Here is a 56,976-nt window from a genome sequence, read left to right as displayed (position 1 = left end):
CTGCGGTCGATCTTGACCCCGTCCACCGGCACCTGGCGCAGGTGGCTGAGCCCGGAAAAACCCGTGCCGAAGTCATCCAGCCACACCTTCACCCCTGCCCGATGCAGCTTCTCCAGCAACGATACCGCCAGCATCTCATCGCCGATGACCGCCGTTTCGGTCAGTTCCAGGTGCAAGCGCGATGCCGCCAGACCGGAGCCATGCAGGCTCGCCTCGACCGCCTGCAGCAGATCGCCATTGCGCAACTGCTTGGGTGAGACATTGACCGAGATGAACAGCTCCTCACCATTCAGATTGCGCGGCCACTGCCTGGCCTGTTCGCAGGCCATGCGCAGCACCTTCGGGCCCAGCACCTGGATCAGGCCACTCTGTTCGGCCACGTCGATGAACAAGGCCGGCGGAATCGCCCCCAGCACCGGGTGATCCCAGCGCAGCAACACCTCCGCGCCGCACAGCATGCGGTCGCGGGTACGGAAGATGGGCTGGTAAACCAATCGCAGCTCGTTGCGCTCCCATGCGCCACGCAGCTCCTGTTCCAGGTGCAAACGCCGCTCCACCGCATGGTCCATGGCCCGGCTGTAGTAGCGGAAGCAGTTCTTGCCGGCCAATTTGGCCTGGTACATCGCGATGTCGCCATTTTTCAACAACGCAGTGGCGTCGGTGGCGTCTTCCGGGAACAAGGTGATGCCGATCGAGCTGCCCAGGAAGATCTCGCGCTGCTGTACCTGCAGCGGCTTGGCAAGATCGATCACCAGCCGATCGGCCAGCTGCTTGGCGATCTCGGCGGCACTGCGCGCGCCCTGACTGATCAGGATGACGAACTCATCGCCACCAAAACGGGCCAGCAAGGCGTCGTCGCCACCAATCTCCTCGACCGCGGCGGCAATATGCTGTGCGAACTGCAGCAGCGCATCGTCGCCGGCCTCGTGGCCCAAGGTGTCATTGACCCGCTTGAATTCGTCGATATCGATGAACAGCAGCGCCAGGCCACGCCCGGCAGCGCGCGCGCCCAGCAGGCGGTGGTCCAAGGCCTCGCGGAAGGCGAGCCGGTTGGTCAGGCCCGTCAACGCGTCGGTATACGCCATCTGGCGTACATCACGGTCATGCCGGGCGATGCTTTGGCTCATGCGGTCGAAAGTACGCAACAGTTCGCCGATCTCATCGCCGCGCCGGGTCGATTGCGCCTCGATGAGGTAGTCACCGCGTTCGATGCGCCGCGCCGCCGCGCCCAGCCAGCGGATCGGCCTAACCAGCGTGTATTGCACATAGAACGCCATCACGCAGGCGAAGCCGATCAACAGCAGCATCAGCGCCATCGCCCAGCCCAGCTCGCGTCGCTGCGCATCCTGCACGCGCTGCTCCAGGGCCTGCATGGACCTGGCCTCCTGTGCGCGTACCGGCGCCAGGTTCATGCCCACGCGCAGGCCGCCCAGGCGCTGTTCGCCTATCGACAGTGGCACATCCACCTCCAGGATCGACGGCGATTCCTGCACCTGCAACTTGTCTGTCGCGACCGCAGCGGCAGCCAGCGGATCCTGCATCGGCTGCCCGTAACCGGCCACGTCGAAGGAACCGTCATGGATCAGCCGGCCCTCGGGGTCATACACCAATACATAGCTGACCGACTCCTGCCTGGCGGTATTGCGTACCAGCGTGCCAATGGCCGATAGATCGGAGTAATACAGCGGATTGACCAGAGTATCGGCCAAGGCATTGGCCAACGCCGTGCCACGCTCGCGCACGCCCTGGTCAAACACCTGGCTGAGTACCTCACCGCTGTTGCGCAAGGCCTCCCGCTGCGCCGAAGCCTGGCGCACCAGCATCAGAGAAACGATCGCCAGCACCACCAGCAGTGCTGCACCACTGGCCAGCAGGAAGCGGGCCTGCAATCCAAACCGGGGCCTGCTCATTCCACCTCCATCCGGATGCGGGCCAAACCCCGCCGCAACCGTTCAAGCGCACGCAGATTGCCCGGGTCCACCGGGTGAAAACCGGTGGTACCAAAGAATTTGGCCAGTGCCGGACCGGCCAGCGGATCACTGCTGGCCTGCAACAGCACCTGCTGCAAGCGGTCACGCACCAGCGGATCCAGGTCGGCGCGCACCATTTCCACCGCGCGCGGAATGGGCTCGCTGCGGTACAGCACCCGCATGTCCTGGCGGAACGCCGGCGGCATGGCCTGGTTGTCGCTCCAGTCGATGCTGCTGATCACCCCGGCATCCACCACGCGCTTGTGCACATAGGTGGAGATATTCAGCTCCGAGCGCACAAACACATAGCCGACCGAGTCCTCGACCGGCGTGTCACGCGGGTCGAGCAGGATCTCGGGCTGCACATCATGGTCAAGCAGCTCCATCGCGGGCACCAGATAGGCACTGGTGGACAACGCGCTCTGCATCGCCAGGGTGCGCCCCCGCAAACCCTCCAGGGTTGTAACCGGACTGTCGCGGCGCACGAAGAACACGCTGTGATAGCTGCCCACGCCATTGCGTTCGGTCAGCAGCAAAGGCCTGGCACCGGCCCGTTGGCCCAGCGCCATCGCCGTGCCGGCCGTCTCGGTAACCCAGTCCACCCGGCCGCGGCGCAGATAGCTGCCCATCTGCTGCGCGTCCTTGGCCATCAGGATGCGTCCTTCGACGATCCCGACTTCGCGCATGCGTGGCACCACATAATCCAGCAGTGGCTTGAGTTGGTCGTAGTGCGCCTTCGGATCATCACTGATCCGCCCCAATACCAACACCGAACGATCAACCGCCCCGACTGCCACAGGCTGCAGTGCAACCAGTGTCAGTACGGCTCCCCAAAGCCATCGCAAGACACCCAAAACGACACCCCCGCTGATCCATCCCCACAGAGTACTGGTTTTTACAAACCGTGATGCGTTACTCAGTTTTTTTCTGTCCAGCCAATCGCGCCATACGCTGGGCATCCGACAGGATGCCACGCATCAGCCGCACCTCTTGCTCCGAGAGCTCCGCCTTCATGAACAGACGACGCAACTTGCGCATGGCCGACTCGGGTGCACGGCCCTTGTGGAAATCGATCTGGTCCAGGGTGTCGCCGAACTGGCCGAACAAGCCCTCCAACTGGGCATGACTGGCCGGTGCCTCGCCATGGCCCAGTTCAACCGGCGCCGGCGCGGACGCCTCGGCCTCCAGCGCGGCCATCCGCACTTCGTAGGCCAGCACCTGCACCGCCGCAGCCAGGTTCAGCGAGCTGAATTCAGGGTCGGACGGGATATGTACGGCGGCATGGCAGAGCTGCAACTCCTCATTGGTCAGACCGGTGCGCTCGCGACCGAACACGAACGCCACTTCGGCCGGCTCGGCGGCCTTGGCCACCGCACGCTGGCCGGCCACTTCCGGCAGCAGTTCCTCCAGCTGCACGCGCCGCGCGCGCGCGGTGCAGCCCATCACCAGCCGGCAATCGGCCACCGCCTCCGCAAGGCTCGCGAACACCGGCGCATCCCCCAATACATCCTCGGCACCCGCCGAGCGCCGGAAAGCCACGTCATCCAGGGGCTTTTCCGGGGCCACCAGGACCAGCCGTGCCAGCCCCATGGTCTTCATCGCACGGGCCGCCGCGCCGATGTTGCCGGGGTGCTGGGTGCCAACAAGAACGAAGCGAATATGAGCAGAAACGGACATGGCGTTAAAAAATCAGGAGCGAGACAGCTGTAGATGGTAAACTGCGCGGCCGGTCAATGCGCCGGACCCGCTCTTTTCCCCCGCCAATCCGATCTCTGCCTTCACGGGAGCCTTTCGCCATGCAGAAACCCGCCGTAACCGTCATGGTCAAGGCCGCCCGCCTCGCCGGCAACGTCCTGCTCCGCAACATCAACAAGCTTGAAGCCCTGAACGTCGTGCAGAAGGGTCGGATGGATTACGCCAGCGAAGTCGATGCCGACGCTGAGAAGGTAATCGTCAAGGAACTCAAGCGCGCCTATCCGGAATACGGCATCTTCGGTGAAGAGGGCGGTATCCAGGGCGTGAACCGCATGATGTGGGTGATCGACCCGCTCGACGGCACCAGCAACTACCTGCGCGGCTTCCCGCACTACTGTGTCTCCATTGCCCTGGTTGAAAACGGCGAGCCGACCGACGCGGTGATCTTCGACCCGCTGCGCAACGAGCTGTTCACCGCCTCCAAGGGCAACGGTGCCGTGCTCAACGACCGTCGCCTGCGCGTGGCAGACCGCAAGGACCTGGAAGGCACCATGATCCACACCGGCTTCGCCCCGCGCGAACGCAGCCGCGCCAGCACCCAGCTCAAGACCGTGGACACCCTGCTGGTGCAGGCCGAGGATGTGCGCCGCACCGGCTCCGCCGCGCTGGACCTGGCCTACGTGGCCTGCGGCCGCGCCGACGCCTACTTCGAGGCTGGCGTGAAGGCATGGGACATTGCTGCTGGCGTGCTGCTGGTACGCGAAGCCGGCGGCAAGGTCTGCAACTACCGCGGCGCCACCCTGGACCGCATGGACTCGCGCGGCCCGGAGACCCAGCAGGTCGTGGCCGGCAACATCAAGGTGTGCGAAGCCCTGCAGAAGGTCATCGTCAACACCGGCTACGCCGCCGAGTTCGACCCGAAGTTCTGATTCAGCTGCCATCGCAGTGAGTCATCCGAAAACCGATGCCAGCGTTCTGGCATCGGTTTTTTTGTGGGCAAAGCGCGGTGCACCGATTTTCCTGTGGGAGCGGCGCAAGCCGCGAAGCAGGAAATCCATCAGATGACACAGGCCGCCGACGCCCCGGCAATGCCAGCTTCGCGGCATACGCCGCTTCCACAAACGTCAGGCCGGCTCAGCCAGCGGATACAGCGGGAACCACCGCAGCGCCCGCAACCGGCTGCCGGCCCCAGCCATATCGGCTGGCCAGCCAGATCTCCAGCAATACCAGCGCCATCACGATCAGCAGCGGCAGCAGCAAGCCAAAATAGATACCCGGCATCATCGAGCCGATCTGCGCCTTCAGCAGGCGGATCACCCCCTTGGTATGCAGCAACTCGCTCATGCGCATGCCCAGCGCTTCGCGGAACACGGCCTTATCCAGCCCGCTGCGCCCGCCCACCTGCTCGACCAGGCTGTCCTCCACCCACTGCAGCATCACCTCGCTGCGCAGGTGCTCGATGCCCTTGCGTGCCCAGCGCTGCGGCAGGCTCTCGCCCTTGAGCACGCTGACATCGGCCAGGCGGCGTTCGCTGAGATAGGACTCCACCGCAATGCGCGCGGCTTCATGTGCGGAAACATCATCGCGCAGCATCGCCTCCAGCTCCGGCGTATCCAGCGAATTCTTGAAATCCACCAGCCAATGCTCGGTGGCGGCCTGCAGGTGCGGCTGGAAGTGATCGATCTGCTTGTACAAAGCGCGCTGGCCGCCCGCGACCAGGCCCAACTGCAGGCCGATGAAGGCAAACAGCAGCGGCAACACCACCACATAGCTGGCAATCAGCCAGTGATGCCAGCGCCGTCGCCGCGCAAGGCCACCGCGGCGCGCCAGCAGCACCCACACCGCCACTCCCAGCGCCAACCCCACCACCGTTCCCAGTACCGAGCCGCCGATCAAATCCAGCACGCTCAGCCCGTTCCAGAACTCCATCGCCCAATAGTGTGCGTCCTGCACTGCCCGCTCTCCGTTTGTCTGCAAGGTCCAGAGGGTAGCCACAAACCGGCACAGGGTGAAGGCCACCGTCCGATTTCACCGGACAGAAAATCACCGAACCGCCTTCGCCCGCGGCCACCGGCAATACCCATCCGTCCGTGCCATCCATGCAAAAAGACAACGCCCCTTGCGGGGCGTTGTCTTCGATCAATCCTGTACCAAGGGGGCCAGGGTGGCGGCACGATGCCGTGCGCCCACCAAGCCTCGCAGAACCCGGCTCAGGCCACCGTGGAGGCACGCAGCGCGGCGATGCGCTCATCCAGCGGCGGATGGCTGAGGAACAGCTTCTTGGCCGCCGAGCCGGCGATACCGAAAGCGGCAATCTGGGTCGGCAAGGTGCTCTGGCCATGATTGAGCTTCAGACGCTCCAGTGCGGCGATCATCTTCTGCCGGCCGGCCAGCGAGGCACCGCCCTGATCAGCGCGGAACTCACGATGGCGCGAGAACCACATCGCGATCATCGTCGCGAACAGGCCGAACACCATTTCCAGCACGAACACGATGATGTAGTAGGCAAAACCACGGCCGCCGCCTTCGCGGTTACCCGACAGCGCGCTGTCGATGACACCACCGACCACACGAGCCAACACGATCACGAAGGTGTTCAACACGCCTTGCAGCAGCGCCATGGTGATCATGTCGCCGTTTGCGACGTGCGCGATCTCATGGCCCAGCACCGCTTCGGCCTCGTCTTCGCTCATGTTGTGCAGCAGGCCGGTGGACACCGCCACCAGCGCGTTGTTGCGGTTGGCACCGGTGGCGAACGCGTTGATTTCCGGCGCGTCATACACCGCCACTTCCGGCATGCCGATACCGGCCGCCTTGGCCTGGCGGGCCACGGTGTCCAGCAGCCAGCGTTCGGTCGGGTTACGTGGTTCGGTGATGACGACGGCGCCCGTGCCGCGCTTGGCCATGAACTTGGACAGCAGCAGCGAGATGATCGAGCCACCGAAGCCAAAGATGGCCGCCATGACCAGCAAGCCGCTCATCTGCGAGGAATTCACGCCCAGAAGGGACATGACGACGCTGGCCAGGATCAGCACCGCGACGTTGGTCAGAAGAAACAGCCCGATACGGGTAAACATGGGAAACAGATCCGTAAGGATGGGAGATACAGTCAATTTGCGGCGCAGACAGCTTGAATTCAAGCATTAATCTGACCGACGATTCAGCTTCGATGCCAGCTACTCCCTACCTCGGCCGCTTCGCGCCCTCCCCGACCGGCCCTTTGCATTTGGGCTCCCTGCTGGCCGCCTTCGGCAGTTGGCTGCTGGCTCGCCATGCCGGCGGCCAATGGCTGGTGCGGATCGAAGATATCGACCCGCCGCGGGAAGTGCCCGGGGCGGTCGATTCGCAGCTGGCCACACTGGCCGCGTTCGGCCTGAAATCGGACCTGCCGGTGCAGTACCAGAGCCGACGCAGCCATCTTTATCAAACCGCCATTGCGCAATTGTTGGCACAGGACAAGGCATTTGCCTGCCATTGCAGCCGCGCCGACCTGTCCAGCCAAGGGGGCATTCATCGCCGCTGTGTCGCCAGCCAGCAGCGCCCGCAGGCAGCGATCCGCCTGCGCGTGGCCGATGGCAGCCATGTCAGCTTCGACGATGCCCTCCAGGGGCTGCAGCAACAGGACGTGGACCGTGAGGTCGGCGACGTGGTCCTGTTGCGCGCCGATGGTTATTGGGCGTATCAGCTGGCAGTGGTGGTGGACGACGCCGAGCAGGGCATTACCCACGTGGTGCGCGGTGCCGACCTGATCGAATCGACCGCACGTCAGATCCTGCTGCAGCAGGCCCTGGGGCTGCCAACCCCGGGTTATCTGCACCTGCCGCTGCTGCTGGACAGCGACGGCCAGAAACTCTCCAAGTCACAGGCTGCCGTACCCGTGGACAGTGCCCAACCGGTGCCCGTGCTGCGTTGGCTGTGGGCCGCACTGGGCCAATCGCCGACAGCGCTGGAGACCAGTACCAGCGTTGCCGAGACCTTGCAGCAGGCGGCCGCCGCCTTTGTGCCGGCGCGGCTGCAAAAAACCTCGGTGCGCGCGCCTCTGCAGCCCCCGGGCTGAGCGCAGTTTCATTAGAATCATGGGCTGCCCTGCACATCTGCCCTGGAGTTGAGCCCATGACATCGCGCGTCGCACTGGTCACCGGTGGTACCGGCGGCATTGGTACCGCAATCTGCCAACGCCTCGCCGACCAAGGGCACCGGGTCGCCACCAACTTCCGCAATGCCGAAAAGGCCCAGCAGTGGCAGCAGCGCATGCGCGAGAAGGGCTACGACATCGCCCTGTTCGAGGGCGATGTGGCTGACCCGGACAGTGGCCGCAGCCTGATCCAGGCTACCGAGGCCGCGTTGGGGCCGGTGGAGATCCTGGTCAACAACGCCGGCATCACCCGCGATACCACCTTCCATCGGATGAGCCCGGAGCAATGGCATGAGGTGATCAACACCAATCTCAACTCGGTGTTCAACGTCACCCGCCCGGTGATCGAGGGCATGCGCAAGCGCGGTTGGGGCCGGGTCATCCAGATCAGCTCTATCAACGGCCTGAAGGGCCAGTATGGCCAGGCCAACTACGCCGCCGCCAAGGCCGGCATGCACGGTTTCACCATTTCCCTGGCCCGTGAGAACGCCGGCTTCGGCATCACTGTCAACACCATCTCGCCGGGCTACGTGGCCACCGACATGGTGATGGCGGTGCCCGAGGAGGTGCGGGCCAAGATCATTGCCGACATCCCCACCGGGCGCCTGGGCAAGCCAGAGGAAATCGCCTATGCGGTCGCCTTCCTGGTCGCCGAGGAGGCCAGCTGGATCACCGGCTCCAATCTGGATATCAACGGCGGCCACCACATGGGTTGGTGACCGCCCACGCCATGTTGCACAACATGGCGGTTCATGCTGCGCAACAAACCTAGAGTTCTCCGATGCTTGCAACCTGTACTAATGGCGGTTGCAAGCCCTGCTGCACTGCGCCATGCTGCGCACCTACCGTGACGAGTGACTGCTTAATGGCTGCGACCCGCATCATCAAGAAGTATCCGAATCGCCGGCTCTACGACACCGAGATTTCCAGCTACATCACCATCGAAGACGTGCGCCAGTTGATTCTTGACGGCGAGGAGTTCGAGGTCCGTGACGCCAAGAGCGGCGACGACCTGACCCGCTCGGTGCTGCTGCAGATCATCGCGGACAAGGAGCAGGACGGCGAACCGATGCTGTCCACCCAGCTGTTGAGCCAGTTGATCCGCTTCTACGGGGATTCGTTGCAGGGCTTCATGGGCAATTACCTGGAGCGCAGCATGCAGGTATTCCTGGACCAGCAGCAGCAGTTCCGCCAGCAGATGGGCAATCTGCTCGGGCAGACCCCGTGGGCGATGATGAACCAGTTGACCGAGCGCAACCTGGAGCTGTGGCAGGAATTCCAGCGCAACATGGGCGCCGGCTTTGGCGGCACCCGTCCGCCGGCAGGCGGCAGCAAACCGACGGAGCCACCGCCGCCCAGCAGCGGCAGCAAGACCCGCAGCGGTCGCTGAGGGCAACGAAAAGGCCGACGCATGCGTCGGCCTTTTGCTTTGTGGAGCCCTGCTTTTTTGCAGGAGCGGCGTAAGCCGCGAAGCTCCTGCTGCATCAGACTTCAGTGGCTTCGCGGCTTACGCTGCTCCTGCAACAAGCCAAGGCACTCAACGTTTGCAGGCGCTGCAGATCCGCTCGACCTTGTAGCCCTGCGCGCGCAGTTTCTCGACCACGCCATCGCTGCCCAGCAGGTGCAACGCCCCCACCACCACCAGCGTATTTCCGCGACCGGGCTGCAACCACTGCTGCAGGCTGGGCAACCAGGCGTTGTTGCGATCCACATTGATCCGCTGGTACAGCCCCGGGTACTCGCGCTTCATCTGCGCGGCCATGTCCCGCCACAGCATCACATCGTCACCACGACGCCAGGCATCGTGCAGTTGCCGGCTCTGTTCGTCGCCCTTGTCTACCTGCTCCAGGGCTTCACGCAGCAACTGGCGCTGCTCGTCGATGCTCATGCTGTCGAGCATGGTGATCTGCGACGATGCACTTTCCAGGCCGACGGCGGGCTTGTTGGCCTGCGCGGCACGATCCATCAGGTGCCGATCCAGCCCGGACTTGGGATCCAGGCCCTGGCGGGTCATCTGCGCGATGCTGATGGTCAACCCCACGAACCACGGCTTGAGCCCCGCCAGCCGGTCAACCGGCATGTTGTTGGCAGCACCCCAAGCCTCCAGTTGCTGCCAGGTCGCCGGGTCCAGGTCGTCCTTGAGCTGCCGGCCATCACGGCGCAGCGCCGCCTGCATCATCTGCGCTGCCAACTGCGGCGAGTTCATCTCCTCCGGTGACAGTTCGAACAACAGGCGCTGCGCACCCGCGAAAGCCCGGTCCACGTCAGCGGACAGCGGATAGTCATCGGCCTTGAGCAGATGAAAGGAGCCCAGCAGGTAGAGCTCACTGCCCTGCCCGCCACTGACCTTCCACAGCAGCGGTACCGGCGGCTGCTTCGCTGGCGACTTTGGTGCTGCGGCGTTTGCCAGCAGCGGCGTCACTGCGAGCAGGCCGGTAACCAGCAGCACGCCCATGCGCTTGATCCAGCTCATGCGGCCGGCTCCTTGGACTTGGCGTAAGCCTTTTCACCAGCCTCCACCGCCATGTCCAGGCGGTTCTCCGGCGGTGGCAACGGACAGGTGGCGAACGCGGTGAAGGCACACGGCGGGTTATAGGCCCGGTTGAAGTCGATCACTACCTCACTCTTCGCGTTCGGCACCTCGATATCGATATAGCGCCCGGCCGCATAGCTGCCACGGCCACTGGTGCGATCAGCGAAGATCACCTGCAGCGGGCGTCCAACATCGCCCAGCGCCTCCAGACGCCAGGTGCGTCCATCGCGCTCGAACTCGATTGCGCCGGCGTTGGCCAACTCGGTGGTCAATCCAGTGATATCGACAATCGGAATGGTCTTGTTGACGTCATGCGGCACGAAGCGCGCGGTGATGCGCCAGCTCGGATCCGCCGGCCAATATTCCAGATGACTGAAGTTCACCCGCGCCGGTGCGTCAGCATGCTTGACCCGCAGGCCGAAGCGTTCGCCGCGTTCGATCAGGCTGATGATGCCCTTGTCGTCGTCGAAGTGGATCAGCGTCGGTACTTCGGCATGGTCGCTATGCAAGGGAATCCTTCCCTTCACCACCTGCCCATCGACCTTGACCGAGACGCCGGGTTCCGGCGCGAAAAACCATGCCTTGCCTTCGCGCGTCACCAGACCCATGCGCGGAGGCCCCACCGCCAAGCGGATTCCACTGGTGCTGCCACTGCCGATGTAATGCGCCTTCAGGTCCAGCCAATGCAGGCCGACCAGGCTGGTCCAGCCATCGGGTGCCAGCAGCTCTACCAGGCGCTGCTCGCGCCACAGTTCGTTGTCATGCGCGAACGTAGGGTCCGCCTGTACTACCGGCCCTGTGTTCTTCGCATCATCGCCGCAGCCACCGAGCAGCATCGCGGCAAGCAAGGCCGCGCCCCCCAATACGTGTCTCATCAACGCCCCCGCAGGAACCAGCGATCAATTTCAGCCAAGGAGAAGCGCGCCCAGGTCGGGCGGCCATGATTGCACTGCCCCGAGCGCTCGGTGATTTCCATGTCGCGCAGCAAGGCATTCATTTCCGGGAGGGTCAGCCGTCGATTGGCGCGCACCGCGCCGTGGCAGGCCATCGTCGACAACAGTTCGTCGCGCGCGGTGGCGATGCGGCGGCTTTGGCCGTGTTCGCGCAGATCGCCAAGCACATCGCGCAGCAGGCCTTCCGGCTCGGCATTGGCCAGCAGCGCCGGAATGCTGCGCACATGCAGCGAGCCCGGGCCGGAACGGGTCACTTCGAAGCCCAGCGCAGCCAGTGTTGCCGCCTCGCGCTCGGCGGTATCCGCGTCACGCTCGCCCACCGCCAGGGTCATCGGCACCAGCAACGGCTGCGCATGCAGGCCGATACCGTCGTGCGCGTTCTTCAGGCGTTCGTAGCCGATGCGCTCGTGGGCGGCATGCATGTCCACCACGATCAGGCCTTCGGCGTTCTCGGCCAGGATGTAGATGCCGTGCAGCTGGGCGATCGCGTAGCCCAGCGGCGGCACGCCGGCCTCATTGGAGGTCGGCGGCAGGGATGGGCCCGCATCCATCTCTCGCGGCAGATCCGCATCGCCATTCACGGACGAGTACAGCGCCGCATATGCCGAGGGCGCTTCTGCCACCTGCAGGCCTAGCGGCGACTGCCGCGCCTGCCAATTGCCATTGCCACCACCACCTGCACTGCCGCCAGGGCGCGACAGCATGTAGCCACCTGCGCTGTAACCGGGCGTTGGCTGCACCTGTGGGTCAGCCGGATGTGTCTGCGCTGCGGCTGGCTCCATGCCGGCGCGGGTTTCCGCCAGCGCATCCTTCAAGGTGCGGTAGACGAAATCATGGATCAGGCGCGAATCACGGAAGCGCACTTCGTGCTTGGCCGGATGCACGTTGACGTCGACACGGGTTGGATCCAGCTCCAGGAACAGGACGTAGGCCGGCTGTCGGCCGTGGTACAGCACATCGCCGTAGGCCATCTTCACCGCATGGCTGACGCTGCGGTCACGCACCGAGCGGCCGTTGACGTAGAGATACTGCTGATCCGCGCTGGCCCGCGAATACTGCGGCTGGGCGATCCAGCCATGCAGGCGCAGGCCGGCGGCACTGTGATCCACGCGCAAGGCCTGGCGTGCGAAGTCCTCGCCCAGGGTTTCGCCCAGACGTGCATCCGAATACAGATCACCGGGCTTGTAGCGCCGCGAAGGCTTGCCGTTGTGCGAGACACGCAGTTCCACGTCCGGGCGCGCCAACGCCAGTGAACGCAGCCATTCCTCGATATGGCCAAGCTCGGTGCGCTCGGCGCGCAGGAACTTGCGCCGTGCCGGCACGTTGTAGAACAACTCGCGCACTTCCACGGTGGTACCGGGCGCGTGCGCACGTGGGGTGACGTCACCGAGCTTGCCGCCCTCGATCTGCAGCGCCGAGCCATGCTCGTCGTCGGCACGCCGGGAAGCCAGAGTGAAGCGGCTGACCGAGGCTATCGACGGCAGCGCTTCGCCGCGGAAGCCCAGCGTGGCCACCGACTCCAGATCGTCCAGGCTGGCGATCTTGCTGGTGGCGTGGCGCGACACAGCCAGCGGCAGCTGCTCGGCGGCGATGCCACCACCATTGTCGCGGATACGGATCAGGCGTACACCGCCTTCTTCCAGATCGATGTCCACGCGGGTCGCACCGGCATCGAGTGCGTTCTCGACCAGTTCCTTGACCACCGAGGCGGGACGCTCAACCACTTCGCCAGCGGCGATCTGGTTGATCAGGATTTCCGGCAGCGGACGGATCGCATTCATGCCGCACCGCCAGAGGTATGCAGCGCCTTGGCGGGGGATGGAAACAAGGATTGATGGGGGATCAGGCTGACGTCATGCATGGCCACGATGATAGCCGAGCATGGGCCGAACACCGCGATCAGAGCGCCAATCCCTTCTCCCTTCGGGAGAAGATGCCCCGAAGGGGCTGATGAGGGGAGGCCAGCCGACATTGCCAGCATGCAGCAGAAAGAACCGGATAAGAACTGGTAGTTCATCGATCCGACTTTGCTCTGCCCTCACCCCAACCCCTCTCCCGCGGGGAGAGGGGCTCAAAGCAGGCGCTGTGTTACTTGCTACCACCCGCAACGGTGCCAGCAGCTGCATCCATCTCGGCCTGGGCGCGGGCGGCGAACAGGGTGCCCGGCGGCGGCTGCCGGCTGAAGAAGGTGTGCACGCCATCCAGTACCGCACCGGCGATACGGCGCTGGTAGGCCGGATCAATCAGGCGGCGCTCTTCATCCGGGTTGGAGATGAACGCGGTTTCGACCAACATCGCCGGCATGTCCGAGGTGCGCAGCACGGCGAAGTTTGCCCGCTCAAGGTTGGGCTTGTGGTTGTTGCCGATCCGCTTGAGGCCGCCGAGCACGTGCCCTGCCGCATCTTCTGAAGCCTTCATGTTGCCGCTCTGGGCCAGATCCAGCAGCACGTTGGCCAAGGTGCCTTCGGTACGGCTGAGGCTGACGCCACCAATCAGGTCGGCGGCATTTTCCTTGTCCGCCAGCCAGCGCGCACGCTGCGAAGACGCGCCCTTGGTCGACAGCACATAGACCGAAGACCCCGTCGCCGAACGGTTTTCAGCCGCATCGGCGTGGATCGAGATGAAGATGTCAGCCCTGGCCGCACGTGCACGCTGGGCGCGCATCGGCAGCGGGATGAACACGTCGGTGTCGCGGGTCAGGAACGCGCGCAGGCCCGGCGTTGCGTTGACCTGGCGGGCAAGTTCACGTGCAACCGCCAACGTCACGTCCTTCTCGCGCTTGCCAGTGGGGCCGACAGCACCCGGATCCTGGCCACCGTGGCCCGGATCGATGGCAACCACCAGATTGCGCATGCCCGGCGCCATCCGAATTCGTGACGCGTCACTTGGCATGACCGGACGCGGCGCAGGCGCCGGCGTTGCCGCAACCGGTGCGGCAGCCGCTGGAGCCGGCACGATGGGAGTAGGCACGCCGGTGGCGATGGTGGTGCGGACCGGCGCGCCCTGTCCATTGAGGATGGCTGCCGGCGAGGACGAAGAAGACCCCGTCGGCGGGTTGCCGGCTGCAGCCACGACCGCCGTGGCGGTTGCTGGGGCTGGATTTGCTACGGCCGGGGCCGGCGCTGGCGTAGCGGCCTGCTGGCGTACCGCAGCCGTCAAGGCAGCGGTAGCACGGGCCGCCTCGGCACGCGCCTGCTCGGGGGTTATCGTCGGCGGCGTTGCCGGCGGCACAGATGCGGGCGGCGTGCTTGTGCTTGCCACCGGTGCAGCCGTTGCGCGCGGCGCGGTTTCACCCGGCCATTCGATCAGCAACTTGGATTCGGCGCCCTGCCCCTGCATCTGCGGCTTGAACGCGGCCACCGATTCGGCCAGGTCAAACACGATGCGGAACGTGCCCGGCACCGGGTTACCGGTGCGCACGGCGGTGACCACACCCGCTGGCGCAGGCAACTTGAGGCCGCGCACGCCGGTGGATTCGGGAAAATCGATGACCAGCCGATTGGGACCGGCCAGGCTGATGGTCTTGTAGCTGCCACCGCCCGCCAGCTGGATTTCGGCACGGGTGCCAGTGGCGCCGGCGCTCAAACCCAGCCCACGGATCTCACCGGCCCACGCGGAAGCGCTGGCCAGGCACAGGCCGGCGACGGCAACAGACAATGCAAACAGGCGGTTTCCCGTAGTCATGGGCGGATTCAATCACCGGAATTCGGTAATTGCAACATTTTTTCCCTTAATAATCCGCAACCTGCCGTAACTTCCTGTAGTCACAGGGCAGAAAGCCCCTGCAAGTGGGGCGTTTTGCGCAACTGCTGCAGCCAGGCCTCCCCCACCGGACTCTGCGCCTGTAACCGCGCACGGCGACCATGGCCGTCGATCTCCAGCGCCACCAGCAGGTCCACCGGCGGCAGCCCACCCGCCCCCCGCTCGGGCCATTCGATCAGCCACAGGTCGGCACCGGCATCATCCAGACCGAGGAAATCCAGCTCGCCGGCATTGCCGATCCGGTACAGGTCCAGATGCCAGGCCTCGCCGCTGTCCAGTGGATAGCGTTCGATCAAGGTGTAGGTGGGGCTGCGGATCGGCCCCTGCACGCCCAGCGCGCGCAACAAAGCACGGGCAAGGGTGGATTTTCCGGCCCCCAGATCACCATGCAGATGAACCACCGCCTGCGCGGGCCGGGTCTGTGCCAAGGCCTGACCCAGCAGGTCGGTGCTCTCGGCTTGGGGCAATGACAATTCGATCATGGGAGACATTATGGATTGGCCAGCGCCCGCAGGTGCGGCAATAGATCGCGCGGCAACAGCCCGCGCTCACCTTCGGCGGCCGCTGCATCGCCGGCCAGGCTGTGCAGCAAGGCGCCAGTGCTGGCCGCATCAAACAGCGACAGGCCCTGCGCCACTACGGCGGCGATGGCGCCGGTCAGCAGATCACCCATGCCGCCGACCGCCATGCCCGGATTGCCCGCGGCAATCACCCGCGGCAGCTGCCCGGGCGCGGCGATCACCGTACCAGCGCCCTTGAGCACCACCACTGCTGCATAACGCGCTGCCAAGGCATGCGCTGCAGCAAAGCGATCTCGCTGGATGCTGGCAGTATCGGTGCCGAGCAGGCGCGCGGCCTCACCCGGATGCGGGGTGAGAATCGCCTGCGGCAGCGGCCGCGGATCGGCGGCCAGCAGATTCAAACCATCGGCATCCAGTACCAACGGCTTGCCGCTGGCCAGCACCGCCGACCACAAGGCATGCGCCCAATCATCCTGGCCCAGTCCCGGCCCCAGCGCGATGACGCGGGCGCGGGCAAGCAAGCCTGCGAAGTCCTCGGAACTGTCGACAGCGTGCACCATCGCTTCGGGACAGCGCGCCAACAACGGCGCCACATGCAGCGCGCGTGTCGCCACACTGCACAGACCGGCACCACCGCGCAGCGCAGCCTCGGCAGCAAGCATCACCGCGCCGCCGCTGCCGTGGTTGCCGCCAACGCACAGCACATGCCCGGATTCGCCTTTATGGGTATTGAGCCGACGTGGTGGCAGCATCCGCAGCAACTGCGGCCTGGCCCAGCGCAGCGCGCTCGCGCTGACACCCTCGAACGCGACCGCGGGAACCTCCAGATCAGCCAGCAAGCGCTGCCCGGCATGCTCCAACGCCGCGCCCGTGTGCAGGCCCTGATGTGGCACGATGAACTGCAATACCCGCGCTGCACGCACCGCGGCGCCCATTACGTTACCGCTGAGCGCATCAACGCCACTGGGCACATCCAGCGCGAATACCGGCGCCGGTGCAGCATTCATTTCTGCAATCAGGGCTGCATCATCGGTATCTGGCGCGCGGCTGAAGCCGATGCCATACAGCGCGTCGACGATCAGATCGGCTTGTTGCAGGCATTGCGACGCAATCTCAACGTGGCCGCCAACGGCCAGATAATCCGTGCAGGCGCGCTGCGCCAAGGCTGTGCGCGGCGACGCGTCCGGCAAATGCAGCACGCTGACGTCACGCCCGGACTGGCGGGCGTGGCGGGCCAGCACATAGCCGTCGCCACCATTGTTGCCGGGCCCGCACACCACCACGATGCGCCGCGCCTGCGGCCAATACTGCAGCGCGGTCTGCCAGGCAGCATGGCCGGCGCGCTGCATCAGCAGGTAAGCATCGCCACCCAGGGCAGCGGTCGCTTGCCCATCAATCTGGCGGGCAGCGGCGATATCGAACAATTCGACGGGCTCTGACATGCCGGCAATTCTATACTTGCGCCATGTCTGAAGCCGTTACCGCCGCAAACCCGGCGCAGTTGTCGCTGCGCATCCGCCAGCTTGCCCGTGAGGCGGGCTTCCAGCGCTGCGGGGTCAGCGGCATCGAGCTGGGCGAGGATGAAGCACACCTGGCCGACTGGCTGGGCAAGGGCCTGTACGGGACGATGGAATGGATGGCCCGCCACGGCACCTTGCGGGCGCGCCCACAGGAACTGCTGCCCGGGACGCTGCGGGTGATCTCGGTCGGCCTGGATTACGGCCACAAGGACGACGCCGAAGCCTGGGCAACCTTGAATGATGGCGAGCGCGCCTATGTGGCGCGCTACGCGCTGGGCCGCGATTACCACAAGCTGATGCGCAACCGCCTGCAGAAGCTGGCCGAGCGCATCGCAGGCGAGATCGGTCAGTTCGGCTACCGGGTCTTCGTCGACTCGGCGCCGGTGCTTGAGCGTGCACTGGCGCGCAATGCGGGGCTGGGCTGGATCGGCAAACACACCTGCCTGATCGATCGCAACGGCGGCTCGTGGTTTTTCCTGGGCGAGATCTACGTTGACCTGCCATTGCCGGTGGATGTGCCGGCCACCGCGCACTGCGGCAGTTGCACGCGCTGCATCGATGTCTGCCCCACTGCCGCCATCATCGCCCCGCATCGGCTGGATGCGCGGCGTTGCATCTCCTATCTGACCATCGAGCATGAAGGCGCGATTCCGCTGGAAATGCGCCCCCTGATGGGCAACCGCATCTATGGCTGCGATGACTGCCAGCTGGTTTGCCCGTGGAACAAGTTCGCCCGGCGCACCGACGAGCCGGACTTCCGCGCCCGCAACAACCTGGACACCGCCACCCTGCCCGAGCTGTTCGCCTGGGAAGAAGACGAGTTCCTGCGCCGCACCGAAGGCAGCCCGATCCGTCGCAGCGGCCACGAACGCTGGCTGCGCAACATCGCCGTGGCGCTGGGCAACGCCGCGCCCTCTCCCGCCGCAGAGCAAGCGCTGCAAAGCCGCCAGACGCATGCATCCGACGTGGTGCGCGAACATGTGCAGTGGGCCTTGCAGCGGCATGCCGACACCACGCAGAAGCCCTGACCCCGCTCCAACATCGCCGGCCAGCGCAATCGCTCCCGTAAGATAGGGACCGTCAGCTCGCCTGCGCCCCGGCGCGGACCGGCGCCCTATCGGCATAGCAGTTGAACCATGACCTCCAGCAACGACGTCCTCACCCCCAACCAGCTCAACACCCTGGCGCGCGATCTTCTGGAGAGCACGTTCCCGATGGTCTGGGTGGAAGGCGAGCTGGGCAGTGTCAGCCGGCCCGCCTCCGGGCACCTGTACTTCACCCTGAAAGACGCGCGCGCGCAGGTGCGTGCGGCGATGTTCAAACCCAAGAGCCAGTGGCTGAAGTTCCTCCCGCGCGAAGGCATGCGCGTGCTGGTGCGCGGTCGTTTGACGCTGTACGAAGCACGCGGCGACTACCAGCTGATCCTCGACCACATGGAAGAAGCCGGCGAAGGCGCGCTGCGCCGCGCCTACGACGAACTCAAGGCCCGGCTCGAAGCCGAAGGCCTGTTTGACCCGGCGCGCAAGCGTCCGCTGCCAGCGCACGTGCGCCGGCTGGCGGTGATCACCTCGCCCAGTGGCGCGGCGGTGCGCGACGTGCTGAGCGTGCTGGAGCGGCGTTTCCCGATGCTGGAAGTCGAGCTGCTGCCGTCGCTGGTACAGGGCGCCACCGCCGCTCCGCAGATCACCTCGCTGCTGCGCCAGGCCGATGCCAGTGGCCGCTACGACGTGATCCTGCTGACCCGCGGCGGTGGCTCACTGGAAGACCTGTGGGCCTTCAACGACGAACAGCTGGCGCGTGCGGTCGCCGCCAGCAACACGCCGGTGGTCTCGGCGGTAGGCCACGAAACCGACTTCAGCCTGAGCGACTTCGCCGCCGATCTGCGCGCACCGACGCCTTCCGTGGCCGCCGAGCTGCTGGTCCCGGACCAGCGCGATCTTGCGCTGCGGGTACGCCGCTTGGCGCAACGCCTGCAGCAGCTGCAGGTACACGCAATGAGCCAGGCCATGCAGCGCGCCGACCGTGCAGCCTTGCGGCTGCAGGCGCATAGCCCGCAGGCACGGCTGAACCTGCTCAAGCATCGCCAGGAAGCGGCCTTCCCACGCCTGCACGCCACCTGGCAGCAGCAACAGGAACGTCGCGCATCTCGACTCCGCCACGCTGCCACCGTGCTGCGCAGCACCCAGCCGCAGCGCCGCTTGAATGCATTGGCCGAGAAGCTGGCAACCCTGGCACCGCGCGCCCACGCGGCGATGGCGCGCCAGTTGCAGCGCGATGCATTGCGCCTGCGCGGCATCGCCCGCTCACTGGAAGCGGTGAGCCCCCTGGCTACCGTGGCGCGTGGTTATTCGATCCTGACCAGGCTTGAGGACGGTGCTCTGGTCCGCAGCGCCGGGCAGGTCAAGCCCGGCGAACAGCTGCGCGCCCGTCTGGCAGAAGGCGAGCTGCAATTGAGGGTTGAGCAGATCAGCGCAAAACCAGCACCCGGCGATTCCACTCAGGGCTGAGCCGGCGCCGCATCCCAACGATCGACAATGATCCGCGCGAGCTTGCCCGGATCACGATCGAAGTGATGCCCACCGGGGAGCTCAACCACCTGCATGTGCGCATCACCTCGCAGGTCGCGGCAAAGGCTGTCCTTCTCATCCACCCCGTAAACACACTGGTGCGCGACCGGCTGCAAGCCGGCCAACGCAGGCTGCACAGGCACTTCCTGGGCCCGGAACCAGCCCAGCCAGCCGCCTACCCGCACCTCGAAATCCGCACCGTGGGCAAGCCCCAACAAGGACACCAGCCGCACCGCGCGGCGTTGCTCCCCGCTGAGCAGCGGATAGGCAAAGGGCAGCACATCGGCGCCAAACGAATAGCCAACCAGCGCCACGTCGTCAGCCTGCCAACGCTGCCGATAAGTGCGCACCACATTGTCCAGATCGGCACCTGTCTGTGCAGCGGTACGTTTCTTCCAGAAGTAACGCAGGCTGTTCCAGCCGACCACGGAAATGCCGCGTTGGTTGAGTTCGTGCGCCAGCCCCTTGTCCAGGTCACGCCAGCCGCCGTCACCGGAAATCAACACCACCAGCCGCTTGCTGCCTGCAGCCGGCATCTCGACCAAGGACAGCGTCGCCACGCCCTGTACAGGTGCGGCGTTCAGCGCCGCCGATACCGCCGCCAACAACGCATCCTCCGGCAAGGACTTGACCTGCACAGCTACCGTTCCGCCAACGCAGCTGGCATTGCTTAATGCTGCGCCGTCCGCGGTAACCAAGGCCGCGGCAAACTCGCCAGGTGCGGCACCGGCCGCGCTGTCGCGCACCAAACCGGCACTGCTGCCCTGGCCGACCAGCACCGGCAGGTAGAACTGCCCGGCACGCTCGCGCTTGAGCAGCTTCTGGGCAAGCAACGCCGCATCATCGGCCATCGCCCGGCAGCTGCCATTGCCCTTCTGCAGCCGCTGTCGATAACGCGCTGCGTCCACCACCGACACCCATGCGCCTGCGTGTGCCAGCCGCCCGGCAAACTGCCTGCGCTGCGTCCGCGACAAGGCAGGGTCGGCAAAGTAGATCACCAGGCCTCGTGCCGCGACCGGCGGCTCCACCACCTGCACGCGGCCGTAGCGGCCTGCGGACAGCTGTCCGGCATGTGCCGCCCAGCCCCAGCCGACCGCCACCATGATCAACAGCACGCCCAACACCGGCAACGCTCCACGTCGCATCCGCAACCTCTGGCCACACAGCAGGAACGCCGGCGAGCATCCACCGGCGTTCGTTACGTGCTTGTGCAGTACGTCGCGGCCGGTGCTAGCGGGCGGCTGCGCCGGCCGTGCAGTAGCGCTGCCGGTACTCCAGTGCCTTGGGCATCAGCGCCTGCAGATTCTGGATGCGGGTGCCCGGATTGGGGTGCGTGGAAGAGAACTCCGGTGGTGCCTGGCCACCGCTGGCCTGGCTCATGCGCTGCCACAGCGGCACCGCTTCTTCGGGATTGAAGCAAGCCGCGGCTGCCAGCATCAGTCCAACCTCATCGGCCTGGGTTTCGTGCGAGCGAGCATACGGCAGCAGATAGCCATAACCCATCGCCGACATCATCATCTGTTGCTGCTGGACATCCATGCCACTGGCAGCACCAGCCATCTGCCCGATCTGGGTCAGCTTCTGCTGGGCCATGCGTTGGGCACCATGCCGCAACAAGGCATGGGCAATTTCGTGCCCCATCACCACCGCCAGCGCATCGGCATTCTGCGCGACCGGAATCAAACCGGTATACACCGCCATCTTGCCACCGGGCAGGCAGAACGCATTGGCCTCATCGGACTGCAGCACGTTCACGTCCCACTCGAAATCCTTGGCGAAGTGCTGTGGCTGCAGGCCATGCTCCTGCGCCAAGGAGGTCTCCACCACGTCGACCTTGGCGATCAGGCGGCTGGCGATCTCGCGCACCTGGCGGGCGATCTGCGAGTTCGGATCGACCGGCCGCTCCTGCGCCAGGATCTCCTGGTAGGCCTGCAGGCCCATCGCCTTCTCTTCATTGGCATCCAGCGAACTGTCGATCAGCACCTTCTCGCCGGTATACGGGTCCACCGAGCGATTGCCAAAGTAGTAGCAGCCCCCATAGACCGCAAAGCCCAGCAGGATCACCCAGCGGATATTGCCGAACAGACCACCGCCACGCCGGCGCTGCCCGCCATTGCCTTGGTTACCGAAAGGATCTTGTCGCATGGTTGGATTCCGTCTGGGCCGGGCTGGCCTTGGCCGATGGTACCGCTAGCGTACGCCGCGGCAAGGTCAAATTCCGCGTACCAGGCGGAAGCCGATACGCGCCGAGGTGACGTCCGAGTCCTGTGACTGCCGCCACGCCGCACGGGTCTGCTCCGGCGCATTGGCCCAGTTGCCGCCACGGATCACCCGTTGTCGGCACCCCGGATTGAACCAGGCCGCGCCATCGGCTGGTGCACGCCGGTAGCTGGCGTGCCAGCAATCGGCCACCCACTCGCTGACATTGCCGCTGATGTCATGCAGGCCCCAGGCATTGGCACGGAACATGGCGACCGGCGCCGTGCCCCAGAAACCATCGCCGTAGCCGATGAAGGCATTGTTCCAGTGCCGGCCGCTGGGTGACACGTCCAGACTGCCGGTGAAGTTGCCGCTGTTCTCCGGTGGCGTCATCGACCGCCCCCACGGATAGCGACCTTCGCTGCCAGCACGCAACGCGTATTCGAACTCCGACTCGCTGGGCAGCCGGTAGTAACGCCCGGTCTGCTCGGACAACCAGGCCGCATAGGCTTCGGCATCACGCACACTGACATGCATCACCGGGCTGTTGGGCGCGGCCTTGACGCCGTTGTAGTCGGACTGCCAATCCACCCCGCTGCGGCGGATAAAATTGCCGCTGCGCTCGTCATAGACGATGGAATGACCGCGGCGGGTGGCTCGCGGGCGCGCCTTGGCCGCTTCCACGAAACGGCGGAACTCGGCCACGGTGACCTCGGTGATCGACATCGCAAAGCCACGCTCGAAACGCACCAGATGCTGCGGACGCTCGGCATCGCTGCTGCCGATCTCGCCCTCAGCCGCACCCATCTGGAAGCTGCCATACGGCACCACCACCATCTGCGGCCCGCGGCTGCCATCGCTCAGGGCATCACTGAACACCTGCCCGGGACGGAAGCTGCCGTAATGGGTGACCAGCTCGATACGCTCGCGCAGCAAGGCCACGGTGCGATCCCCGGGCAATGCGATCCGCTCGGCCTGTGCCAGTTTCAGGCGTGCATCCTTCAAGCCCTTGGACGAGACCAGGTCACGCAGGCCACCTTCGCGCAGGGCATCGAGCTGGGCGGTGCGAATGCCCTCGATACGCGTACGGGCATCTTTCAGCGTCACCGCCTCGCCGCGGATGGTGGTGGCCTTGTCCAGCCATCGCGCTGCGGCGGCGAAGTCCGAATCCACTGCCGCGGCGCGCTCGGCGCGACGGATCAAGCCGCTCTCGACCGCCGCCAGCCCCTGCCGGGCACGACTGTTGAGCGGGTCGGCAGCCAGTACTTCACGGAACGCCGCCTGTGCACCACCGCCGTCCTCACCAAACTGGTGCTGGCGCAGCGCCTGCTCCCCTGCGCGGTTGAGCGCCAACAGACGCCGGGCAACCGCGATAAGTTGCTGCAAGGCCTGTTCGGCCTTCCCTTCCGGCGCCAATGCCACCGCCACCCCGGCGATTTCGGCAGCCTGCGCCAGTGCCTGTCGCTGGTTCTCCGGTTGCGCCATCAGGGCCGTGGCCTGTGCCCGCAGACGCTGCCGGGCCTTCTCCAGGCCGCGCTGGGCGCCGCGGTCCTGCGGCTGCTCGGCCAGGATCGCCAGATACAGCGGGATGGCATCCTGCGCATCGCGGTACAGCCGGTCCTCGGCCAGCGCCTTGTCGGCCGCCTTGCGTGCTTCGGCCAACTGCCCGGGCTGCAGGCTCACCTCCGGCGCGTTCCACACCGGCAGCGCGATGCTCTCCACCTGCGGAGCAGGATCCGGCGTCGCTGCCCCCACCTCCGCCTTGGCGGCAGCGGCAGCTGCCGCTTCGGCCTTGGCTTCGGCACGCGCTTCGGCACGGGCTCCCAGCCGCTCGACCAGACCCGGGCTCTTTGAAGGTTCGGCATTGGGCGCAGCCGGAGGCGGTTGCGGCGCGCCGCCGCCACAGCCCGCCAGCGCCAACAACAGCACCGTCAAACCCAACAATTGGCCGGTTCTACCCAAAAACGCCTCCATTACCTTGCACACTTTCCCGGGAGCGGCCCGACGTTAGGCTATTCTCGCCTGCCTGAGCAAACCCTGCAGTTGACGGAACCCCACGTGGCTTACTGGATCAAACACCCGGCGGAGTTGGAAGAACGCTACCGCCAGCACCCGAACCGGATCGGGCTGGACACCGAGTTCATCCGCGAACGTACCTATTGGCCGCAGCTGGCCCTGGTACAGATGGCGGTCGGCGATGAAATCCTGCTGATCGACCCGCTGATACCGGGCATGTGCGAGGCCTTGAAGCCCTGGCTGACCGACGCCTCGATCACCAAGGTCATGCACAGCGCCAGCGAGGACCTGGTCGCCTTCAAGTGTGCCTGCGACGCACTGCCACGCCCACTGTTCGATACCCAGATCGGTGCCGCACTGGCCGGCATCGGCGGCGGCATGGGCTACCAGAAGCTGGTCGCCGAGGTTACCGGCGTCACCCTGCCCAAGGGCGAGACCCGCTCGGACTGGCTCAAGCGCCCGCTCAGCGACGCGCAGCTGGAATACGCCGCCGACGACGTCGAATATCTGTTCGCCCTGCACGACACCATCAGCGCCAAGCTGCAGGCCTCAGGCCGCACGCAGTGGCTGCAGGATGACGGCGAGCGTCTGCTGGCCAGCGTCGAAGGCGATGAAGGCGAGCATTGGCCACACCTGTCGATGCGCTCCTCGCAGGCACTGGAGCGCGATGCGCAGCTGCGGCTGCTGCGGCTGCTGCGCTGGCGTGACCAGCAGGCACGCAGCAGTGACAAGCCACGCAGCTGGATTCTGGACAACGAACTGGCCAACCTGCTGGCACGCAACCCACCAGCCGACTACGACGCCATGCTGAAAATTTTCGGCCGCTTCCCCAAGGCCCCGCGCAAGCTGGCCCAGCAGGTATGGGAAGCACTGAACACCCCGCTTGCCGACGAAGCCGATGCACCGATGGCACTGCAGGCCACCGACAGCAACAAGAGCGCGCTCAAGCGCCTGCAGGACGCCGTCAGCAAGCGCACAGCGGAACTGGAACTGCCGGAAGGCCTGCTGGCCTCACGCAAGCACCTGGAAGCACTGCTGGAAAGCGGCAACTGGCCGACCGCCCTGGCCGGCTGGCGCCGCGAACAGCTGGAGCCCGTACTGCGCCCATTGCTGCCAAGCAACTGAGCACCCAAGCCCCGACCAGGTCGGGGCCCGCAGCAAATGCAAAATGTAGTGCCGAGCCATGCTCGGCAAGAACCACCAAAGAACCCGCAGAACCGCTCCTGCAGGAGCGGAAAAGCCGCGAAGCAAACGATCCATCAGATCGCAGGCCAGCAAGGCGGTTTCGCCACCGCCAGCTTCGCGGCTAACGCCGCTCCTACAAACCGCAAACGCAAAGCACCAAGACAATCGCAACCGGCACAAATCCGCCGAAAACAAACAACAAAAAAGGGCTCGCATTTCTGCGAGCCCTTGAAATTTTTGGTGGCCGAGGACGGAATCGAACCGCCGACACGGGGATTTTCAATCCCCTGCTCTACCAACTGAGCTACTCGGCCACTTTGTTTTGTTTTCGTCGGCGTTGCTGCCGTCGAGGAGGCGTATATTACGGAGCTATTCCGGTTTCGGCAAGCCAATTTCACAAAAATTTTCACATCCGCCGAAAATTCCTCGAAATGCCTTGTGTAGCGCGGCTTCACACGCAGAAGCCGCGCCGCCACATGGCGAAAAATTCGCCAAACCACCTATTCCCAGCGCAAAAACGCAAAAAAGCCGCATCATCCAATGCGGCTTCTTTGCTTGAAGACTTGGTGGAGCGGAGGAGGATCGAACTCCCGACCTTCGCATTGCGAACGCGACGCTCTCCCAGCTGAGCTACCGCCCCACACGGTGAACCGAGCATAGCGCTGTTGCCCGCGTCACGCAAAACGCCACGGCCTGGATCGAACACGAGCGGCGACCCGATGGAGGGGATCGGGCCGCCCGAGGGCGCGATGGGCTACCCAGCAACATCACTCCGGAAGCAACAGTGCCCACGCCGCAGTGAAGCCCGCGTAGAACCCAGATTGCAATCGCGCGATAGCGTGCCTCAGTCCCTGGTCTTGCGCCGGTAGTCCAGCGGCGGCGCATCCCGCTGCAGCAGCGGCACATAGCGGAAGCCTGCGCCGCGGCGCTCGTCGAACTCCTGCTTGGCCTTGGCTACCAACTCCGGCGACTGCAGCAGCTGCACGCCGGCCAGGGCCATTATCTTGGCCGCATTCAATGCGCCTTTGGCGCCGATCGACATGCCCGATGCCGCTACTGCCTGCCAGCTGTGCGCCGGGGTTCCGGGCACCCAGGTGGCTGTGCTGACGCCAACGGTGGGGACGTTCCAGCTGACGTCGCCAACATCGGTGGATGCGCCGCCCGCCTGGTCTGCCCGGTAGGGCTGCAGCTGTGTTGCCGCCTGCAGGTCCGGGCGCTTTTCCAGGCTCTCCTGCAGCTTCTTCGCGAATGCCTGCTCGGCCGGGTCGTACTGCACGCCGCCAACCTGCTGCAGTGCTGCCTGCATCACCTGCCCAAGCGTGTCATTGGGCAGCAGCGAGTACACGCCACCGGTCGGTTCGAATTCGACCGTGGTACCCGTCCCCATTGCTGCGCCTTCGGCTGCCTTCTGCAGGCGCTCGATGATGTCGCGTACGACTGCCGGGTCGGTGTGGCGAACGTAGTAGTAGGCCTCAGCGGCATCCGGCACCACGTTGGGGGCGGCGCCACCGTTGCTGATCACGTAATGGATGCGGGTGCCATCGGGCACGTGCTCGCGCATCAGGTTGGCCATGTAATTGAAGGCTTCCACGCCGTCCAGCGCGGAGCGGCCGCGCTCGGGGGCAATGGCGGCGTGGGCGGCGCGCCCATGGAAGCGGAACTTGCCGCTGATGTTGGCCAGTGTCGTGCCTTGCGCAGCGGAGTTCTCGGCGGACGGATGCCAATGCAGCACCACATCCACATCATCGAACAGCCCCGCCTTGGTCATGTATACCTTGCCGGAGCCGCCCTCCTCCGCCGGCGTTCCGTACAGCCGCACTTCGCCGGGCGTACCGGTCTGCTGCATCCACTGCGCCAAGGCGCGGGCTGCGCCCACCGACGCCGCACCAAACAGATTGTGGCCACAAGCCTGACCCGCGTCCTGGCCGGCGATGACGCCGCGCACCGGCGTCGCCGCCTGGGCCATGCCGGGCAGCGCATCCATTTCTGCCAGCAGCCCGATCACCGGACCCTTGCTGCCATTGCGGAAGCTGGCGACGAAGGCCGTCGGCATGCCTGCGATATTGGCCTGGATATGGAAGCCCGCCTGCTGTAGTTCCTTCTGCAGCAAGGCCGAGGATGCATGTTCCAGATAGCCGAGCTCAGGCTGCTGCCACAACTGCTGCCCAACCTCAGCCTGCCGCTGCGCATAGCTGTCCAACGTACTGATCACGTCCGCGGCAAGTGTGGTTCCTGCAAGAGGAAGCAACGCTGCCAGCAGAGCGGCACGCAGATAACGAGTCTCCATCCAGCCAGCCTCACGCATCAATAGAAACTGACGTTGTCGATCTCGAACCACAGCTTGCTGCCGGGTTCGCCGCTGCCGGAGACAACCAGTTGCTGCAGGTCATCGCCCTTCCACACCGCCACGGGTGCCTTGGCGCGATACGGGGGCTGGCCCTGCAGTGCGGTGAACGGAATCTCCACCGTCTGCCATTGCGCCCCGGCCTGCAGTGGCGCAATGAAACGACGGTTGCCCAAGGCCCGCACTTCCAGTCGCAATTCCGGTGCGCTGCCGCGCAGCTCCAAGCGGATGCCGCGATAGGCACGCGCATCCACCGGCGCCACCGAACCACGGCTCAGCGGCAGGATGGCCGCAGCAAAAGCAGTGTCCTTGCTGGACAGCTTGGCCTGGGTCGCCAGTGCGTTGCCGCCGGTTTCGCGTGCGACGATCTCGGTGACCTGCGCGGTGCGGTCATTGCCACCGTCGGCCTCGTCCACGCGCAGCGTGTCCAGGGCGGTACGGCCATCGCTGCGCTCGAAGTCATCAACCAGTGACTGCACCGGCTGCGCTGGCAAGGCCAAGGCCTTGTTGCCGACCGGCAACAACGCGCCCTTGCCTTGCACCTGGCGACCAGCCACGTATACCTGCTGCGTATTGCGAACGTCGCCGATGCGCTCCCACGGGCGACCGCTTACCAGCAACAGATCCGCACGCTTGCCGACCTCGATGCTGCCGCGGTCATTCACGCCCAGCGCCTTGGCGCTGGCCGACGTACCAGCCAACAGCGCCTCGCTCGGGGTCAACCCGGCCTGCACCAGCAGCTCCAGTTCGCGCAAGGTCGAGGTACCGTGTGGGGTACCGGTCATGCCTGCATCGGTGCCCACCACTACCGGGATACCGGCATCGTGCAGCGTCTTGACGTTGTGCAAGGCGTTGGCGAAGTTCTGCTCGCGCTGAGCCAGCACATCCGGCTTGCCGTTGTTACGTCCGCTGCCATCGACGCGTTCGGGCAGATACACCGCCAGCGAAGGTGCATAGACGGTACCGTGCTCGCGCATCAATGCGATCAACTCATCGTCAACCGCACCGTCCTGCACGCTGTGTGCGATCACGTCCACGCCTGCACGTGCGGCGGCCTTGCCGCGCTTGACCATCACGGTATGGGTGAACACCTTGAGGCCGTTCTTGTGTGCCTCGTCGACCAGCGCGGTGAGGGTTTCCTCGTCCATGCTGCTGTTGTCGGCGGCATTGGAATAGCGCCAGCCATCGGTGAAGGCCTTGATGAAATCCGGCTTGTAGGCAGCCACCGCACGCACGCCTGCACGCGCGGCCTCGGGTGAGTTCACCCAGCGGGTGGTGTTCTCGTCACCCCAATCCGCGCCATGGCCGAGCGGCGTGCTCATGCGCGCGGCGAACTTGACGTCGGGTGCGGCAATCGAGGCCAGCCATGCACGGCGCGGCGCATAGGCTTCTGGTGGCTCGTGGAAATCGCTGACTGTGGTGACGCCGGCCGCCATGTAAAGGTTCGCTACCTGCGGCAATTCCGACGGCGTGGCGTTCGGCGTCCAGTGCGTGTGCAGATCGAACAGACCCGGCAGCAACGCCTGGCCCCCTGCATTGACCACGCGTGCGCCCTTGGGGGCTGCCAGCTCGGCGCCGATGGCAGCAATGCGACCGTCCTCGACCAGCACGCTGGCCGCATAGGGAGCGCGGCCGGTGCCATCGAACACCATGGCGTCGCGAATCAACACAGCCTTGTCGCCAGCAGTAGCGGCCACACTGACCTGCCCCGCTCCCAGTAATGCCGCAGTGAGCACCGCCAAGGCGAAACCACGCTTGCTGTTGTAATGCATGTCTTTATCCGGATTCATTGCATGGACCGCGCCGCCTGCGGCGCGGCATCAGGGGAGCTCAGCCGCACCACGTCTCCGCGCTGCTGCACCACCAGGCCAAGGCTCAAGGCGACGCTGTTGGCGAAACCGCGCGGGTCACTGGCCGAATACAGGCCAACGATGCGGCGGCTGCCCACCAGCGGGTCATCGATGACAATGCGGGTATCGCTATAGCGCAGGAACTGCGCTGCCGCCACCGACAAGGTGTCGCCGTTGAACGACAACATGCCTTCACGCCAGGCCAGTTGCTGGTCCACGTCATCCGTGGGCACCGCCTCGATGCGGATGCCGTGGCTGCGGTTGGCCAGCGCGCGGTAGTTGGCCACCAGCCGCGCAGGGGCGACCGCGCCCTGGGTATCGGTCACATCGACGATTCCTTCGCGCACCAGCACTTCCACGCCGCCGCTGCGGCGCTCGGTGAGGCTGACCGCGAAACTGGTGCCTACCGCGGTGACATCGGTTTCCTCCGCGCGCACCACGAACGGGCGTTGAGGATTCTTGGCTACGTCGAACAAGGCTTCGCCCTGCAGCAGGTGGATATCACGGCGGGTAGCGCTGAACTGCACCCGCACCTGCGAGTCCGAATCCAGTGTGATCGCCGAGCCGTCCTGCAGCGGCACGCGCAGGATCTCGCCCTTGCGGGTGGCGAAGTACTCGGCCCCATCGTCCTGGCGTTGCACGCCGATGGCGAGCACGCCAACCACGGCGGCCAGACCCATTGCCCAGCGCAGTACGCGCCGCGCCCGTCGTGGCGCGCGTGCGGTGAATGCACGGTCCATTTCGCCGGCCGACAGCGCGCGTGCGCGGTCGGTACGTGCCAGCACTGCATGGGCGCGGGCATAAGCGCCAAAGTGGCGCGTATCGGCTTCCAGCCAGGCATCACGTTGCGCACGTTCCTCCACCGTGAGTTGCGCGCGGTCTTCGCGCGCCACCCAACTGGCGGCTACATCATCAATACTCGCATCAGCGCCGACGCGCATGCCTTGCTCCTTCCGCGGCGAACCGCTCACTACTCTTCTGCATTACGTCGTCATCACGCTTCATCGAATCCATCAATACCCGGATTCCCTTGCAGATGTGTTTCTCCACGGTGTTCTCGCTGATCTGCATGCGTTCGGCGATCTCGCGCTGCGAGTAGCCTTCCACACGCCGCAGCACGAAGGCCTGCCGACACTTGTCCGGCAGGCTTTCGATCAAGGCGCCGATGCGCGCCAGCTCCTGTCGTGACGACGCCATCCGTTCCGGGCTGACTTCGTCGCCAACAATCGCAACGCGGTCGATCTCGGCCAGCGCCTCGATCGACACCACCTGCGCGCGCCGCAACTGCTGCAGCACCACCGAGTGGGCGACCGAGTACACATAGGCCTTGGGCTGCAGGATGTGCGATACATCCGCCATGCCGGCGAGGATGGCGTAGGTCTCCTGGATCACGTCATCCACGTCCTGGCGCAGCGACAGCCGCCGCCGCAGCCAGTCCCGCAGCGCGGGCTCGCAAGGCAATATGTGCTCGGCCAACCAGCCGGCACGCTCCCGCGCAAGCGCCGCGTTCATCGCGGCACCTGCCCGGCTCCCGCCACATGGCGGAATGGAACGTTTTTCTGCATCAGAACGCCTTGCTCACGTTGACGTACCAGTAACGCGGATTGGCCTGGTAGACACCCGACGGGTAACCGAACACATCGTCGGAGATCGGTGGGCGCTTGTTGGCGATATTGTTGGCACCGACCTTGACTGCCACGTTGTTGAGCCAGCCTTCGCGTGCGAAGTCATACTTGACGAAGGCATTGGCCAGCGTCTGCGACTTCACCGTCCACGGCGTCCCATCGGCCAGGGTCAGGCCGTTCTCGACGTAGGAGCTCGCATAACGCGCGCTCGCGCCCACCGACAGTTGCTGGTAGCGCCAGGTCAGCGTGCCGGACCACTTCCACTCCGGGTTGCCGCCATTGCCGATCAGGTCACCGCCACCGGTGATGCGGATCGACGGATCCACCAGCCCTGCGGACTTGGCATCTTCCAGCGCCTGCAGTGCCGGCGAACGCTGGCGGTAGAACTCGATCAGGTGGGTACCAGTGACCGACACGTCGAAGCGACCGATCGCGGTTTCCGGCGAGTTCCAGCTGAAGTTGTAGTCCACGCCGCGCAGGGTCTGCGGCTCCAGGTTGACGTACTGGTCGGTGACGTACAGCACCTTGCCGGCAGCATCCAGACCTGTGCCGGCGAAGCGGGCGATGTCGTCAGCGGTCGCATCTGCACGCACCACCGCCGAGTTGCTACCGCCCTGCTGACGCAGCATGTAATCCAGGATCAGCGCATTGCCTTCACCGAACAGGCCGATGATGCCTTCCTGTTCGTACTTGTAGTAGTCAACGGCGAAGGTGAAGCGGCCGTAGTTCTCCGGGATGAAGCGCGGCTGGAAGACCAGGCCGGCGCTGGTATTGGTCGAGGTTTCCGGCTTCAGGTCCGGATTGCCCGAGCGACGCGCGGTGGTGGAGTAGCTGTAGCCGCCGCAGTTGGCGAACGCCGGCTGTGCACCGCTGCGCTTGTCCGCCTCGCACTGGATGTAATCGGTGCGGGTGTTGGAACGGCTCACCACCGTGGCGTTGATCTGCTCCAGGTTGGGCGCACGGAAGCCCTTGGCCCAGGACGAACGCAGGGTCAGGCCATCAAACACCTGCCAACCCAGCGCCAGCTTCGGCTTGGCGACATTGCCGAAGTCGTTGTAGCGCTCGGCGCGGCCGGCCACCTGCAGGTCCAGCGAGCGCACCAGCGGGATGTTCATTTCCGGCGACACCAGCGGTACCGAGAACTCGGCGAACAGACCGGCGACGGTGCGCGAGCCATAGGTGTCCGGGGTCGGGCTGACGCCGTACATGTCGCTGGGATAGGCAACGCCGGTGATCGCATCGGTAAAGGTCACCGAACCATCGACGCGTGCATCACGATCATCGCGCTGGGTTTCGTGGCGCACTTCCAGACCCGCGGCCATGCCGACATCGCCGGCCCAGGTCTTGAACAGGTCCGCGCGCGAGGCCTTGAAGTCCCACAGGAACAGCTCGGTCTTGCTCTGGCGCTGTGCCTTGTAGAAGAACTGGTCCAGCTTGTCCCAATCATTGCAGCCACCGCAGAACGGGTTGTAGGCCGAGGCGGTGGGATTGGCCAGGGCCTGCTGGAACAACGACATGCTCACTGCATCCTGCGTGTCCTTGACCCTGGCCGCCGAGTACAGCGCGGCGCTTTCCCAGTCGAAGCCGTAGTGGAAGCCACGCAGCCCGGCCAAGGCGCGCACCTGGGTATTGTTGACCTCAATGCGGGTCGGCCGCTCGAAGCGGTAGCTGGTGATGGTCACCGGCACGCCGTTGGCGCCGATGTTCAATCCCTGCAGGCGGTTCGGGTTGAGCGAGCCATCGGGCAGGTACATCGCGCCGAACGGGTTCCAGTAGTTGCTGGCTGCCACCGTCATCGGCAAGGCGGTGATGGTGTTGACGCCGTTCTGCAGGCTGTAGGCGCGCGAGTTATAGACGCCGGCTTCGCTGAAGAACGACAGGCCGTTGTCGAAATCATGCTTGCCGGTGACGAACAGATTCAAACGACGCACGTCCGGGCTGATCGACAACGGATACTGACCCTGCTGGTTGTCGCGCAGGTTGGCGTCGGCACCGGAAGTCGCCTTGCTGCCGGACTGCACGCACAGGCCATCGGCGATGGTTGCCGCGCAACCGCTGTTGCTGGTGGGCTGCACATGGAAGGCACCGGCGGTGGTGGTCAACCAGGTGCCGTTCTTGGACACGCGCGGGCCAACCACGGTGAAGTTGCCCCACGGGCTGTTGGTGTTGCGATTGTCGGTGCCGGCCAGGCCTTCAAACGGCGTGCCGAGGAAATCGGCCGCACGGTTGCCGTTCTTGGTCCAGTCCTGGTCCAGCGAGTTCAAGCCGGTGGTGTTGTAGTAATTGAAGGCGATGGTGATGTTGGAGCGCAGGTCATCGGAGTTCTTGCCCCACATGCCGTTGACGCCGATATCGCGCAGGTCGGTGCCTTCACCGAAGCCCTTCTGCACGCTGATGGTGCCGCCGTCCATGTCGTCGCGCAGTACGTTGTTTACCACGCCGGCCACCGCATCGGTGCCGTAGATGGCGGCCGCGCCGTCCAGCAGCACTTCAACACGGCGCAGGTTGGACACCGGCACCGCATTGGCGTTGTAGGTCAGCACCGGCACCAGGTTGCCATCGGCCTGGCTGGTGGGATGGACAACGGTGCGGCGGCCGTTGATCAGCAGCAGGGTGTTGCCCACGCCAAGGCCGCGCAGGTTGACCGAGGCGATGTCGCCGCGCGCGTAGTTGGAACTGTTGCCGCCATTGGTGCCACTGAACGAGACATCGCCCATCTGCGGGATGGAACGGTACAGCTCGTCGCCGGATACGGCGCCGGTGGCCTCGATCTGCTCAGCCTGCAAGGTCGCCACCGGCAGGATCGCGGCGGTCTTGGCGCCCTTGATCTGGCTGCCGACCACGGTGATCTGGTCCAGCGTGCTGACGCTGGGGCTGGCCGCTGCCGGCATGGGCTCGGCAACCTCCTGCGGCGCAGCCGGAGCTGCGGCCTGCCCGGCGGCCAGGCCACCCAACCCACCGAGCGAAGCCAGCATCGGCGTTGCCGCGCGCAGGGTGATGGTGCGGCCGTCGTCCGAGGCCACGCTCAGGCCGGTGCCGGTGAGCAGGCGGGCCAGCGCCTGGCGCGGCTCCATCTGCCCTTTCAACTCGGCGACCTCGATGCGCTGGGCGCCACCTGAATGCGCCGGGGCGATGATCTGCACGCCGGCCTGGCGGGCAAATTCAGGCAATACATCCTCGATGTTGCCTGCTTGAAGGTCGAACTGCGGCGGCGCTGCCAGCGCCGGAACGGAGGCGCACAGCGCCACAACTGCCAGACCGCCGCGGATAGCGCTTGCAAGCGGCAACAACTTGAATGAACGCATTGATGAATCCCCAGAAAATGACGCGAATGACGGCAACCTCTGCCCCCTTGCATCACTTGATGCATGACCGCGCCGGTTCCGCCATTCCATCGTCATAGTGGCTGATCTTGCAGACCTGTACCCAACAGGCCGCCATACGCCGTAGTATTCTTGGGAGATAAGCTCAGGACCCGAGGACCACGCCCCATGCGTTTTCGCCCCCAGTACGCCCTGATGGCCGTACTCGCACTTGTACTTACCGCCTGCGGCAATGGCCCGGTGAAGCGCGTTTCTGAACCTGCCGCCAGCATCCAGCAGCTGAGCGTCGGCAATGACGGCAACTGGGAAGTGGAACTGCGCCTGCGCAACTACAGCTCCATGCCGATGCGCTTTGACAACGTGTCGCTGGCGGTGAAGGTTGGCGATGAAGCCGCCGGCACGCTCAGCGCCAGCCCGGCGCTGTCGATCGGCCCGGAATCGGCCGACGTCATCAAGGTCCACCTGCAGCCCTCGTCTTCGGCACGCATCGTCGTGGCCGATGCCCTAGCCGGTGGCCGCTCGCTGTTCTACGAACTGGAAGGCAGCGTCAGCGCCACCCCGGAAGAAAAGAAGCAACGCAGTTTCGACATCAAATCGCGCAACAGCCTCAACCAGGCCCCGGGCCTGCCCGGCGTGCTGCGCTGATCCCCCACCCGTTCCCGCATTGTTCGAGAGCCGCCTGATGAGCAACTACAAAGCCCCTGTTACCGATCTCCGTTTCGCCCTGCACGACGTCTTGAAGGCCGAGTCCCTGTTTGCATCGATGGGTTTCGAAGACGCCAGCGCCGATCTGATCGACGCGGTACTGGAAGAAGCCGGCCGTTTCAGCACCAGCGTGCTGGCCCCGCTCAATGCGATCGGCGACCAGACCGGCTGCAAGCTCGACAAGGCCACCAACGAAGTCACCACCGCACCGGGCTTCAAGGAAGCCTATGCGCAGTTCGTCGAAGGTGGCTGGACCGGCCTGACCGCATCGCCGGACTTCGGCGGCCAGGGCATGCCGGAAACCATGGGCATGGCATTGAGCGAAATGGTGTCCTCGGCCAACCTGGCCTGGAGCCTGTTCCCGATGCTGTCGCACGGTGCGGTTGAAGCGCTCAAGCACTACGGCGAAGACTGGCAGAAGGAAGCCTTCCTCAAGCCGCTGGTGGCCGGCAACTGGACCGGCACCATGTGCCTGACCGAGCCGCACGCCGGCACCGACCTGGGCCTGCTCAAGACCCGCGCCGAGCCGAACGCCGACGGCAGCTATTCGATCACCGGCACCAAGATCTTCATCACCGCCGGCGAGCATGACCTCGCCGACAACATCGTGCACCTGGTGTTGGCCAAGCTGCCCGACGCACCGGCCGGCCCGAAGGGCATCTCGCTGTTCGTCACCCCGAAGTACAAGGTCGACCGCGACGGCAAGCAGGGCGAGCGCAACGAACTGCATTGCGGCGCGCTGGAGCACAAGATGGGCATCCATGGTTCGTCCACCTGCGTGATGAACTTCGACGGCGCCCAGGGCTACCTCGTCGGCCAGCCGCACAAGGGCCTGCAGGCGATGTTCGTGATGATGAACTCCGCCCGCCTTGGCGTTGGCGTGCAGGGCCTGGCGCAGTCCGAGCGTGCCTACCAGGGCGCACTGGCCTATGCCCGCGAGCGCCTGCAGTCACGCGCACCCAAGGGTGCCGTGCAGCCGGACAAGCCGGCCGATCCGATCATCGCCCAGCCCGATGTGCGCCGCATGCTGCTGACCACCAAGGCACTGACCGAAGGTGGCCGCCTGCTCGCCGCACACGCTTACACCCAGCTCGATGCCGCACACAGCAGCGCCGATGCGCAGGCACGCGCCGACGCCGACACGCTGGTCAGCTTCCTCACCCCCATCGTCAAGGCCTGCCTGACCGAGTGGAGCATCGAAGCGACCTACAACGGCCAGCAGGTGTTCGGCGGCCACGGCTACATCGCCGAGCACGGCATGGAGCAGTACGCCCGCGACGCCCGCATCACCACCTTGTACGAAGGCACCACCGGCATCCAGGCGCTGGACCTGATCGGCCGCAAGACCGCCGCCTCGCAGGGCGCCGGCCTGAAGCTGTTCCTGGCCGAGATCGAGCAGTTCATCGCCGCCAATGCCAGCAACCCGGCCGTCGCCGAGTTCCTGCCGGTGTTGGGCGGCAAGGCCAAGGAATGGGGCAAGCTGACCATTGACGTACTGCAGCGCGCCGCCGCCAACCCGGAAGAACTGGGCGCGGCCAGCTGGGATTACCTGTTCTACAGCGGCTACGTCGCCGTCGCCTACTGGTGGGCACGCTCGGTGGTCGCCGCGCAGGCTTCCAGCCACCCGGAAGCCTTCAAGCAGGCCAAGCTGGAAACCGCCCGTTTCTACTACGCCCGCATCCTGCCGCGCACCCTGAGCCACGCCGCCGGCATCGCCGCTGGTGCCGACTCGCTGATGGACATGGATTCGGTCCGCTTCGGCGACTGATCCAATAGCAAAAGCAGGGCAAAGCTCCCCTCATCCGCCCCTTCGGGGCACCTTCTCCCGCAAGCGGGAGAAGGGAGCGATCAAGCTGCCTGCGATCTGCAAGCCCTTCTCCCGCACGCGGAAGAAGGGAACCATCAGGAATGCCTGCGACCCTGAAGCCCCTCTCCCGCCCGCGGGAGAGGGGTTGGGGTGAGGGCAGCTCTTGCTTCGAGCCCCCCTCCCTTGCGCCGAAGGCGGAGGGAAGGGCTGGGGAGGGGTAAGCTCTCAGGCGTCCGAGACACCCCTAGCTTCGCGGCTGACGCCGCTCCCACAAAACCGCCGGCCGCCACCCGCCTTTACACAAACTGTCACGCATCGTGTATAAGCTGTTAACCCGATGGAGACAGACACTACACCGCGTAGTCTGATCGATACCGGAGCCGGGACTTCCGCTCCGACAGACGGGTTTTCACTTCCGCCCTCCCTGCACCGCCTCGGCTCCGTGCGACTGCTGTCGCTGGATGCGCATGGCCGCGTGCTGGACTGGATCAACTGGCAGGATGCCGCCTGCCTGTATGCACGCGGCGCCGTCGCCTGGACCATGGGCGATCCCTGCCTGCACGTACACGGCGCAATATCGCGACTGACCGGCCTGCGCAGCGGCATGGACCTGCACCCGATCATCGCCTCGCGCGGCCACGCCCGCTCGCGCGCGATCGACCCCACGCCCAACCTCACCAATCCCGCGCTGTTCGCCCGCGATGCCCAGCTCTGCCTGTATTGCGGCCAGCACTTCAGCCGCCCGCAGCTGACCCGCGACCACGTCCTGCCGGTCTCCAAGGGCGGCAAGGACACCTGGGAGAACGTGGTCAGCGCCTGCTTCCACTGCAACTCGCGCAAGAGCAACCGCACCCCGGCGCAGGCCAACATGCCGCTGCTGGCAGTGCCGTACCGGCCCAGCTGGATCGAGCACCTGATCCTGTCCAACCGCAACATCCTCGCCGACCAGATGGCCTTCCTGAAGTCGCAGCTGCCGCGCAAAGCCCTGCAGCGCGGGCTTTGAGCTCCGCACCGCTGCCACGCGTATTCATGCGAAACTGCCATCCAGACTGAACACGGCCTTCAGCTTGGTGCCAAACCACCTCATCCGGCACTCATTGATGATGTGCTTTGCTTGCCCCACCCTCTCCGGACGGGGAAAATACCGTTTCGAGTGAAACGCGAAGACCATGATCGACTCTGCCAGCTATCCGCGCCTGTCGCGCATCAAGACTCCCGATGACCTGCGTCTGTTCGACGAGAGCGAACTGGGGGCCATCGCCGGCGAGTTGCGCGCCTACCTGATCGAATCGGTGGGCAAGAGCGGCGGTCACTTCGCGGCCGGCCTGGGCGTGATCGAGCTTACCGTCGCCCTGCACTACCTGTATGACACGCCGGTCGACCAGCTGGTGTGGGACGTGGGCCACCAGACCTACCCGCACAAGATCCTCACTGGGCGCCGCGACAGCATCCACACCGTCAAGCAGAAGGACGGCGTTGCCCCCTTCCCCAAGCGCGAGGAAAGTGAGTTCGACACCTTCGGCGTCGGCCACTCCTCGACCTCGATCTCCGCCGCGTTGGGTATGGCCATCGCACGCCAGCGCCAGGGCGACGAGCGCAAGGTGATCGCGGTGATCGGCGACGGCGCGATGACTGCCGGCATGGCCTTCGAAGCGCTGGCCCACGCCGGCGGCATGGACGACGAGCCGAACGTGCTGGTCATCCTCAACGACAACAACATGTCCATCTCCGAAGCCGTCGGTGGACTGACCAAGATGCTGGGCCGGGCAACCGCCAGCCGCACGCTCAACGCCCTGCGCGAGAGCGGCAAGAAGATCCTCGGCGACAAGCGCCACAGCCCGCCTGCGCGCTTCGTGAAGCGCTGGGAAGAACAGTGGAAAGGCATGTTCGTGCCGTCCACCGCCTTCGAGCAGATGGGCTTCCATTACACCGGCCCGATCGACGGCCATGACCTGCCGTTGCTGGTGTCGACCCTCAAGCACCTGAAGGATGCCAAGGGCCCGCACCTGCTGCACATCATGACCACCAAGGGCAAAGGCTACGAGCCGGCCGAAGACGACCAGATCGGCTACCACGCCGTCGGCCCGTTCGATCCCAGCAAGGGCCTGCCGGAAAAGGGTGCGCCCAAGAAGCCGACCTATACCGACATCTTCGGCAACTGGCTGTGTGATGCCGCCGCCGCCGAGCCGCAGTTGCTGGCGATCACCCCGGCCATGCGCGAAGGCTCCGGGCTGGTGCGTTTCAGCAAGGAATACCCGGAACGTTACTTCGACGTCGCCATCGCCGAACAACATGCGGTGACGCTGGCTGCCGGCATGGCCACGCAGGGCGCCAAGCCCGTGGTCGCCATCTACTCCACCTTCCTGCAGCGCGCTTATGACCAGCTGGTGCATGACGTCGCCACCCAGGATCTGGACGTGCTGTTCGCCATCGACCGTGCCGGCGTTGTCGGCCCGGACGGTGCCACCCACGCCGGCAACCTCGACCTGAGCTACCTGCGCTGCGTGCCGAACATGGTGGTCATGGCCCCGGGCGATGAAGCCGAATGCCGGCAGATGCTCAGCACCGGCCTGCAGTACAAGGGCCCTGCGGCCGTGCGCTACCCGCGCGGCACCGGTCCCGGCACAGCCGTTGGCACCGACCTGTCCACGCTGGAAATCGGCAAGGCACAGCTGCGCTTGCAGGGCAGCCGCCTGGCCATCCTCGCCTTCGGCGCGGCCGTGCCGGCGGCAGAGCAGGTTGGCCGCGAGCTGGGCCTGAGCGTGGTCAACATGCGTTTCATCAAGCCGCTGGACAAGGCGATGCTGCTGGAATTGGCACGCAGCCACGACGGCTTCGTCACCGTCGAGGACAACGTGGTTGCCGGCGGTGCCGGTTCCGGCGTGTCCGAACTGCTCAACGCGGAAGCCGTGGTGATGCCGATGCTGCACCTGGGCTTGCCGGACAGCTACCAGCACCATGCCAGCCGCGAAGACCTGCTGGCCGAAGCCGGGATTGACGCCGCCGGCATCCGCGCAGCGATCCTGAAGCGCTGGCCGAAGCTGCAGGACAGCACGGCACCGTTGAGTGCGGCCAGCTGAGCTGGATTCCAACTTGTGAGTATCCCGAAATCCGATGCCAGCCCCCTGGCATCGGATTTTTCTTTTGTGGGAACGGCGTAAGCCGCGAAGCAAAAACACCATCCGGTGACAGGAAAACTGGTTTCTCGAGCCACATCAGCTTCGCGGCTTACGCTGCTCCCTCAAACCAGCAACACCGTAGCCCGGGTAAGCGCAGCGCACCCGGGAAAATCATTCTCCAGCGGCCTCCCAGATCACCGCCAACAGCCCCGGGTGCGCTCCCGCTTACCCGGGCTACTTGGTGCCCGCCGCCCTTGCATCAGCTCCGCACTGCCATTGCAGCACTGCTTCTCAGGGCGACTCAATCTCATACCCACGCGCCTGCAGTGCCGCCAGATAGCCATCGGCTTCCAGCAAGCGATCCACCGGCAGCATCGCGAACGTCTCTTCGTTGCGCTGCACGGCAGCCTCCGCAATCGACAGCCAATGCTGGCGCACTCCCGCCTTCAGATCACCGAAGCCGCGATTGCGCACGAAGCCCGACTGGGTGATCGCCTGCATGCAGGCCGCACCCGCGTCCTCATAGGGTGAGCGCCGCAACGCCTCCACATCACCCATTGCCCAGGCATTCGCACGCTCGACCAAGGTCGGCAGATCGTTCTCAACCAAGTCCACGGTCCGTTCGAGGCACACCGCATCATCCATGCCGCCCTCGCGGAACTCGCGGACCGCGGCCTTCGGGTCCTCGATCTTGATCTTCCAACTCGTTGGCGTCGGCGTGATTCCCGCCGCCTTCGCAGCAGCTTCCACCACCGGCCAGACCACAGGTTTCTGACCGAGGCCGATGGATTTCATCGCGGCCGCCTGCAGCTCAGCAGCGGCGAACATCGGCCGCTTGCGCTCGATCCCGCCGTCGCGCGGCAGGTAACGCTGCTTCATCGCATGCCAGCGCGTATACAGCGGCGGTGCCAGCACATCGACCAGCTCCGCGCCGTCTTCGTTACGCATCACCTTCCAGACCGATGGCGCCAACGCCAGCTTGCCGAAGAAACCCACGTCGGCGTCAAACACCACACCGGGTGACAGCAACACCTGCCCCGAGCGCGCAATCACCGCACGTACTTCATCGGCGCGCCAATCAATCTGGTTGGGCAAGGGCGACACCGTGCCCAGGATCCAAAGCACATGCCCGTCCTTGCTGACCCGCCACAAGCCAGGCCCGGGCTGCACGCCATGGACGACGACCGCCTCCATATCGCGGATCGGCGCCGCTGCCGTGCCTGCTGGCGTTTCCACTTCCTGCGCCGATACCCCTCCTGCAAACAAGCACATCAACAGACAGCAACCACGCCAGCTGCGCACCAACGACATACCTGTCTTCCTTGGGACGATCTGGTTGGCGACATTAGCCATTTCGTTGCAGCAATGCGTTAGAACATCGTTCTTCGAGCGCAATGAACTGCCAGCCAACCATGTAGTGCCGAGCCATGCTCGGCATGGGGCTTTACCGGAAGCCCCCCTTGCCGAGCATGGCTCGGCACTACCAATCCTCAGAATTCGAGTACCTCACCATCAGTTGGAACCCGCAGGCGCTCCGCCAGCCCCGCCTCCCTTGCAGCCAGCAACAACGCCTGCCGACTCACCGGGCAATGGCTCAGCGCCTCCAGATGGTTGGCAACAACAACGCCGTCGGCAATGCGCGCAAACGCCAACGCTTCTTCCAAGCCCATGATGATCTCGCCGCCAAGATCAAACCGCGCGCCGCCGGCGGGGATCACGCAGACATCCGGCTGCTGCGTGCGCACGAAGTCTTCGATGGCGGGTGTAAGCACGGTGTCGCCAGACAGATACAGACGAGGCTCGCCAGGCATCTCGATCAGATAACCGACGCCGTGCTCCATGAAACGTCCGATCACACCGCGACCATGCATGCAGCGCATAGTGCGAATGCTTCCACCCAGAAAAGGACTGGTGAGTTCATGCGCCTCCGGCAAGGGCTGCACGTTCAAGCCGCGCGCCGCCAGATGCACGGCATCATGCGGCGTGCAGATCACCGGAATGCGCCGCTCACGTAGCCAGCGCTTGCCCGCACGGTCCAGATGATCGAAATGACCTTTCTGGCAGTGGGTGATCAGGCAATGGGTGACCGACTGCAGCGCCGGCTCGGCTTCCGCTGGCAGATCCACCAGCGGGTTGCGCCGCAGACCGGCGAGCACCCGCAGCGGCGGCAACACCGCCCTGCCCGCCAGCATCGGATCGACCAGGATCCGATGCGGACCGATTTCGACAATGATCGTGGCATTGCGGAGCTGCTGGATTTTCATGGCTTGGCCGTTGGAAGGAGGCCCCCATGGTGAGCCGACGACGCCTGATCGATAATGGCAAGAATCGCCATGTTCCACTCAATTCCGGCCATGCCAAGAACCTGCCAGATCGGCCTCCTGCTCTATCCCGGCTGCATGCCTGCCGGCCTGCTTGGCTTTGCCGATCTGCTGCACGCAGCCAATCGCCGCACAGGACAGCCACTGTTCCAAACCCGCTTCGTCGGCTTGAAAGCCGGGCCGGTCATCTGCAGCCAAGGTCTGGAAATGCAGGCCCATGGCAGCGTCGATGACCCGCTTCTCGATGCCGTGCTCGTCCCCGGGTTCTGGGCCGAATCCGCCAGCGAGGTGGAAGCCACGCTGCAGAACAACACTGCACTGATACGGGCGCTTGCGCGACTTCCCAAGCGCTCGCAGCTGTGGAGCTACTGCGTAGGCGTCAGCCTCGCTGCAGCCAGTGGGCGCCTGGACGGACAAGCCGCCACCGCCACCTGGTGGCTGCTCGACACGTTGCGCCAGCGCCATCCGAAGATACGCTGGCGGGCAGAGAGCACCTGCATCCATGCAACGCGACACGCCACCGCAAGCGGCGTCAGCGGCTACCTGCCTATTGCACAGCATCTGATCGAACAGACAGTCAGCCCCGCCATCGTGCAGGATCTGGTCAAGCTGATGGTGCTGCCAAGGCCTGCACAAACGCACGATGCATTCCAGTCGCTGAGCCTCATCCAGCAACCCAGCACCTTGCTGCGCAAACTGCATGCGTCGGTTGATGCATTGCCTGCGGACCAGTTGACCGTGGACAAGCTCGCAGACCTGCTGGACATCTCCGGCCGCACACTTGCACGCAAGGTGAAGGATGAGACTGGCTGCGCCGCCGCAACGTACGCGCGCCGCATCAAGCTTGCCCAGGTCGCCGAGCGCCTGACGCTCACCTCCGCACCGCTTTCAGCCATCAGCAACGAACTGGGCTTCAGCAGCGACTCGAACCTGCAGCGGATGTTCAAGGCACTGACCCAACTGACACCCCTGCAGTACCGGCAGCAGTTCTCTCGCTAGCCTTGCCTGCAGATCGGGTACGCCCCTTCCAGGCATGAGATTCACACAGCGGCTTACTGCAGGCCTAGCGCTGCGCGCTGCTGCCTATCCCTTCTGACGCCAGGCAGGCTGCCACGCGTTCACCGAGCAGTGTTACCAACACAGGATCCATGAATCGATAGTCGTCAGGAATATCCAGGCAATGCAGACGTTTATGTTCCAACAGGCGCGTGAACGTTGCGCGCATGCGGTCGCGATGCTTGGCTTCCATCACGAGAATGACATCAGCCCAGCGGATATCCGCCGGACTGATGGTTCTGCGTGCATGCGGGCTGGTGCCTGCGGAGCGCGCTTCATATCCCGCCCGCACCTTCCACACCGCTTCGGCTGTGGGACTGCGCAGCTGGTTGCGACTACAAACAAACAGCAGGCGCATCATGACTCATCCAAAAGCAGTTGCCGCCACGTCCGTACCGGATACGGAAAACCGAGCTGCTTCGCCCGCAGGCATTTCGCACTGCGGATGTACATCAGCTTCCAATTCTTTTCGAACTTGAATTTTGGCGTCTGGGCGAGGCGATCGCCGCCACGATTGCGCGCCTGGAAACGCCTCCAGCCGCGTGTTCTATCAGTGTCCATCATCATCTCTCGTAAGTACCGGGTTCAGCAGCCGCGGCGGTACGAGTTGCGCGCATGATAATGAAAATTGCCGATGACAGCGATAATCCCAATAAAACATCGGACCATCGTCTGGCAGCAAGACTTGCTTCCGTACGCGGATGTCGCTGAAAAAATGATCCCGACTTGGGCTTTCTACAGGTAGCGCATCACCATCGTGCCGAACAGGCGGCACAACAGCATCGTCATGGCAAACGCAGCGGCGAAGGAAAACAGCCAGTTGGTCTCCGCCGTCAGCACAAGTTTCGCTCCAGCATCCAATAGTCCCGCATCCCGGCGCCGCATCTGTCGTGACAGCAACAGCATCGACAGCAGGCTCAACGACAGCAGCGGCAACCATGCAAACAACAACATGGACAGGCTTCCGGCCGACGCCCTGCCCGCACTGTTGCGCGCAAGAAAGCCACTGATCGCCAGCTGATTGTCGTAAGGCAGAAAGATGAACAACAGCGTTGCCATACCCGTGAGCAGGAAGCCCGCATGCCGCGCACGCAATTGCCACGGCCAGCGTATAACGGGCGGCGCATCGGTTCGCACCGCTCCGAACCTCATCATCCTGTCGTCCAAGCCAACGCCCCCATGACCGCGCCTGCGCTCGATGTGCCAGAACCAGCGATAAAGCCCGCGCTGCAGCAGCAGAAACATGACCGAAGCCATGAACACCACCAGCACGATATTGAAGGCAACGGCTCCCGCATTCCGTTCGGTCGAGCCGCGCAACAGCGCGATGCCGATCCAGCCACCAAACAGCACCGTCCAACCAACCAGGAACAAGCCAACGATCATCAGCCAACGGCGCCAGCGCGGACCACGCAACCATGCGGGCGCCTGCTGCTCGACCGCGCTGGACGAACCATTCTCTACGCTGATGGGCTGATCCGGGCGGGGTGGTAGCTTCGACATTGCCGCATCCTCGTACATGCCAGCCTGAGCTGCAAATCCAGATTGCAAGGAAGGGCAATTCTCTCGCCTGACCCGATGAGCATCGGGGTTGCGGAATGCTCTCACAGCAGCGCTAGCGGCAATCCGCCCCACGCTCGGGAACTCACGTTCGTCAGCCAGGGCGCGACCCAAGCACAAGGAAAGCACCGACGGTGGCCTGCACCTCGGGAAAGCACCGCTCCGAAAGCCCCACCAGGGTGGGGCTATCTGAAGCGGAAATCAGCCCTTGGCCGACAACGGCAATGTCGGCAGCGCAAGCGTCTGCAGAACAGGGCTCATGGCAGGCTTGGGAAGCACGGGCAAGGGCTGCATTGCCGCATTTCCCACGCACCATTGCAGGCATACGGCATAACGGACTTCACAGTCAGCGGCACCGCTTTCCACGCACCGATAGTAGCCAGGCAGGCATGTCGGGCAGTTGGGCTGCGCTTCGGCCTTCGCCGGAATCAAAGCAAGTGCCAGCATGGACGCCGCCAGCCCGGTACCAGCCAACACAGAAGTGAACTTCATCATTCGTGTCTCCTGATCACGCTTCATCAATGAAGCCCGGCCATGGTAGGAGGGCCTCGCGAGACAAAACGAGCAGTCAATGGCAGTTCCCAACGGATCACGCTTCCTCACAGCAACCCAAACCGGGGTCAGAGTGAGGTTTCCCTTGCCTAGCCTCCATCGCCACGCCGAGGCAGGCGATACGCGGCAACGCCCTGTGCATCGATCCAGTGCCGGCATTCACCCGAGTGTCGTATCGCTTCCTATACCCAACTGCCCTGCACCCGCAGCCACGCCGCGTCGTCGCTTTCTGGCGCCATCAACTCAAAGCCCGACCACACAAAGCCCGGCGCGACCATGCAACTGACCAGTGCATGCGAACCCAGCGGTCGCGCGGCCTGCCATACGCCCTTGGGTACGATCGCCAGCGACTGCCGCCCATTGCCAACAGCGCCCAGTTCGATCTGCTGCATCGGCGAGCTGCCCCCTTCCCAGAGCATCAGCTGTAGCGGCTCTCCTGCCTGCCATTGCCACACCTCCTCCGCATCGATGCGATGCCAGGCACTGCCCTGCCCTGCACCGAGCAGATAGTGGATGGCCGTCAACGCCGGGCGCGCCAAACCATCAACAAGGATATGTTGCGGCGATTCATGAAAACGGCGGAAGTACCCGCCCTCCGGATGAGGCAATAGCTGCAACTGCGCCACCAATGTATCGACTTCGCTCATCACCCGCTGCCTCCTGGTCAGATGTGTTTGCGCAACACCGCAACCCCACTGCATTACCCGAACCCCAACATCATTACTTCCCCTGTGGCGGGTTGTCGCGACGAAACAGCTCCCATTCCTCGACCTGTGAGCCATCTGGCAAGTGGCACATGCCGTACTCACCACCTTCTACATTCTTTTTGATTTCAACTTTCCCGCCCTTCTTCAAACAATGCTCGGACGCCGGATTGGCCATGCCCACACGTTGCGGGGCAACCTCGTTCGTTGCGCCATCCTTCGAGGTGCAGGCAGCCAAACCTAACAAGGACACAATTGCGATGCAGCGGATCAAGGAAAAGGACATACGAGACTCCCGGGCGACTGCCCATCGTGGCGATCATCAACAGGCTAGCAAGAGGACCCGGAAGCCTGCGTACATGAGCGAATCGACGCACTGACGCACTACCTATGTATGGGTTATGCAAGCAAACTTTGGCCTGTAGGCACCTGCTAGCGAGAGCGCATGGGCCAGGTTCTCCATGTGCAGTGCCACCGATTTCTTCGGGGTGCTACGATCCGCCCCATCCAACACCGATGTCATGCATGTCTGCCCTACCGCCTCTCCCAAGCCTCGCGCCTGGACGCTACCGCCATTTCAAAGGCGGCGAATACGAAGTTGTCGGCCTCGCCCGGAGCAGCGAAACATTGGAAGCAGTGGTGCTATACAAGCCCCTGTATGGCGACTGGGGCCTGTGGGTCAGGCCATATGCCATGTTCGTTGAACAGGTCACCGTCGAAGGCGTGTCCCAGCCAAGGTTCGCTTACCAAGGCTGACGGCTCCATGCGCCACGGCGCAGGAAGCAAACCACGTGCACAACGAAAAAGGGCCTGCGCAATGAAACGCAAGCCCTTGTTCGTATTGCAGTAGTGGTCGGGACGGCCGGATTTGAACCGACGACCCTCTGCCCCCCAGGCAGATGCGCTACCAGGCTGCGCTACGCCCCGATCGTTACTGCTTTCGCCTTGCGGCGAGCCGGTGATTATACCGGTTTTCACACAAAAAAGATCAACGACGGAGCAGTTGCAGTACTTCTTCCAGCTCCATGCGTACCTGCTTGATGATCTGGTTGCTCAGCGCCGACTCTTCGCGCGCGCCCTCGCCTTCCAGTCGCAGGCGGGCGCCACCAATGGTGTAGCCCTGTTCGTACAGCAGGCCACGGATCTGCCGGACCATCAGCACGTCATGGCGCTGATAGTAACGACGGTTGCCACGGCGCTTGGCCGGCTCAAGGCTGGGAAATTCGGTTTCCCAGTAGCGCAGCACGTGCGGCTTGACGTCGCACAGCTCGCTTACCTCACCAATGGTGAAGTAGCGCTTGGCCGGAATCGGCGGAAGTTCGCGGTTACTGCCCGGATCCAGCATATGCCTCCACCCGCTCCTTGAGCTTCTGGCCCGGACGGAAGGTGACTACCGTACGGGCGGAAATCGGAATTTCCTCGCCGGTCTTGGGGTTGCGACCCGGGCGCTGGTTCTTGCGCCGCAGATCGAAATTGCCGAAGCCCGACAGCTTCACCTGACGTCCCTGTTGCAATGCATCGCGCAACACATCGAAAAACGCGTCGACAAACTCCTTGGCCTCACGCTTGTTCAGACCGACTTCGTCAAACAAACGATCCGCCATCTCCGCCTTGGTCAATGCCATGCCTGCTCCCTGTATCCCGCCTCAGCCACGGATCTTTGCGCCGTGCCCGTGATCAATCGCCGCCACCACATCGGTGACTACGGCTTCCACGTCACGGTCCGTCAGGGTGCGCGACTTGTCCTGCAAAATCAAGCCCATAGCCAAACTCTTGAAGCCTGGCTCGACGCCCTGGCCGACATAACGGTCGAACAGTGCGACATCGCGCAGCAGCTCGCCGCCGGCGCCATGGATGGTGGCGGACAGCTCGGCCCAGCTGACTGATTCAGCTACGACCACGGCCAGGTCACGGCGCACGGCCGGGAAGCGCGACAGTTCGCTGGAACGCGGCAGCGAACGCGCCGCCAGCGGTGCCAGGTCCAGCTCGAAGCCGTACACGTCCACGTCCACTTCCATGGCCTTGGTCAGGCGCGGATGCAACTGGCCGATCCAGCCGATGCACTGGCTATCGCGCCAGATATCGGCCGAACGCGCCGGATGCGCGTAAGGGCGCTGCGAGGCGCGGAACTCCAGCACCGCACCGGAGGCGGCAGCCAGCGATTCCAGGTCACCCTTGAGGTCGTGGAAATCGACCTTGCGTGCTTTTTCACCCCACTGCAGGGTGGCGGCATCGCCACACACCGCAGCGGCAACGCGCACGGTTTCCTTGGGTGCGGGCTTGCCCTCCCCGGCCTGCGCCTCGAACACGCGGCCAATTTCGAACAGGCGCACGCGACCAGCCTGACGGGCAACGTTGCGGCCCAGCGTGGCCACCAGACCCGGCAGCAGCAACGGGCGCATCACCGCCAGCTCGGCCGACAGCGGGTTGGCCAGCGCAACCAGGCCCTCGTCCTGCTGCCACTGCTTCAACAGCTCGGCATCGACGAAGGCGAAGTTGATGGTCTCCAGCATTTCACGTGCCACCAGCTGGCGGCGCACACTGAGGTCATCCAGACGGGTTTCGCTGGGCATGGCGATGCGTGCAGCGCCACCCGGCAAGGTGGTCGGGATCGACTCGTAGCCGTGGATACGGGCCAGCTCCTCGATCAGGTCTTCTTCGATGGCGATGTCGAAACGACGGCTCGGGCCGGTAACGGTCCAGCCATCGGCAACCGCCTCGACCTGCATGCCGAGCGCGCGCAGGATGCGCTCCACTTCGGTGTCATCGATCTGGATGCCCAGCACGCGCAGGATGCGGGCGCGGCGCAGGTGGATGTTGGCGGCGACCGGCAGGTCGGCCTCACGCACGGCCTCGGTGACCGGCGCCGGCGTGCCGCCGGCCAGGTCCAGCACCAGCTGGGTGGCGTATTCGATGGCAACGCGCGGCAGCTGCGGATCAACGCCACGCTCGAAGCGGTGGCCGGCGTCGGTGTGCAGGCCGAGCTTGCGGCCGCGGCCCATGATGGCCGCCGGGGCGAAGTGTGCGGCCTCCAGGAAGACCTTGCTGGTCGCATCGGTGACGCGGGTATCGAAGCCGCCCATCAGGCCGGCCAGGCCGACTGGACGGTCGGCATCGGTCACCACCAGGAAGCTGTCGTCCAGCGCGGCGTCGCGGCCGTCCAGCAGCTTGAGGCTTTCACCAGCACGCGAGCGGCGCACTGCGATCGGCCCCTTCAGCGTATCCAGGTCGTAGGCATGCATCGGCTGACCGAGTTCCAGCATCACGTACTGGGTGATATCCACCAGCAGCGATACCGGGCGCACGCCGCTGCGGCGCAGGCGCTCGGCCATCCACAGCGGGGTGGTCGCGGCGGCATTGACGCCTTCGATCACGCGGCCGAGGTAACGCGGCGCTTCGGCACCGGCGCCGAGCTGGATGGTGAGCTCGCGCGTACCCACCGCCGGCACGGCGTCGGCGGCAAATGGCTTCACTTCGCTGCGGGTAGCGGCAGCCACGTCGAAGGCAATGCCACGCACGCTGAAGCAATCGGCGCGGTTCGGGGTCAGCTTGATCTCGATACTGGCATCCGGCAGGCCGAGGTAATCAACCAATGCGGTACCAACCGGTGCGTCGTTCGGCAGTTCCAGCAGCCCGGAGGCGTCGTTGTCCAGGCCCAGCTCCTTGGCCGAGCACAGCATGCCGTTGGATTCCACGCCGCGCAGCTTGGCCGGCTTGATCTTCAGCTCGCCGATCTGCGCACCCACCATGGCCAGCGGTGCGACCAGACCCGGGCGCGCATTCGGCGCGCCGCAGACGATCTGCAGTAGTTCGGCCTGGCCGGCGTCGACCTTGCAGATCTGCAGGCGGTCGGCTTCCGGATGGCGGGTCGCTTCGACGATGCGCGCCACCACCACGTTGTCCAGGCCTGCGCCCAGTGCAGTGACTTCTTCGACTTCCAGACCGATGGCGGTCAGCACGGCGCTGAGTTCGTCGCGCGATGCGGTGGTCGGTACGTGGCTGCGCAGCCAGCTTTCAGAGAATTTCATGTGTCTACCTTGAGGGGAGGGGCGCCTCCCGTTGCGGTTTTTTGTTGATACCCAGCGCTTTGCGCCTGGGGCTGGTCAACGTTATTGAGCGGATCAGGAGCTGCCGAGCATGGCTCGGCACTACAGCTGCTCGTTTACGCGAACTGCTTGAGGAAGCGGACGTCGTTCTCGAAGAACGCGCGCAGGTCGTTGACGCCGTAACGCAGCATCGCGAACCGCTCCACACCCAGGCCGAAGGCGAAGCCGGTGTAGCGCTCCGGATCGATGCCGACCGACTTCAGTACGTTCGGGTGGACCATGCCGCAACCCAGCACTTCCAGCCAGCGGGTGCTGCCGTCAGGCTGCTGCCAGGCGATGTCCACTTCCGCACCCGGCTCCACGAACGGGAAGTAGCTCGGGCGGAAACGCATCTCGAAGTCGCGCTCGAAGAAGGCACGCACGAACTCGGACAAGGTGCCCTTCAGATCGGCGAAGGTGGAGTGTTCGTCCACCAGCAGGCCTTCGACCTGATGGAACATCGGTGAGTGGGTCTGGTCGCTGTCGCTGCGGTACACCTTGCCGGCGGCAATCATGCGCAGCGGCGGCTTGTGGTCGCCCATGTAGCGCACCTGCACACCGGAGGTATGCGTGCGCAGCAGGCGGCCGTCGCCGAAGTAGAAGGTGTCGTGCATCGCGCGCGCCGGATGGTGCGGCGGGAAGTTCAGCGCCTCGAAGTTGTGCCAGTCGTCTTCGATTTCCGGGCCTTCGGACAGCTCGTAACCGAGGCGGCCGAAGATCTCGGTGATGCGCTCCAGGGTGCGCGTGACCGGATGCAGGCCGCCGCGCTCGCCATGACGGCCCGGCAGGGTGACATCGATGCTTTCAGCGGCCAGGCGTGCATCCAGCGCGGCGTTTTCCAGCAGCGTCTTGCGCTCACCCAAGGCCGAGGACACGGCGTCACGCGCGATGTTGATCGCCTCGCCTGCTGCCTTGCGCTCGTCGGCCGGCAAGGCGCCAAGCTGCTTGAGCTGGGCCGTGATGCTGCCGCTCTTGCCCAACAGCGAAACACGCAGGTTTTCCAGCGTTTCCGGGCTCTGCGCCGCGGCCACATCGGCCAGCGCCTGCGCGGTCAAGGATTGGATGTCACTCATGGGATCGACGAAACCTCTGGCCGGCATGCCTACGCGGTATGCGCCGGGCCGACCCCCGTCGCCACCAGTGCCTGATCGCCGCGCAAGCAAGCGCTGCGGCAACCAACACAAAAAAGAATGGGGAAGGACTTGCGCCCTTCCCCATGCATTGTCTCACCACAGCCGCTGCGCGTGAACGCTACAGCTGCTGCAGGAAGAACTTATGCCGCCAGTGCGCCCTTGGCCTTTTCTGCCAGAGCGGCAAAACCGGCTGCGTCGTGCACGGCGATATCAGCCAGAACCTTACGGTCCAGGGTGATACCAGCCTTCAGCAGGCCGTTCATGAAACGGCTGTAGCTCAGGCCGTTGATGCGGGCAGCCGCGTTGATGCGGGTGATCCACAGCGAACGGAAATTGCGCTTCTTCTGCTTACGGCCAATGTAGGCGTACTGCTGTGCCTTGATGACTGCCTGCTTGGCAACGCGGAAGACCTTGCGACGGGCGTTGTAATAGCCCTTGGCGAGATCCAATACTTTCTTGTGGCGGCGGCGCGCCTGCACACCACGCTTTACTCGTGCCATGGTTCAGTCCTCAGAGGTAGGGAAGCATACGGTCCAGACGGCCTGCGTCTTCTGCGCGGACGTGATTCGTCTGACGCAGGTTACGCTTCCGCTTGGTCGCTTTCTTCGTGAGGATGTGGCTACGGTTGGCGTGACCGCACTTGTACTTGCCGGAGGCGGTCTTGCGGAAACGCTTGGCCGCCGCCCGGTTGGTCTTGATCTTGGGCATTGCTATGTCCTTGATGGTCTCTTTACTGACTGGGCGGTGGGCTGACCCACACTTTCCATCCTTGCCCTTGTCTGTCAAAAGCCCGCGCTCCCACTGGAGGCAGGCAGGTCCTGGGGTGAAGCAAACAACAAACCCGGCGAACCGGGCCGCCCATTATGCCTTGCGCACCAGCCACTTGCAAACCGCAAGCGGGTTGGCACTCAAATTGGCTGAACAGGCATGCAAACAGGGAGGTAGCCGAAGCCCCTCCCTGTTCAGCAAAGCAGCAGACCCATGGGCCGACGGCTTACTTCTTCTTCGGCGCGATCATCATGACCATCTGCCGGCCTTCCAGGCGCGGACGGGACTCGATCACGATTTCCTCGCCCAGATCAGCCTCGATCCGGTTGGCCATCTCGCGACCCAGTTCCTGATGGCTCATTTCGCGGCCACGGAAGCGGATGTTGACCTTGATCTTGTCGCCGTCCTCGAGGAAACGACGCATGTTGCGCAGCTTGATCTGGTAGTCGCCCTCGTCCGTGACCGGACGGAACTTCACTTCCTTGATCTCGACCTGCTTGGTCTTCTTCTTGGCCTCGTTGGCCTTCTTCTGCATCTCGAACTTGAACTTGCCGAAGTCCATGATCTTGCAGACAGGCGGATCGGCCTGGGGCTGGATTTCAACCAGGTCCAGGCCTTCATCTTCAGCCATGGACAGCGCTTCGTCGCGCGACAACACGCCAATCATTTCACCGTCACTGCCGATCACGCGTACGCGCGGCACCCGGATTTCCTGATTACGGCGGTTCTGTTTGTTGTCAGGGATACTGATATTGCAATCTCCAAGTGGATTAGTACCGGCCCTGCGGAGTGTCCGCCGGGGCCGGGGCCGGGGCCCTACTTACTTCAATGCTTCAATTCTGCCTGCAGCCGCTCGACGAAGGCCTGAACCGACATCGAACCAAGGTCTTCACCGGACCGCGTGCGTACCGCCACGGCCCCGTTCTCCTTCTCGCGGTCGCCCACGACCAGCAGGTACGGTACGCGCTGCAGCGTATGCTCGCGAATCTTATAGCCGATCTTCTCGTTGCGCAAATCGGCGTCAACCCGGAAGCCTTGATTTGCAAGGCTTTTGCGAACTTCGTCGACGTAATCGGCCTGGGCGTCGGTGATATTGGCCACCACCACCTGCACCGGCGCCAGCCAGGTCGGGAACGCGCCGGCGTGCTGCTCGATCAGAATACCCAGGAAACGCTCCATCGAGCCCACGATCGCACGATGCAGCATCACCGGATGACGCTTCTGGCTGTTCTCGTCCACGTATTCAGCACCGAGGCGACCCGGCATCATGAAGTCGACCTGCATGGTGCCCAGCTGCCAGGTACGGCCGATGGCATCCTTCAGGTGGTACTCGATCTTCGGGCCGTAGAACGCGCCCTCGCCCGGCAGTTCCTGCCACTCGACGCCGCAGCTGGAGAGCGCGGTACGCAGCGCACCCTCGGCCTTGTCCCAGGTTTCGTCGTCACCGAGGCGCGATTCCGGACGCAGCGCGATCTTGATCTGGATTTCCTCGAAGCCGAACGCCTTGTACACCGCCAGCGCCTGCTGGTGGAAGGCCGTCACTTCGGCTTCGACCTGGCTCTCGGTGCAGAAGATGTGGCCATCGTCCTGGGTGAAACCACGCACGCGCAGGATGCCGTGCAGCGCGCCGGACGGCTCGTTGCGATGGCAGGCACCGAACTCGCCGTAGCGGATCGGCAGGTCGCGATAGCTGTGCAGCCCCTGGTTGAACAGCTGCACGTGGCCCGGGCAGTTCATCGGCTTCAGCGCATAGGTGCGCTTCTCCGACTCGGTGAAGAACATGTTGTCCTGGTAGTTGTCCCAGTGACCGGACTTCTTCCACAGGCTGACGTCAAGGATCTGCGGGCAACGCACTTCGCCGTAACCACTCTGGCGGTAGACATTGCGCATGTACTGCTCGACGACCTGCCAGATCGACCAGCCCTTCGGATGCCAGAACACCAGGCCCGGCGCTTCCTCCTGCAGGTGGAACAGGTCCTGCTGCTTGCCGATGCGGCGGTGGTCGCGCATTTCAGCTTCTTCGATGCGCTTGATATAGGCCTCGAGCTGCTTCTTGTCGGCCCAGGCGGTGCCGTAGATGCGCTGCAGCTGCTCGTTCTTGGCATCGCCACGCCAGTACGCACCGGAGATGCGCATCAGCTTGAAGGACTTCAGGAAGCGCGTGTTCGGCACGTGCGGACCGCGGCACATGTCCACGTATTCCTGGTGGTAGTACATGCCCATCGCGGTGATGTCGTCGGACATGTCCTCGATCAGGCGCAGCTTGTAGTCTTCGCCGCGCGCCTTGAAGATTTCGACCACTTCCGCGCGCGGCGTGACCTTCTTGATCACGTCATAGTCCTGCGCGATCAGCTCGCCCATGCGCTTCTCGATCGCCGCCATGTCTTCCGGCGTGAACGGGCGCTCGTTGTAGATGTCGTAGTAGAAGCCTTCAGCGATGACCGGGCCGATCACCATCTTGGCGTCCGGGTACAGCTGCTTCACGGCATGACCGACCAGGTGGGCGCAGGAGTGGCGGATGATCTCCACGCCCTCCTCGTCCTTTGCGGTGATGATGCGCAGCGAAGCGTCGTGATCGATCACGTCGCTGGCATCGACCTGCACGCCGTCCACGGCGCCGGCGATGGTGGCCTTGGCCAGGCCCGCACCAATGGACTGGGCAACGTCCATGACGCTGACCGGGTTTTCGAACTGACGGACGCTGCCGTCTGGGAGAGTGATGTTGATCATGGGGTTCACCAAAGGTCACGGCCCGCCGGGCGGGCTGGAAACAACGCCAACAGGCGCGATTTCACGGGATTCACGGAATTCTGGGCAATAAAAAAGCGCCACGACGGCGCCTGCATCAGGGCGGTGGCGGAGATCAGCAGTGGGCGATGGTAGTGCTCATGTCACACGCTCGGCCGGCGTTTCGCGCGGGCCACCTTGGTTGCCGGAGGGGTCGTCATGGAGATATTAAACCAATCAGGGCAAACCTGCTCTGGGGCTCTCCGCGCCGCATGCCACCCTCAGCGCCAGAAGCCTGAACCCCGGCCTTCGCAGCCGGACTTCACCGGAATCAAGGCACCCCAGCCACGCCGGCCAAGCCACCCCGCACCACCCCGAAAACCCGGCAAAACCCGTGAAACCGGCGGCCTCCACAGCCACCTGCCGCCTGCAACCGACGGGCCAGCCAACCCCATCGAAGCGGCCGGACATACACGGACTCTCAGTGCCCAGCCGCATCCAGCTGGTGCTGAGCCCCGCCGAAAACCGGAAGATTCTTGCTCACGCAGTGAATGCCGCCACCACCGGCAGCGATCGGGTCGATATTGAGCTGGACGATCTCACGCCCCGGATAGAGCGACTTCAGCAGATCCCTGCAGCGCGCATCCGCCTCGGCATCACCGAACTCGGGAGCGATGACCGCAGCATTGATCGGCAGGAAATTGATATAGCCCGCTGCATAGTCAGCCTCACGCGTATACATGTTGTCGCGCGGCGCCTGCGGGGGTGACAGGGTATGCACCTGCAGGCGCCGCCCGGCCGCATCGGTGGCTGCCTCCAGAATCTCCAGGTAACGCCGGGTAACCGCGAAATCATAGGAATCCGGGTCGTTGTCCAGGTTGGCAATGACCACGCCCGGCGAGGCAAAGCGCGCATAGAAATCAACATGGGCATCGGTGATGTCCTGCCCCTTGATCCCCGGCAACCAGATGATCTTGCGCAAGCCCAGCACCGACTTCAGTTCAGCCTCGATCTGCGCCCTGCTCATGCCCGGATTGCGGTTGTCGTTGACCCAGCAACTCTCGGTGATGATCGCCGTGCCATCACCATCCACCTCGATACCACCGCCTTCGCCGATAAGGCGACTGCGTATGTAGCGTGCCTGCAGATCACGACTCAAGGTCTTCGCCACGGCAGTATCGGCCGCGAAGGCCTGCTTGCGCCCCCAGCCATTGAAGTTGAAATCAGCCAGTCCGAGCTGCGCATCAGGCCCGAGCACGAAACAGCCGCCGTAATCGCGCACCCATATGTCATCCAGCGGCATCGGTATGTAGTGGATATTGGCTGTGCCGCAGGCGCGCCGGGCCTCCGCCTCCTGCGCCTGGCGACACAGAATGGTGACAGGCTGATAGCGCGATATCGTCCCGGCGAGCAGCGCAACCGTCCTGTTCACCGGACCGGCCCAGTCGCGCCAGACCGCCCTGGATGCGGCATAGGCGAGAAATACGCGCTCCTGCGGCGCCTCCTCCGCAGGCATGCGCCATTGCGGCTCGGCCATCGTCACCAGTGGCGCAGACATGCCGATCTTCACGGATGCCGCCACACCAACACCAACAGAAAGCTGGGCAAGAAACTGCCTACGACTGGACATCACGCCACCTCAACGAACATTCAACAGGGCAACCAGCCAGCCAACGGGACGAGGCCAACGGATAGCAGCGCACGCGGCACCCAGCCACCGCCAACACCAGTGAACCTCGCAGCGTCAGGCGAACAGATACTCCCGTGCAACGGATGAAGGCGCTGTCGCGACAGGCGTAGCGAGGGACCCACACACGACATCGCCCAGCGCGCAATCCAGCGCACTGCGAGACGCGCAGGAAGAGTGACCACAAGGGTCTTGTTGAACCAAGAGATACCCGGATCTGCCGGGATAGACGGAGTACGAGTGCGAGGCCAGAAGGCCTGATTCGTTCGTCACGTGAATCCACCGAAACCGTCGCTGGCGCGTGGTTTCAAGTGGTGGGCGGTACAGGGTTCGAACCTGTGACCCCTACCATGTCAAGGTAGTGCTCTACCGCTGAGCTAACCGCCCGTTTGAAGCCTTTCTACGTCACAAGGGCCGAATCAGCCGTACTGCAACGCATAACGTCACCTGGAAACAAAAAACCCGGCCGGTGCCGGGCTTTCGTGGCCACTTCCCGAGGAAGTGGTGGGCGGTACAGGGTTCGAACCTGTGACCCCTACCATGTCAAGGTAGTG

Annotated in this window: 50 protein-coding genes and 5 tRNA genes (2 of these 55 cut by a window edge); 13 read left to right on the top strand and 42 right to left on the bottom strand. The window is 64.5% G+C overall.

What is annotated here, in order from left to right; all coding sequences use genetic code 11:
* From RT131_RS01470 to RT131_RS01460, 3 genes are all read right to left on the bottom strand, one after another.
* Nucleotides 1-1,910, bottom strand: the 5' portion of a protein-coding gene (locus RT131_RS01470; protein ID WP_313169617.1) for an EAL domain-containing protein. Its footprint begins 238 nt before the window's first position; only the first 1,910 of its 2,148 coding nucleotides appear in the window; it begins with the start codon at nucleotides 1,908-1,910; its stop codon lies beyond the left edge, outside the window.
* On the bottom strand, nucleotides 1,907-2,776 hold the full coding sequence (locus RT131_RS01465) for a phosphate/phosphite/phosphonate ABC transporter substrate-binding protein (RefSeq protein WP_313170202.1): 870 nt from the start codon (nucleotides 2,774-2,776) through the stop codon (nucleotides 1,907-1,909). Before RT131_RS01465 ends, RT131_RS01470 begins: the two co-directional genes overlap by 4 nt.
* Before the next feature lie 106 nt (nucleotides 2,777-2,882).
* On the bottom strand, nucleotides 2,883-3,647 hold the full coding sequence (locus tag RT131_RS01460) for an RNA methyltransferase (protein ID WP_313169616.1): 765 nt from the start codon (nucleotides 3,645-3,647) through the stop codon (nucleotides 2,883-2,885).
* 119 nt (nucleotides 3,648-3,766) lie between these two features.
* Here RT131_RS01460 and RT131_RS01455 point away from each other — a divergent pair, with 119 nt between their 5' ends.
* Complete coding sequence (locus RT131_RS01455) at nucleotides 3,767-4,594, top strand: inositol monophosphatase family protein (RefSeq protein WP_313169615.1); 828 nt, start codon at nucleotides 3,767-3,769, stop codon at nucleotides 4,592-4,594.
* A gap of 205 nt (nucleotides 4,595-4,799) precedes the next feature.
* On the opposite strand, the gene RT131_RS01450 is transcribed toward RT131_RS01455, so the two are convergent.
* Both RT131_RS01450 and htpX read right to left on the bottom strand, forming a co-directional pair.
* Nucleotides 4,800-5,618, bottom strand: coding sequence for a hypothetical protein (locus RT131_RS01450; protein ID WP_313169613.1), 819 nt, complete (start codon nucleotides 5,616-5,618; stop codon nucleotides 4,800-4,802).
* 257 nt (nucleotides 5,619-5,875) lie between these two features.
* Entirely contained in the window at nucleotides 5,876-6,742 is an 867-nt protein-coding gene (htpX, locus tag RT131_RS01445; protein ID WP_313169611.1) for a protease HtpX, read from the bottom strand.
* 92 nt (nucleotides 6,743-6,834) lie between these two features.
* Between htpX and gluQRS the strand changes: the two genes are divergently transcribed.
* The 3 genes from gluQRS (at nucleotide 6,835) to phaR (ending at nucleotide 9,190) form a co-directional block, all read left to right on the top strand.
* Complete coding sequence (gluQRS, locus tag RT131_RS01440; protein WP_313169610.1) at nucleotides 6,835-7,722, top strand: tRNA glutamyl-Q(34) synthetase GluQRS; 888 nt, start codon at nucleotides 6,835-6,837, stop codon at nucleotides 7,720-7,722.
* A 56-nt stretch (nucleotides 7,723-7,778) separates the two neighbouring features.
* Nucleotides 7,779-8,519: a beta-ketoacyl-ACP reductase gene (locus tag RT131_RS01435; RefSeq protein WP_313169608.1), complete on the top strand. Its 741-nt coding sequence runs from the start codon at nucleotides 7,779-7,781 to the stop codon at nucleotides 8,517-8,519.
* A gap of 146 nt (nucleotides 8,520-8,665) precedes the next feature.
* A complete protein-coding gene (phaR, locus tag RT131_RS01430) occupies nucleotides 8,666-9,190 on the top strand; it encodes a polyhydroxyalkanoate synthesis repressor PhaR (RefSeq protein ID WP_313169606.1) in 525 nt (174 codons plus the stop codon).
* Between the two features lie 147 nt (nucleotides 9,191-9,337).
* On the opposite strand, the gene RT131_RS01425 is transcribed toward phaR, so the two are convergent.
* The 7 genes from RT131_RS01425 to RT131_RS01395 all read right to left on the bottom strand — a co-directional run bounded on the left by RT131_RS01425 (nucleotide 9,338) and on the right by RT131_RS01395 (nucleotide 17,011).
* Nucleotides 9,338-10,255, bottom strand: coding sequence for a TraB/GumN family protein (locus RT131_RS01425; protein WP_313170200.1), 918 nt, complete (start codon nucleotides 10,253-10,255; stop codon nucleotides 9,338-9,340).
* A gap of 14 nt (nucleotides 10,256-10,269) precedes the next feature.
* Nucleotides 10,270-11,208 carry a DUF1684 domain-containing protein gene (locus RT131_RS01420; RefSeq protein ID WP_313169604.1) on the bottom strand — a complete coding sequence of 313 codons (939 nt, stop codon included), beginning with the start codon at nucleotides 11,206-11,208 and terminating at the stop codon, nucleotides 10,270-10,272.
* Entirely contained in the window at nucleotides 11,208-13,067 is a 1,860-nt protein-coding gene (gene mutL / locus RT131_RS01415; RefSeq protein ID WP_313169602.1) for a DNA mismatch repair endonuclease MutL, read from the bottom strand. Before mutL ends, RT131_RS01420 begins: the two co-directional genes overlap by 1 nt.
* On the bottom strand, nucleotides 13,064-13,303 hold the full coding sequence (locus RT131_RS01410; protein WP_313169600.1) for a hypothetical protein: 240 nt from the start codon (nucleotides 13,301-13,303) through the stop codon (nucleotides 13,064-13,066). The genes mutL and RT131_RS01410 overlap by 4 nt, the downstream gene beginning before the upstream one ends.
* Nucleotides 13,304-13,374: 71 nt before the next feature.
* The gene (locus RT131_RS01405) at nucleotides 13,375-14,970 is read right to left on the bottom strand and encodes an N-acetylmuramoyl-L-alanine amidase (protein ID WP_313169598.1); all 1,596 of its coding nucleotides are present in this window, start codon (nucleotides 14,968-14,970) and stop codon (nucleotides 13,375-13,377) included.
* Nucleotides 14,971-15,050: 80 nt separating this feature from the next.
* On the bottom strand, nucleotides 15,051-15,530 hold the full coding sequence (tsaE, locus tag RT131_RS01400) for a tRNA (adenosine(37)-N6)-threonylcarbamoyltransferase complex ATPase subunit type 1 TsaE (RefSeq protein WP_313169596.1): 480 nt from the start codon (nucleotides 15,528-15,530) through the stop codon (nucleotides 15,051-15,053).
* Nucleotides 15,531-15,538: 8 nt separating this feature from the next.
* Nucleotides 15,539-17,011, bottom strand: coding sequence for an NAD(P)H-hydrate dehydratase (locus tag RT131_RS01395; RefSeq protein ID WP_313169594.1), 1,473 nt, complete (start codon nucleotides 17,009-17,011; stop codon nucleotides 15,539-15,541).
* Nucleotides 17,012-17,034: 23 nt separating this feature from the next.
* On the opposite strand from RT131_RS01395, the gene queG reads away from it, so the two are divergent.
* Nucleotides 17,035-18,117, top strand: coding sequence for a tRNA epoxyqueuosine(34) reductase QueG (gene queG, locus RT131_RS01390; RefSeq protein ID WP_313169592.1), 1,083 nt, complete (start codon nucleotides 17,035-17,037; stop codon nucleotides 18,115-18,117).
* Between the two features lie 108 nt (nucleotides 18,118-18,225).
* Entirely contained in the window at nucleotides 18,226-19,596 is a 1,371-nt protein-coding gene (xseA, locus tag RT131_RS01385) for an exodeoxyribonuclease VII large subunit (RefSeq protein ID WP_313169590.1), read from the top strand.
* Here the strand turns inward: xseA and RT131_RS01380 are convergent.
* The 3 genes from RT131_RS01380 to RT131_RS01370 form a co-directional block, all read right to left on the bottom strand.
* A complete protein-coding gene (locus RT131_RS01380; RefSeq protein ID WP_313169588.1) occupies nucleotides 19,587-20,801 on the bottom strand; it encodes an AcvB/VirJ family lysyl-phosphatidylglycerol hydrolase in 1,215 nt (404 codons plus the stop codon). The genes xseA and RT131_RS01380 overlap by 10 nt on opposite strands.
* 85 nt (nucleotides 20,802-20,886) lie before the next feature.
* Entirely contained in the window at nucleotides 20,887-21,801 is a 915-nt protein-coding gene (locus RT131_RS01375) for a M48 family metallopeptidase (protein WP_313169586.1), read from the bottom strand.
* A 66-nt stretch (nucleotides 21,802-21,867) separates the two neighbouring features.
* A complete protein-coding gene (locus RT131_RS01370; RefSeq protein WP_313170199.1) occupies nucleotides 21,868-23,568 on the bottom strand; it encodes an SUMF1/EgtB/PvdO family nonheme iron enzyme in 1,701 nt (566 codons plus the stop codon).
* A gap of 345 nt (nucleotides 23,569-23,913) precedes the next feature.
* On the opposite strand from RT131_RS01370, the gene rnd reads away from it, so the two are divergent.
* A complete protein-coding gene (gene rnd, locus RT131_RS01365; RefSeq protein ID WP_313169584.1) occupies nucleotides 23,914-24,996 on the top strand; it encodes a ribonuclease D in 1,083 nt (360 codons plus the stop codon).
* A gap of 298 nt (nucleotides 24,997-25,294) precedes the next feature.
* Here the strand turns inward: rnd and RT131_RS01360 are convergent.
* The 7 genes from RT131_RS01360 to RT131_RS01330 all read right to left on the bottom strand — a co-directional run bounded on the left by RT131_RS01360 (nucleotide 25,295) and on the right by RT131_RS01330 (nucleotide 34,180).
* Nucleotides 25,295-25,370: transfer RNA gene (locus RT131_RS01360), tRNA-Phe, on the bottom strand.
* A 250-nt stretch (nucleotides 25,371-25,620) separates the two neighbouring features.
* A tRNA-Ala gene (locus RT131_RS01355) sits at nucleotides 25,621-25,696 on the bottom strand.
* Between the two features lie 204 nt (nucleotides 25,697-25,900).
* A complete protein-coding gene (locus RT131_RS01350; protein WP_313169582.1) occupies nucleotides 25,901-27,268 on the bottom strand; it encodes an amidohydrolase in 1,368 nt (455 codons plus the stop codon).
* A gap of 92 nt (nucleotides 27,269-27,360) precedes the next feature.
* Nucleotides 27,361-29,190, bottom strand: a complete 1,830-nt coding sequence (locus tag RT131_RS01345; RefSeq protein WP_313169580.1) for an amidohydrolase family protein — start codon at nucleotides 29,188-29,190, stop codon at nucleotides 27,361-27,363.
* Entirely contained in the window at nucleotides 29,187-30,191 is a 1,005-nt protein-coding gene (locus tag RT131_RS01340) for a FecR domain-containing protein (protein ID WP_282266782.1), read from the bottom strand. Before RT131_RS01340 ends, RT131_RS01345 begins: the two co-directional genes overlap by 4 nt.
* Nucleotides 30,175-30,762, bottom strand: coding sequence for an RNA polymerase sigma factor (locus RT131_RS01335; protein ID WP_313169579.1), 588 nt, complete (start codon nucleotides 30,760-30,762; stop codon nucleotides 30,175-30,177). The genes RT131_RS01340 and RT131_RS01335 overlap by 17 nt, the downstream gene beginning before the upstream one ends.
* A 52-nt stretch (nucleotides 30,763-30,814) precedes the next feature.
* The gene (locus RT131_RS01330; protein WP_313169577.1) at nucleotides 30,815-34,180 is read right to left on the bottom strand and encodes a TonB-dependent receptor; all 3,366 of its coding nucleotides are present in this window, start codon (nucleotides 34,178-34,180) and stop codon (nucleotides 30,815-30,817) included.
* Between the two features lie 186 nt (nucleotides 34,181-34,366).
* On the opposite strand from RT131_RS01330, the gene RT131_RS01325 reads away from it, so the two are divergent.
* The 4 genes from RT131_RS01325 (at nucleotide 34,367) to dxs (ending at nucleotide 39,790) form a co-directional block, all read left to right on the top strand.
* Nucleotides 34,367-34,843, top strand: a complete 477-nt coding sequence (locus RT131_RS01325) for an LEA type 2 family protein (RefSeq protein WP_313169576.1) — start codon at nucleotides 34,367-34,369, stop codon at nucleotides 34,841-34,843.
* A gap of 37 nt (nucleotides 34,844-34,880) precedes the next feature.
* Nucleotides 34,881-36,671 carry an acyl-CoA dehydrogenase C-terminal domain-containing protein gene (locus tag RT131_RS01320; protein ID WP_313169574.1) on the top strand — a complete coding sequence of 597 codons (1,791 nt, stop codon included), beginning with the start codon at nucleotides 34,881-34,883 and terminating at the stop codon, nucleotides 36,669-36,671.
* A 376-nt stretch (nucleotides 36,672-37,047) separates the two neighbouring features.
* Entirely contained in the window at nucleotides 37,048-37,713 is a 666-nt protein-coding gene (locus RT131_RS01315; RefSeq protein ID WP_282266789.1) for an HNH endonuclease, read from the top strand.
* A gap of 166 nt (nucleotides 37,714-37,879) precedes the next feature.
* On the top strand, nucleotides 37,880-39,790 hold the full coding sequence (gene dxs, locus RT131_RS01310; RefSeq protein ID WP_313169572.1) for a 1-deoxy-D-xylulose-5-phosphate synthase: 1,911 nt from the start codon (nucleotides 37,880-37,882) through the stop codon (nucleotides 39,788-39,790).
* A gap of 330 nt (nucleotides 39,791-40,120) precedes the next feature.
* Here dxs and RT131_RS01305 read toward each other — a convergent pair whose 3' ends face one another.
* Together RT131_RS01305 and RT131_RS01300 are read right to left on the bottom strand one after the other, a co-directional pair.
* The gene (locus tag RT131_RS01305; protein WP_313169571.1) at nucleotides 40,121-41,140 is read right to left on the bottom strand and encodes a TraB/GumN family protein; all 1,020 of its coding nucleotides are present in this window, start codon (nucleotides 41,138-41,140) and stop codon (nucleotides 40,121-40,123) included.
* 179 nt (nucleotides 41,141-41,319) lie between these two features.
* Nucleotides 41,320-42,093, bottom strand: a complete 774-nt coding sequence (locus tag RT131_RS01300; RefSeq protein ID WP_313169570.1) for an MBL fold metallo-hydrolase — start codon at nucleotides 42,091-42,093, stop codon at nucleotides 41,320-41,322.
* Between the two features lie 69 nt (nucleotides 42,094-42,162).
* On the opposite strand from RT131_RS01300, the gene RT131_RS01295 reads away from it, so the two are divergent.
* Nucleotides 42,163-43,149 (top strand): helix-turn-helix domain-containing protein, encoded by a 987-nt coding sequence (locus RT131_RS01295; protein ID WP_313169568.1) that lies wholly within the window; start codon nucleotides 42,163-42,165, stop codon nucleotides 43,147-43,149.
* Between the two features lie 64 nt (nucleotides 43,150-43,213).
* Here the strand turns inward: RT131_RS01295 and RT131_RS01290 are convergent, their stop codons facing one another.
* The 6 genes from RT131_RS01290 to RT131_RS01265 form a co-directional block, all read right to left on the bottom strand.
* Entirely contained in the window at nucleotides 43,214-43,567 is a 354-nt protein-coding gene (locus RT131_RS01290; protein ID WP_313169566.1) for a phosphotyrosine protein phosphatase, read from the bottom strand.
* The gene (locus tag RT131_RS01285; protein ID WP_313169564.1) at nucleotides 43,564-43,773 is read right to left on the bottom strand and encodes a hypothetical protein; all 210 of its coding nucleotides are present in this window, start codon (nucleotides 43,771-43,773) and stop codon (nucleotides 43,564-43,566) included. The genes RT131_RS01290 and RT131_RS01285 overlap by 4 nt, the downstream gene beginning before the upstream one ends.
* A gap of 168 nt (nucleotides 43,774-43,941) precedes the next feature.
* On the bottom strand, nucleotides 43,942-44,727 hold the full coding sequence (locus RT131_RS01280) for a hypothetical protein (RefSeq protein WP_313169562.1): 786 nt from the start codon (nucleotides 44,725-44,727) through the stop codon (nucleotides 43,942-43,944).
* A 240-nt stretch (nucleotides 44,728-44,967) separates the two neighbouring features.
* Nucleotides 44,968-45,261, bottom strand: a complete 294-nt coding sequence (locus tag RT131_RS01275; protein ID WP_313169560.1) for a hypothetical protein — start codon at nucleotides 45,259-45,261, stop codon at nucleotides 44,968-44,970.
* A 239-nt stretch (nucleotides 45,262-45,500) separates the two neighbouring features.
* A complete protein-coding gene (locus RT131_RS01270; RefSeq protein WP_313169559.1) occupies nucleotides 45,501-45,965 on the bottom strand; it encodes a cupin domain-containing protein in 465 nt (154 codons plus the stop codon).
* 73 nt (nucleotides 45,966-46,038) lie between these two features.
* Complete coding sequence (locus RT131_RS01265; protein WP_313169557.1) at nucleotides 46,039-46,308, bottom strand: DUF333 domain-containing protein; 270 nt, start codon at nucleotides 46,306-46,308, stop codon at nucleotides 46,039-46,041.
* Between the two features lie 239 nt (nucleotides 46,309-46,547).
* Between RT131_RS01265 and RT131_RS01260 the strand changes: the two genes are divergently transcribed.
* Nucleotides 46,548-46,778: a DUF1653 domain-containing protein gene (locus RT131_RS01260; RefSeq protein ID WP_313169555.1), complete on the top strand. Its 231-nt coding sequence runs from the start codon at nucleotides 46,548-46,550 to the stop codon at nucleotides 46,776-46,778.
* 94 nt (nucleotides 46,779-46,872) lie between these two features.
* Here RT131_RS01260 and RT131_RS01255 read toward each other — a convergent pair.
* The 12 genes from RT131_RS01255 to RT131_RS01200 form a co-directional block, all read right to left on the bottom strand.
* Nucleotides 46,873-46,949, bottom strand: a tRNA-Pro gene (locus RT131_RS01255).
* 61 nt (nucleotides 46,950-47,010) lie between these two features.
* Nucleotides 47,011-47,367: a MerR family transcriptional regulator gene (locus tag RT131_RS01250; RefSeq protein ID WP_057629341.1), complete on the bottom strand. Its 357-nt coding sequence runs from the start codon at nucleotides 47,365-47,367 to the stop codon at nucleotides 47,011-47,013.
* The gene (locus tag RT131_RS01245; protein WP_232147785.1) at nucleotides 47,348-47,647 is read right to left on the bottom strand and encodes an integration host factor subunit alpha; all 300 of its coding nucleotides are present in this window, start codon (nucleotides 47,645-47,647) and stop codon (nucleotides 47,348-47,350) included. Before RT131_RS01245 ends, RT131_RS01250 begins: the two co-directional genes overlap by 20 nt.
* 21 nt (nucleotides 47,648-47,668) lie before the next feature.
* Nucleotides 47,669-50,050 (bottom strand): phenylalanine--tRNA ligase subunit beta, encoded by a 2,382-nt coding sequence (pheT, locus tag RT131_RS01240; RefSeq protein ID WP_313169552.1) that lies wholly within the window; start codon nucleotides 50,048-50,050, stop codon nucleotides 47,669-47,671.
* A gap of 134 nt (nucleotides 50,051-50,184) precedes the next feature.
* Nucleotides 50,185-51,180 carry a phenylalanine--tRNA ligase subunit alpha gene (gene pheS / locus RT131_RS01235; protein WP_313169550.1) on the bottom strand — a complete coding sequence of 332 codons (996 nt, stop codon included), beginning with the start codon at nucleotides 51,178-51,180 and terminating at the stop codon, nucleotides 50,185-50,187.
* A 200-nt stretch (nucleotides 51,181-51,380) separates the two neighbouring features.
* The gene (rplT, locus tag RT131_RS01230) at nucleotides 51,381-51,740 is read right to left on the bottom strand and encodes a 50S ribosomal protein L20 (RefSeq protein WP_054657697.1); all 360 of its coding nucleotides are present in this window, start codon (nucleotides 51,738-51,740) and stop codon (nucleotides 51,381-51,383) included.
* 10 nt (nucleotides 51,741-51,750) lie between these two features.
* Nucleotides 51,751-51,948: a 50S ribosomal protein L35 gene (gene rpmI / locus RT131_RS01225; protein ID WP_002811096.1), complete on the bottom strand. Its 198-nt coding sequence runs from the start codon at nucleotides 51,946-51,948 to the stop codon at nucleotides 51,751-51,753.
* 286 nt (nucleotides 51,949-52,234) lie between these two features.
* Nucleotides 52,235-52,759, bottom strand: coding sequence for a translation initiation factor IF-3 (gene infC / locus RT131_RS01220; RefSeq protein WP_282265677.1), 525 nt, complete (start codon nucleotides 52,757-52,759; stop codon nucleotides 52,235-52,237).
* A gap of 74 nt (nucleotides 52,760-52,833) precedes the next feature.
* Complete coding sequence (gene thrS / locus RT131_RS01215; RefSeq protein ID WP_313169548.1) at nucleotides 52,834-54,738, bottom strand: threonine--tRNA ligase; 1,905 nt, start codon at nucleotides 54,736-54,738, stop codon at nucleotides 52,834-52,836.
* A 478-nt stretch (nucleotides 54,739-55,216) separates the two neighbouring features.
* Nucleotides 55,217-56,293, bottom strand: coding sequence for an agmatine deiminase family protein (locus RT131_RS01210; protein ID WP_313169546.1), 1,077 nt, complete (start codon nucleotides 56,291-56,293; stop codon nucleotides 55,217-55,219).
* Nucleotides 56,294-56,734: 441 nt separating this feature from the next.
* Nucleotides 56,735-56,809: transfer RNA gene (locus tag RT131_RS01205), tRNA-Val, on the bottom strand.
* Between the two features lie 115 nt (nucleotides 56,810-56,924).
* Nucleotides 56,925-56,976, bottom strand: a tRNA-Val gene (locus RT131_RS01200); it runs 123 nt beyond the window's last position.

Source organism: Stenotrophomonas sp., from assembly GCF_032066555.1.
Classification (GTDB): Bacteria; Pseudomonadota; Gammaproteobacteria; order Xanthomonadales; family Xanthomonadaceae; genus Stenotrophomonas.
Note: the sequence above shows the minus strand (reverse complement) of the source record. Positions and strands in the feature narration are given on the sequence as shown.

Bases quoted from the DNA above. Each gene is read 5' to 3' on its own strand.
- RT131_RS01410 (WP_313169600.1), bottom strand. From the start codon at position 13,303: ATGAACTACCAGTTCTTATCCGGTTCTTTCTGCTGCATGCTGGCAATG.
- RT131_RS01250 (WP_057629341.1), bottom strand. From the start codon at position 47,367: ATGCTGGATCCGGGCAGTAACCGCGAACTTCCGCCGATTCCGGCCAAG.
- RT131_RS01330 (WP_313169577.1), bottom strand. From the start codon at position 34,180: ATGCGTTCATTCAAGTTGTTGCCGCTTGCAAGCGCTATCCGCGGCGGT.
- RT131_RS01325 (WP_313169576.1), top strand. From the start codon at position 34,367: ATGCGTTTTCGCCCCCAGTACGCCCTGATGGCCGTACTCGCACTTGTA.
- RT131_RS01295 (WP_313169568.1), top strand. From the start codon at position 42,163: ATGTTCCACTCAATTCCGGCCATGCCAAGAACCTGCCAGATCGGCCTC.
- RT131_RS01315 (WP_282266789.1), top strand. From the start codon at position 37,048: ATGGAGACAGACACTACACCGCGTAGTCTGATCGATACCGGAGCCGGG.
- RT131_RS01300 (WP_313169570.1), bottom strand. From the start codon at position 42,093: ATGAAAATCCAGCAGCTCCGCAATGCCACGATCATTGTCGAAATCGGT.
- rpmI (WP_002811096.1), bottom strand. From the start codon at position 51,948: ATGCCCAAGATCAAGACCAACCGGGCGGCGGCCAAGCGTTTCCGCAAG.
- RT131_RS01375 (WP_313169586.1), bottom strand. From the start codon at position 21,801: ATGCGACAAGATCCTTTCGGTAACCAAGGCAATGGCGGGCAGCGCCGG.
- RT131_RS01345 (WP_313169580.1), bottom strand. From the start codon at position 29,190: ATGAATCCGGATAAAGACATGCATTACAACAGCAAGCGTGGTTTCGCC.
- RT131_RS01265 (WP_313169557.1), bottom strand. From the start codon at position 46,308: ATGTCCTTTTCCTTGATCCGCTGCATCGCAATTGTGTCCTTGTTAGGT.
- tsaE (WP_313169596.1), bottom strand. From the start codon at position 15,530: ATGATCGAATTGTCATTGCCCCAAGCCGAGAGCACCGACCTGCTGGGT.
- queG (WP_313169592.1), top strand. From the start codon at position 17,035: ATGTCTGAAGCCGTTACCGCCGCAAACCCGGCGCAGTTGTCGCTGCGC.
- RT131_RS01280 (WP_313169562.1), bottom strand. From the start codon at position 44,727: ATGTACGAGGATGCGGCAATGTCGAAGCTACCACCCCGCCCGGATCAG.
- RT131_RS01245 (WP_232147785.1), bottom strand. From the start codon at position 47,647: ATGGCATTGACCAAGGCGGAGATGGCGGATCGTTTGTTTGACGAAGTC.
- RT131_RS01395 (WP_313169594.1), bottom strand. From the start codon at position 17,011: ATGTCAGAGCCCGTCGAATTGTTCGATATCGCCGCTGCCCGCCAGATT.
- RT131_RS01285 (WP_313169564.1), bottom strand. From the start codon at position 43,773: ATGATGATGGACACTGATAGAACACGCGGCTGGAGGCGTTTCCAGGCG.
- RT131_RS01320 (WP_313169574.1), top strand. From the start codon at position 34,881: ATGAGCAACTACAAAGCCCCTGTTACCGATCTCCGTTTCGCCCTGCAC.
- RT131_RS01210 (WP_313169546.1), bottom strand. From the start codon at position 56,293: ATGTCTGCGCCACTGGTGACGATGGCCGAGCCGCAATGGCGCATGCCT.
- RT131_RS01305 (WP_313169571.1), bottom strand. From the start codon at position 41,140: ATGTCGTTGGTGCGCAGCTGGCGTGGTTGCTGTCTGTTGATGTGCTTG.
- xseA (WP_313169590.1), top strand. From the start codon at position 18,226: ATGACCTCCAGCAACGACGTCCTCACCCCCAACCAGCTCAACACCCTG.
- phaR (WP_313169606.1), top strand. From the start codon at position 8,666: ATGGCTGCGACCCGCATCATCAAGAAGTATCCGAATCGCCGGCTCTAC.
- rplT (WP_054657697.1), bottom strand. From the start codon at position 51,740: ATGGCACGAGTAAAGCGTGGTGTGCAGGCGCGCCGCCGCCACAAGAAA.
- pheS (WP_313169550.1), bottom strand. From the start codon at position 51,180: ATGAGTGACATCCAATCCTTGACCGCGCAGGCGCTGGCCGATGTGGCC.
- pheT (WP_313169552.1), bottom strand. From the start codon at position 50,050: ATGAAATTCTCTGAAAGCTGGCTGCGCAGCCACGTACCGACCACCGCA.
- gluQRS (WP_313169610.1), top strand. From the start codon at position 6,835: ATGCCAGCTACTCCCTACCTCGGCCGCTTCGCGCCCTCCCCGACCGGC.
- htpX (WP_313169611.1), bottom strand. From the start codon at position 6,742: ATGTTTACCCGTATCGGGCTGTTTCTTCTGACCAACGTCGCGGTGCTG.
- RT131_RS01460 (WP_313169616.1), bottom strand. From the start codon at position 3,647: ATGTCCGTTTCTGCTCATATTCGCTTCGTTCTTGTTGGCACCCAGCAC.
- RT131_RS01435 (WP_313169608.1), top strand. From the start codon at position 7,779: ATGACATCGCGCGTCGCACTGGTCACCGGTGGTACCGGCGGCATTGGT.
- RT131_RS01260 (WP_313169555.1), top strand. From the start codon at position 46,548: ATGTCTGCCCTACCGCCTCTCCCAAGCCTCGCGCCTGGACGCTACCGC.
- dxs (WP_313169572.1), top strand. From the start codon at position 37,880: ATGATCGACTCTGCCAGCTATCCGCGCCTGTCGCGCATCAAGACTCCC.
- RT131_RS01405 (WP_313169598.1), bottom strand. From the start codon at position 14,970: ATGACTACGGGAAACCGCCTGTTTGCATTGTCTGTTGCCGTCGCCGGC.
- RT131_RS01425 (WP_313170200.1), bottom strand. From the start codon at position 10,255: ATGGGCGTGCTGCTGGTTACCGGCCTGCTCGCAGTGACGCCGCTGCTG.
- RT131_RS01420 (WP_313169604.1), bottom strand. From the start codon at position 11,208: ATGAGACACGTATTGGGGGGCGCGGCCTTGCTTGCCGCGATGCTGCTC.
- RT131_RS01275 (WP_313169560.1), bottom strand. From the start codon at position 45,261: ATGATGAAGTTCACTTCTGTGTTGGCTGGTACCGGGCTGGCGGCGTCC.
- RT131_RS01290 (WP_313169566.1), bottom strand. From the start codon at position 43,567: ATGATGCGCCTGCTGTTTGTTTGTAGTCGCAACCAGCTGCGCAGTCCC.
- mutL (WP_313169602.1), bottom strand. From the start codon at position 13,067: ATGAATGCGATCCGTCCGCTGCCGGAAATCCTGATCAACCAGATCGCC.
- RT131_RS01340 (WP_282266782.1), bottom strand. From the start codon at position 30,191: ATGCGCGTCGGCGCTGATGCGAGTATTGATGATGTAGCCGCCAGTTGG.
- RT131_RS01380 (WP_313169588.1), bottom strand. From the start codon at position 20,801: ATGCGACGTGGAGCGTTGCCGGTGTTGGGCGTGCTGTTGATCATGGTG.
- RT131_RS01455 (WP_313169615.1), top strand. From the start codon at position 3,767: ATGCAGAAACCCGCCGTAACCGTCATGGTCAAGGCCGCCCGCCTCGCC.
- RT131_RS01335 (WP_313169579.1), bottom strand. From the start codon at position 30,762: ATGAACGCGGCGCTTGCGCGGGAGCGTGCCGGCTGGTTGGCCGAGCAC.
- thrS (WP_313169548.1), bottom strand. From the start codon at position 54,738: ATGATCAACATCACTCTCCCAGACGGCAGCGTCCGTCAGTTCGAAAAC.
- RT131_RS01270 (WP_313169559.1), bottom strand. From the start codon at position 45,965: ATGAGCGAAGTCGATACATTGGTGGCGCAGTTGCAGCTATTGCCTCAT.